Genomic DNA, 57,671 nt, shown 5'->3' on the forward strand with positions numbered 1-57,671 from the left:
TCAAAAAGCCTTAAGTGAACCAGGGTAGGACTGATGTATAAGGTAAGTTTTAACTCTGGTTCCTTATAGATATACTACGTCATAGCTTTAAATAAAATTAAGTTTTTCAATACTTGGATAGCAAAATACTTTAAGGTTTCAAGTAGTAAATCTATATAGATAAAATGTAAAAGTAATTTTAATAAAAACCTATTTTTAAGGTAGTTAATTCATCAGTTGTAAAACTACAATGCTTTAGTTGATACACATATAAGCATAATACAGAGTATGTAATATATGTTATAATTTTCATAAGAGTAAGTTTAACTCGGAGTTTATTATAATTGGGGGGCAAATATGAAAAAAATAATGCTAACATCAACAGGGTTTACAAATAGAAATATTGAGAAAAAGTTTTTCGAGTTAGCGAAGTTACCAAGTGATGAAATTAAAGCTATGTTTATCCCAACAGCCGCAATAACTGAAGATGCTAAGGAATTTGTTCCTTTGTGTAAAGAAGATCTTTTAATTGCTGGTATTTTAGAAAGTAATATAGTTACCTATGATTTAGATAGAATTATAAGTTGTGATGAGATTTGCGACTTTGATGTGATATATGTTTGTGGAGGAACTACAGAATATTTATTAGACAGAATGAATCGCATGAAATTCAGTGTTCCATTAAAGAAGTTTTTAGATAATGGTGGAGTATATGTAGGGGTTAGTGCTGGAAGTGTTGCTTTAGCTCAAAATTTACCTGAAAATTTAGGATATATTAATTGCATACTAAATGTTCACCAAGAAGAAGGTACAGAATGTGCATGTATTGATACAAGGGATTGTCCTACTATCAAATTAACAGATAGTCAAGCCATAATAATTGAAGATAATATCATCACTATAATGGAATAATTAGAGAAATACAAATTTCTTACTATAGTTTTTAGTTATTTTGAAAGGAAATATGTTAAATGGGGAATTATTAAACATTACTCATCTATGATTTTAGAAATAGAAAAATGGTTAAATAATGAATTAGTATAATTGTTAAAAGAATTTTGAAGTTTTCAATATAAAATAAAATTTATCGGATAAGTATAAGAATTACCTACGAATAATTACAAAGGTATAAAAATATTGAAAAGGAGTGATTCTAAGAAATTAAAAGAAAATCATGTATTCTGAACGTTTAATATTCTTAGAACACTCCAAATTATGTATTTGCAATTATTGTAATTTTTCTCCACAGTTACTACAATGGGTAGGATTGCCTGATCTTCCCAAGTATTTATTGCATTTTGGACATCTCCAGTTGAATCTTGTAAATACTACAAGTCCTATAACTATTACTAATGCTATTGTTTGAAGGTTAGCAAAATACGATGCCATTACCGCTATTGCTGCTACAATTGCAACAAGAATTTGCATTTTTTTTCTCTTTTTAAAAACGTTTTCAAAATCTCCCAAAATAAATTCATCTCCTTTATATAAACTATATATTATATCGTAAGTTATTCTGAAATCTTTACTATAAATGTCGTATTTTGTATAAAGTGGGGTAATTGTAAGAGGTTTATGTTAATATCCATTCATTAAGTATAACTATAAAATCTATGTTATGGTTGCAAGAGGGACAACAGTAATAAAGAAAGGCATTTTTATGTAGGAGGCAATTTATAATAAAAAAACAGATACTAATTGAAAATAAGGTAAATATACTAAGAAGATTAATAAGTAATTGAATGAAATGCAAAAAATACGCCAATTATATGTAACCATTGGCGTATAAGGAATTATTTAATTTTGAGGTTTTAAATTTAAAATAATCTCATCTACTGCTTCTATGATTTTATGCACTTCTTCCTCCGTCAAATTTGATCCTACTAAAGTTTTTACCTCCTTTGAAAATCCATTTAATATATCTACATAATCATCCTTGTCTTTTCGCATTGATTTCTCCGCATCATTAAGCTTTGTTAAAAGGCTCTTCTTGAGATCTTTGCTCAAATGAGTTTCTTCTATAGAAGCTTGAAGGTTATTTATAGTATATTTATTTACTCCAAAGGGTTGGGTAAAGCTAATTCCGCCATTTCCTATAAGTTGTGCACGTACATAGGAATCAAATTTATCTTCGAAATCATTTAAATCAATAGTATTACCTGTTGCAATTATTTTCCCATCAGCAATCCATTGAACAGTATTATAATGAGAACCTTTAATAGTAATGGAGTTTTCCTCTTGATCTATTTTGATATTACGAATTACTGGAGTAGGGCCTTCAGCTTTAAAATTAGGTCCTAACTCTCTTTTGGCTATTTTTGCAACTGCATAGAAGGTTCCGTTTTTCATAGCATTGCGAAGGTTATCTGCATTGTTTTTTGGCATTAACATCATATTATAACTGAAGCCAGTTATATCAACACTATGAGTATCATCATTTGAAAACCCCCATACAGGATTTCTCACATCCATTGTTTCTGAAAGAATACTATCCCAAAGGATTCTATCACTTAAGGAATCTACATCTTTTTCATTAATAATTTCCATACCTACAAGTGTTTTATATTTCTTAAATAAATCAACATATTTTCTATATACAGCCGGATCTTTTGAAAGAGCTTCTCCTTTAACTATATCACTACTTCCGCCAGTATAGCTGCCAGGATGATCGATGTGAGAAATTCCTCCTAACGCTTCTGTACGAGTTATAATATCTTCTAAAGTATCTCCAGATTTATTGTTATAGTCTGCAAAAAAAGTATTTAGATGATTTGCGATTGATTGCTCATTGGAATATTTAACAGCTAACATACCTCTGCCGTTTCTACCTATACCGGCATTAATTTCTTTTAAACGCTCTGAGGTTAAATAAGTTTTATTTTCTGGTCTGTCAGTTCTATCCCAAGTGGTCGTTGTGAAATTATGGTCAGTAATTGCTAGAATGTCAAAACCTTTTGCATAATGATCTTCAATCATTTCCTTTGGGGTGTTGCTTCCATCACTTTCAGTAGTATGAGCATGGAAACCTGCCTTATATTGACCATAGCTATTCCAGTCTACATATTTATATGGATCTAAGATAAAATAATCAGTATTTACCTTAGGAGACATAGCAAAACTTGTTTTCAGTGTAGATATAGCAGTAATTATCATAGCTGAAGCTAGAGTAATTAGGATTTCTTTGTTTTTCTTAAACAAAATAGCCACTTCCTTTTTTAAACAGTATAAATTTAAGTAACCTACCCAATAAAAGTGATGCATGGAAAAGTTAACTACAAATGAAGTGAGAAAACTTCATTTAGAATGGCTATGGAGAATCAGGCCATAAGTAAGCTAGACTTCTTATAAGTCCTTGATACAACTAGCTTGAAAGGGTATAAATTGAATTATATATTATGTTATACCCAACTAAATTATAAAAAATACGGTATAGCTAGGTGGCTATACCGTATTTTTATTACGAAAAGTCTTTTTACGTTCTTTTATTTTTATTTAGATTACATATTAAATAGTAAGTTGGTTCATTTTGAAGAGCTGCTTCGGAAGATTTATTATAAAAACTCCACAGTTCTCATACGATTTATAGCAGCGGCTAATTCTATTTTTCTAGGAAGTTCAAGCCATCGCTGAGTTAAGAAGACATTTGGATAAATTGAGTCTAATCCATTGGCTTCAATTTCCTTGTATGCTTCTAAAATGGCTTCTTCAATATCAACATTTTCTAAGGTGGTTGACTTAAGTTCTATAAATCTTAGTAAATAAGCCAATGCATTTAGCTGTGCATGTGAGATTATTCCAGGTAGCATACGCAAATCAAGTTTTTCATCACCTAAAGCAATGGACTCCTTTTCTATGACATTAAACTTTTCAGTGCCTTGGTCATTAGGATAGGGTGTAAAGCCCTTACTCTTTAACTTACGCTGATGATACCAGTTCACAGGTTCTAAGACTTCTTCAACAGCAAGCTCCCTAAAGTCTAAACACATTAGTTTTGTTTCTTTTGTTATATTGTAAGCAGTAAAATCTTCCATGAGGATTACGTTATCTGCTATTTCAAGATATTCACTGCTTCCACCAATAACAAGTATGGTTGAAGTTCCAGTCGAATAGAACATTTGACGTATCCTATCAGTAAATGGAGTTATGGGCTCCTTTTTTATAAGCTTTTTCATTCTAGAATCCTTTATCATAAAGTTTGTAGCACTTCTATCTTCATCAATCAAAAATAGCTTTGAGCCATAATTAATGGCCTCAATAATGTTAGCAGCTTGTGAGGTACTCCCACTTGCACGATCTGTTGAGAAGGACTTTACATTTACCATAGATAAGGATTTTATGAAAGGCGATAAGTCTAGGTTTTGAATTGACCTACCATCCTCAGCTGATATAGTTATAGCAGTTTCATCAGTTATTACAAATTCACGTCCGTCCCCAGGAATATGATTATACACTCCAACAGATATGGCATCCAACAAGGTACTTTTTCCAGAGTATCCACCCCCAGTAATAATAGTTACTCCTTTTTTCACTGCCATTCCAGCAATAGAGCTGCCATCACTAAGGGGAATTTTCACTTCATCCTCCACTGGACTTTTAAATGGTAAGGAATTTTCTTCTGGAAGCTCCGTCCCTTTGAAACGAGGCAAAATACTTCCATTAGCTACAAAAGAGCTGTAGGAGTTTTCACTTAAGAATCTACGGATTTCCTCTTGGATTGAAGCTACTTTGAGACAGTTATTTAAGGTAACATTATCAAAGTTATCTACAAATTCATCAAGTATTAGGGGTAAGTCCCTAGTCATCATCTTTGCAGCCTTCTTGCCATTGATGGTTAACTTCTTTTCTTTATCTTTATATATAGGTAGTAAAGCTTGAATCATTATACATAAATACTCATCATCTATTGAAAAATCAACAAGTTCATTTTCTTCAACTTCTCTATAAGGAGTGTCAAGCTCCACAAAAGGCTTAGCTTTTTCTGAGGACTCTAAACTTGAAAGGTTTTGAGAACTATCCCTCCAAGGAGAGATTAAAAAGGAGCAATTACGCTTTAGTACCTCCTGACCTGGATTATAAATATAAAGCATTCCAGTAATTTTTGCTTCCTTGGTACGGTTATAATATTCCTCATTCTTTAAGTTAATATAGTAACCAAGTTTTCTAAGGCAATAATCTTCAATAGCTAATTTTTCAGCTTCTGAATAAGAAGCTATACTTTTAAGCTTCAAATGAGATATAGGAATTTTAATTGTTATAGTTGGTTTTTCAAGTAAAAGCTTATGAGTAACATCAAATTTAAACTCTATATCCTTATGATAGTAATAAGGTCCTTTAACAAGTGATTGCAAAGCTAATTTCCTTTTGAAACTGCTAGCCTGTGGAGTACAGCCTAGTTTACGAGACATAATATGAGAATTATCCTCATAAATTTTACGATAATAAGATACATTGCAATCATCAATTTCTAATAATATTTTCTTTAAACGTTCGATAGGTAACACCTCTTTCAAAATATAAATCGTTTCGTACAAAAAATAAATGACAATTAGGCATCTGAAAATAAATAACAAGTCAAAGATGTGAAGGATATTTTGAGTTAGGCAAGGAAACAGGTTCCGCAGATAGTAGCGCTATCTAAGGGTTCTGTTGACGCAGTATAACTTAAAATAGACAAACAAACTGACTTATTTATTTTTTGAAGATGCCTTATATTAAGAAAAAATAAAACACCTCTGATAAAATCAGAAGTGCTTAGTCTGCGAGAAGTTACCTAAATAATAGGGCATCTAAAGGTTAGAAAGTCCTTGTATATAGTAAATCAAAGTCAACACTTACTTATACAATACTTATACTTTGGCTTCATTAAGGCTTTTGGTGATGAAAAATATATTTCAACGGGGAAGCCTTAGGAAAATAAAGTTAAGACTTAACCTATAAATGAACCTACCCTATATTTTTTAGACTTTTAGATATAATTATAAAAAATCACCTTGAAAGTCTATAGGCAGACAAAGAAAATCTGAAATTATCAGTTTTAACTTAATATTAATTGTCATATTGTCTACCTCGCTTTCCTTGTTTATATACATATATTAACAGGGAATAAATAACATGTCAATACTTGGGTTATGAGACTAATAATAGAATTGGGATTTTTAAGGGGGAACCGTACCACAAGTAAATGAGGTTTATAGCTTTAGGCATTGATATAACTTGCCTAAGGCTATTTTTATAGATGAAAATACCGTATTACAAGTAGGTAAAATGATTTTCGTATGTAATATTTATGAGAAAAATTATAATATACATTATAAATAGGGATGTGTAAAGAAGAATAAGAGTGATATTTACAAATGGATAAGTACATTAAATGTATGTAAAAAACAATTATGAACTGTTTTTTACATAGTTAATGGTAATTTGTTATGATAAAATATGTAATAAAATATAAGATTAGTAAATATTCAGCCTTAAAGTTAATTTTTCATTCAGTAGTACGGAGTGTAGGGAATCAAGACAGCAGCCACATTGAAAAGGGGACTTTTTTCCTTATTATTTAATTTTAAAAAAGTCCTCTTCTTAGGAACGCAAGTGATTCAAGACACTGCGTACTGCGTAAGAATTTTTTTGCTGGCTGAATAGTTACATAAATTATTTGGAGGATAGAAATGAGCAAATATGAATTCAGATCAATTACTATTGATGATATACCTGCAATGGTTGATTTGCTAATAAATAGGCAAAGCCTTGAGAGTGAAGTGTTTCCCTTGCTGAAGAATAGTTGCCTTAATACAAAATATATCACAGATTCACTTGAAAAATTGTTTGCTAATAGTAAAGTCATTGGGATAGGAGCATTTGCTAATGATAAACTAGTAGGCTATATAATGGGAGAGATAAAGATTGATAATAGAAGAGGCAGGCATGTATGGGTTCCCTATGAGGGCATTGCAATCAGATTGGATCAATCCTCTGAGCTTATAAGGCATCTCTATGCGAAGGTTGCTATTCTATGGCTTGAACAAGGTTGCTTTATGCACTATACTATAATACCTCTTGGAAATCAGGTATATTATGAGGCATTCCTTAAATTAAGCTTTTTTATCCAACAAGTACATGGGGTAATGAGCATGGAGGAATACAAGCTTTTTGATAATGTATCTGATGTAGAAATTAGAGTTGCTAATAAAATGGATAGTGAAATAATGTGTAATATGTCTAGTATAATCCAATCCTATCAAAATTCAGCACCGACCTTTGAACCCGCCTTACCCGAAGTTGTAGCAGACATAAAGAAGGGGTATAAGAGTACGGTAGAGGAGAATGACGCAATGATCTTTATTGCAGAAAAAGAAATGAAAGGATTAGGATTTCAAGCATATTGGCCGAGTACTCCAGATTTGATGGTACCTGATGATGGGGTAGAGTTAAGTATTGCGGGCACTTACTATTCCCAAATGAGAAGTGGTGTTGGTAAAAAGTTGATGAATGAAGGCTATAGGATTATGAAAGAAAAGGGATATAACAGTATAATAACAGATTGGAGAATAACCAACCTTGCATCCTCAACATTTTGGCCGAAGTGTGGATTTAAACCAATAGCGTACAGAATGGCTAGATGCATTGACAGTAATTTAGCATGGGCAAATTTTAATAATCCTAGTATTAATCAGTTATAGAAAATTCAGTTAACTAATTTTTATCATTTGTCGCTGTTACGCAGAACCGTATCACAAATAACCTAGACTTTTTGTAATCTCAAAGAGGAATTGTGCTAAAATTGTCGAATAAATGTATAATTAGAAATATTTACATATTGGGGAGGGTTTTATGGAAGGTAATACAGAAAAAATAAGGTTAAGTTTTTGGAAGAAAATATTAGGTAGCATTCGAGGAATAGAGCATTATGAGAATGTGTTAAAAGAAACTACTGGGAAGGCAATACTATATTTGCTATTAATATCGTTACTTCTTGGAGCTATTGGATCTATAAGAGGATCTATTGAAGCGAATAATACCATATCAGAATTTATGAAAATATATAATGACAATTGTCCAAACTTTGAACTTATAAATGGAGAGTTAAGTGTTGAGGGCAGTATGCCAATGGTTTTATCAGATGATGAAGATAATTATATTATTATAGATACAACTAACAGCACTAATCCTGATGTTTTAGATTCTCATAATCAAGGTATTTTAATACTAAAAGATAAAATGATTCAAAAAAAGAACCAATTACAAACTCAAGTAACCGAATTTAAATCATTACAAGAATTAACCATAAATAAAGATATAGCATATAGCTATTTACCTTATGCAAAGATTATTATACCATTTATTTTTATTGTAAATATCCTAGGGTATTTCTTAGGTGGACTCTTAAGCTCTCTATTTTTAGCTCTATTTGCCCTAATAATCAACGGAATTTTTAAAACGAGGTTGAAATATGGACAGTTGTACAGCTTAAGCATTTATGCGCTAACTACTCCTCTTATAATAAATACACTCTTGAAAATTTTAAGTATAGAACATTTTAATTTCTATTGGTTAGTATATCATACTATAGCTTATGTTTATATTGGTTTAGCACTGAACAAACTAAAAAGTTCTCAGAATAATCTGGAGGGTGTTAGAGAAATGTGGAATGATAAGTTATAAGTTACTTAAAAGTTTATTTAAAAAGTCCTAAGTAAGGAATCTACGTTATCACTGTCATGATGAGGCGAATCATAAGTAGTATAGATTTATTGCAGTGATGAAAATGTATTGGTATTGTCTATTATGGGGTATCAAGAAGTTTTTGAGAAGGGTATATAATATTATATCCAACCAAATTATGAAAAAATCAGGTATAGCTACCCAGCTATACCTGATTTTTATTTAGACTGTATATTAAAATTTCTAGAAATTCCTATAACATTAACCATAGTATACTGTAAAAATCACAACTTGTAAATATATCCAATAATACAGAAAGAAATGCAAAGTAATTCCTAGAGTTTTCTCAACTAGAGTTAAATCATTGAGCTTTGCTAAGTTTGATGTCCTATTTGCGTGACTATATAATTTTAAACACAGTAACCTGTGCAGGGAAACCATAATAAGAATTATGAGGGGTGAAAGCTATGGATAATAATATAAACCAACAGACATCATTATATAAGCACATTACTGCTGAGGGAACATCCTATGATTGAGGACTAAAGCTTTATTACTAAGATATGTACAGAATTACCCAGAAGAGAACTGTCTATATATTTAATTATAAGATGTATATATAATTAAATTAAGAAATCGATGGATCCATTAATTTTAAAAATTTAAAAATAATCTGGAGGTAAAAAAATGAAAAGAGATAAAAGGGTATTAGAAATAGTAAAAAATAAAATAATTAGTGAATATAAGGAGGATATCTTATTACTTGTAGTATATGGAAACAAGAAGGAAGATGAAGATGGGAATTCAGGAGTAGGGTTTTACTTCATTCCTAAAGATGAAAGAGGGAAAAAACTTTCAACTCAATTTATTGTAGAAGGAGTAAGTTATGATCTATTCCCTATAAGCTGGGAAAGATTAGTTGCAAATGCTGCAATGGATAGTCCGCAAGGATATTTACTTTTAGATACAGAAGTAGCTTATTGTTCAGATGAAGATGCTCTTAGTAAATTTGAAAGTTTGAAAGATAGTCTTAAAGTTGTATTAAGTGGCCAGTATGATGAAGCATTATTAAATAAAGCTTATGAGTACTTTAATGAGAGTTATATATATCTTTATAATATGTATAAGTATAGAGATAGTATAAGCAGTGTAAGGCTAGAAGCTGGAAAACTTCTTAAAAAAATCGCAAATGCCTTAGGGTTTGCAAACAGCCAGTATTATAAAAATGGAAATGGTTCAGTTTTAAGGGATTCTTTAAATCTAGGAAGATTACCTAAGGATTATGAAGCATTAGTAAATCATATAATTTTTGCTACTTCTAGTGAAGAAATCCATGTAAAATCCTTAAGTCTTATTGAAAATACTAGAGAGTTACTACTCAGTATGAAGAAAGAAAAAAAACAGGTTGAGTTGTTTGAAACACTTTTCACTGGCTATTATGAGGAATTGAAAAAAAGTATTAATAAATGCAAAAACGCTGTTAGTAAAAAGGACTACTACAAATTATTTGAACTCTTCTCATATATTCAAGAAGAAGTTAGTGAGTTTATCGCTAAAATTGAAGAGGGTATATGGTATGATGATAGAAATGCTTATGTAGAATACTCAAAACACTTTAGCAATATATTTAAAGTAGATTTATTGGAACTAGTTTCTCAGAAAGATGATGAACAAATTCTTATGGCAATTGATAAGTTTGAAAAGGAATTAATTTCATTAATTATGAAAAATAACATTAGATTGTTGGATTTCAAATCGGTGGATGAATTTGAAAGCTATTTTAGAGAGAAGTAGGAGATTTAGGTGAAATACAAAAATGCAAAGGAAATCTTGCCCCAAGCCTTGATGGATGAGGTTCAAAAGTATATAGAAGGTGAGTATCTATATATACCTAAAGCTGAAGGAACAAGAAAAAAATGGGGAGATAATTCTGGATATAGACGTAATCTTTCTATGAGAAATGATAGTATAAGAAAAGAATATATAAATGGAGCTACAATAAGTGAACTAGCTAATAAATACTATCTTTCTGAAAATACTATTAAAAAAATAGTTTATGTAAAAGATAAAGCAAGTGACTGATGAAAGATAGTAAGTAAGGGCTGTAACTGATTTTAAGGTCGTTAATATTCTTAACATGTGTACTATAAATAAAAATATATAAAAATTATGTAAATGCTATAGTTTCAAATGAAATTATAGCATTTAATTTTGAAATAAAAAGTATGAGAAGAACCAAAAGAAACCTTTCACTAAGTGTAAGTGTTTTATCGAATGGATCCTTTGTATAATAGGAATATAAGATACATGAATAAGTTAATTTATTTAAGCAATGAGCAGTTCATTTTCAGGAGTTACTTTGTAAGTTGGCCTAAACTGTAATAAAAGCTATTTTCTTAGTAGATTGAACAGGCACATATATAAGAGTGTGATGATCATAAATAATCAAGGGGTCAACTTGTATAAGTGGGAAACTAACACTTATATAAGAGGCCAGACTTAAAATTTTGAAAACGGTGTTAATCTTAGAAAGGTTTATTATTTAATTATAAAGGCAAAGGTGAGAGGAGATAAAAATGAGTGAGAAAATATTAGAGGTTAAGGATTTAAAAAAATATTATGGGAAAACTGCCTCCGTTACAAAGGCTTTAGATGGAATAAGTTTTCAGGTTATAAATGGAGAGTTTATTGGAATTATGGGAAGTAGTGGTTCAGGAAAAACAACTTTACTTAATTGCATTGCAACTACTACCCACGGTACAGAGGGAAATATTTTATTAAAAGGTGAAAATATTGAAGGCTTTAAGGGAAATAAATTAGCAGATTATAGAGGCAGTAGAATAGGTTATTTATTTCAAAACTTTGAGCTGCTTGAAAATTTAACTGCAAGAGAAAATATTTTACTTCCTGTGGCAATTCATAATAAATTAGAAAGTAAGAGCAAAGCTGTATTAGAAAATTTAGCAGATTATATGGAAATTAGTGATGTGCTAGATAAATTCCCAAATGAAATGTCAGGGGGACAAAAGCAACGTGTGGCAGCTGCAAGAGCTCTTGTTTTAAACCCAGAGATTGTTCTTGCAGATGAACCTACAGGGGCTTTAGATTCTAAAAATGCAAAGGCTTTAATGCAAAAGTTAGCTGATTTGAATGAGGAGCAAGGCACTACCATTTTAATGGTTACTCATGATGCTAATGCTGCCAGTTTCTGTACAAGAATTTTATTTATACAGGATGGAAAGCTTTTTCATGAGTTAAGACGAAAGCTACCAGAAGAAACTAGACAGGCGTTTTATGAAAGAATACTTCTAGTTATGGCACAACTAGGAGGTGGCAGTGCTAATGTTCTATGATTTAGTAATGAAGAATAGTAAGCGAACTCGCAAAGAAAATGGATTATTTTTCGCTTCTCTAATTGTGTCAATTATATCTTTTTATATTATTTTAGCTCTTGAAAAGCAGGATGCTATCATATTTTTAAAAACTATGGAAAGTCAGGCCGTAGAGAAATTATTTTTACTAATTCCAGTTTTATATGGCTTTTCTTTATTTATTTTATTCTTTCTTGTATACTTTGCAGGAAAATATCAACTGGACAGAAGAGGCCATGAGTTAGGTATGTATTTAATGCTAGGAATGAAGCGTAGCAAGCTATTTTTAATGCTCTTTGCTGAGGAATTATGGAACAGCATCATATCACTAGCAATAGGTATTCCGGCAGCAATTTTTTTATCTGAGATAATTAGTTTAGTTACAGCTAAGGTAATAGGAATTGGAGTTATTGGACATGAATTTTCCTTTTCCCTTTCAGCAATTATAGGAACTATTATTGGATATTTTATAATTAGACTTATAGCACTTGGTATTTTAAGTGGGAAGTTTTTTAAAAAAGACATTACAGAGCTACTTTCAGATTCACAGGTAGAAAAACATAGAAAGATAAACAAAGCAGTTATAAGTATTCAATTAGTTTTAGGTGTTATACTACTTGCAGTTGCTTATGCTAGGGCTATTATAGGAACTGCTTGGGAGCATACAACCTTTATGGGTATTACAGTGATTTTAGGACTTTGTGGTACTTTTCTTATATTTCATGGTATTGGAATCTTATTTGAAATGATTCTTACAAAGAAGCAGAATAAAAATGGATTAGTAATGTTTACCTTTAGGCAACTTCAAGAGTTTGTTTTTTCAAAGCCAAATACTTTAGCAATTTCTTCTCTTTTAATCTTAATGGCACTTTGTTGCTTTGGATATGGTTTATCTGTAGGCTTTATATCTAATTCAAAGGAACCTCATGTTATTGATTATACCTTTAATGTAGAGGAACAGGTGTTAAAGTCTGAGCTAGAAAGACTTAATTTACAGGAGTATATTGATGAATTATCCCCTATAAAGGCAGGAATTTATTTTGAAAATGAGAGCACAAAAAGTTTTTCTATAGATGGGTTAATAAAGGCTGTAAAAAAACAAGAGGATGGAGAAAATAAGGAGATTTTACTAAAAAATCTCCAGTATGCTACTAGGCCATATTTAATTTCTATAGATGGCTATAACAAGCTTTTGCAGCTAGCAGGAAAGGAACAACTGGTACTAAAGGACAATGAAGTGGCTCTTTATAATGATCCAGAGTTTTCCAACTCAAATTCTATGGATATACTTGAAAAAGCTTTAAAAGATAAGCCTTTTTTAAAGATAGGAAATGAAAGCTATGAATTAGTAGACAAGTATTATAAGGATAGCATAGTAACAGATAGCCTAATAACTATTAGTTATGGATTAATCGTTCCAGAAAAGGTGTTTAATAAATTTACTGATAAAAATAATGTTACTACTTATTGGAATGCTACTTTAACAAAGAAGTTTGTTAAGGATGAGGGGTTAATGCAGGCTATTAGTAAGGTTAATGAAAAACTAAACACTACTGATTTACATTATGAAAGCTATCTTCAAAATATGGGGAGAGAGCTATTTTATAGAGTAGCAGCAAGTTATACAACAATTTATCTTGCTATTATTTTTCTTATAATAGCAAATACAGTTATGGGAGTACAGTTTTTGATGCAGCAACAAAAAGCAAGAAAGCATTATCAATCACTAATATATATTGGTGCAACCTATAAAATGCTTTGTAAATCAGCAAGAAGCCAAATTACTTGGTATTTTTCACTTTCACTAGTTGTGGCTACCATCAGTAGTATATTTGGAGTAAGGTCATTATTTACAGGTGTTATGACCACAGCTATGAAAAGTCAAGTTAATAAGTTAATGCTTATTTCAATTCCTGTTATAATATTACTTTCTATGGTAGAATTTTCTTATATGGTTGCTGTAAAGAAAATCAGTGATAAAAGTATTTTAAAGCTTACAGATATAAAAAGAGAGGATAGTTAGAAGGCTTATGGTGAAGAGGATTGTTATTGTTGAAGATGAGCAATTAATGAGAGAAGAGCTTGTTTATATATTAGAAAAGGAAGGCTATGAGACTTATTGCATAACTAGCTTTTTAAAGGTAACAGAACAAATCTTCATAGCTTCACCAGACCTGGTCTTATTAGACCTAAACTTACCAGGGATTTCAGGATTTGAAATTTGTAAGGAAATTAGGCAGAAAAGCACAGTTCCAATTCTTGTGCTAACAGGAAGAGAACAGCTAAGAGATGAACTTCATGCACTAGAAATTGGTGCTGATGAATATATAAATAAACCCTGTCATAAAAAGCGACTGCTAGCAAGGATATCAAATTTGCTTCGTCGCGGGGAGGACAGAAGTAACTTTTTAGAAATAGGGGGCATTAGTCTAGATGCACAAACTCATATGATTAATGTTAAGGGAAAAACTATGATTTTACCTGATAATCAAGGGAAAATTATGGAGCTTTTACTTGTACATTATCAAGATATAGTTACAAAGGATATGATTTTCGAAAAGCTTTGGGGTACTAAAGAGTATGTAGATGAAAATGCTCTTCATGTTAATATGACTCGGTTAAAGAAAACTATGAAGCACCTTGATACAGATTATAACATAGTCACTATTAGGGGGAAAGGCTACTTTTTAGAGTTTATTGGAGATAAGTATAATGATTGAAACTTTAATGGAAATATTAAAAAAATATAGTCTATGGATCATTGTTATAATCACATTAAATATTATCTTTGGGTTTCTACTATGGCTTGTTGATGGCAATGAATTTAGGTATCTTTTTCCCACAATGGTCCTTGGTTCTCTACTTTTGTATTTTATTATAGCTCTTATTGTTTATAAAAAGGACTTAAAAAAACAGGAAGTAATTCTAAGTTTTTTAGAGGAGCCAATTATAAGTAAAGAGAAGGAAATTATAGGCTTAGTCAGTAAAAAGGAAATGCAAGTAATTGAAAAAATAGGGAAGATAATGCGAGAAAATCAAGCTACTATAAAAAATCAAAGTAAGAATATTGATGAGTATAAAGAGTATATAGAAGCTTGGGCCCATGAGATAAAAACTCCCTTAGGACTTATGACCTTTGTACTAGATAATCGAAGAGAAGAAATATCACCTGTAATATATAAAAGGCTAGAGTATGCAAGAACAAAGATGCAAGAGGATATAGAAAGGATGCTATATTATGCAAGGCTGAAGGCTTCTCGCAATGATTATTACTTTAAAGAAGTATCTTTAAAAACCCTTTGCTGTGAGGTACTAGAGGAATATGAAATTTTATTACAAGAGCAGGGAATAAAGGTAATAGTGGAACTTGAAGATTTTAATGTTGTTTCAGATAAAAAGGGTGTTCAGTTTATAATAAGACAAGTAATTAGCAATGCTATAAAATATAAGAAACCTAATGAATCTTGTCCTCATATTGTTATTGCCTCGCAGGAGAATAAGAAAAGTATAAGACTTATCATAAGGGATAACGGAATTGGTGTTAAAGCCTATGACTTACCCCTTATTTTTGAAAAGGGATTCACGGGGGAGCTTGGAGAGCAGAGAAAGAATTCCACAGGTATGGGTTTATACCTAGCAGAGCAAGTAGCAGAAAACTTGAAAATCACACTAGAAATCTCTGAAGAGTATACAGATGGCTTTGAAATTTCATTGGTGTTTCCAAGGGTAGTTCGGTAGACGCTCAATGAAAATGCAGGCTACATATAAAGGGCATTTTTTAGGAGAGGTGTATTTATAGTGAAGACTATTATGAAGATGCCTTATAGCAAAAGAATAAAAAGATTTTAGATGAGAGATTAATAGGAACTTAATAGCAGAATTAAGGTGTGCAACTTTAAGTTGCAGGAGTAACTTAAAAAGAACTTTATGCTTGATAGAAAGAAGATTTATTAAAATGTACAATTAAAGTATCAAGCATAGGCAGCTGAAAACAAATAATAAGTCAAAGATGTGAAGGATATTTTGAGTGAGGCAAGGATACTGACTTATTTATTTTTCAAGATGCCTTATGTAGATATAAAAAGAGGACTTACTGTAATAAGGTAAGTCCTTGATACATTCTAAAATTGTTCGTATTGCTCCAATTATAGCAACTCCTGGTTATATATATACAGGGAACTAATTCAAATCACAAAGGCGTTATGAAACAGAAAGACCAGTGGTGGTATGACATGCTAAACTGGTGGTTAGGGGAATAATTATTATGATGTTGGTATTATGATTTATCTAAAATGTTAAAAGAGAGAAGATGTAGATTATATGACAAGAAAGAAGTGATTTTATGATTTATAAAGCAGGTACTAATATAAGGGAACAGTTGAGTTCTATGTTTAAAAATATGAGTGACACTATGATTTTATCCTATCTTCAAGGACACATGGGAATAGCTTGGGTTAATGATCTTATAAATCCTACTGTTGCTCAAATTATAGTAGGTGTTTTTGTGTTTTATGCTGGAGATCCGTATGCAAAGGGCACAGAGGAATTACTTACAAATTTACCTAAGGATAATATAGTGATTGTTGAGAATGAGGAGTGGAAAAGTCGTATAGAAACTGTTTATAAAGGGTACATAGATAAATTTCAGCGTTATGCCTTCAAGAAGAATCCTGAATGTCTAGATTATAAGCATATACAATCTTTTCTAGGCAAGCTACCAGAAGGATATGAACTAAAGAAAATAGATGAGGCCTTAGCCAATGATCCATCTTTGCAGGAGGTTTCAGAGGATTTTACAAGTCAGTTTCATTCCATAGAGGATTATATTAATAAAGGTATAGGATATTGTATTTTGCATAAGGAGAAAATTGTTTGTGGAGCCTCATCCTACAGTGTTTATGATGATGGTATTGAGATTGAAATTGATACGCACCCTGATCATAGAAGAAAAGGCTTAGCAACTGTAGCTGCTGCTGCATTAATATTAGATTGTGTTGAAAAAGGAAAATATCCTAGTTGGGATGCTGCAAATCTTGTTTCAGTTGCCCTTGCACAAAAGTTTGGATATGTGCTGGAGGAACCTTATGATACATATCATATTCACTATGAAAAGTAGGAGGTTTCTATAGAATTTAAAGTACATAGCCATAAGGATTTTATCATAAAACAGGTAGTACTTTAGTAGAGATTAGAGAATATGGAATAGTAAATATCTAATTAGTCAGTAAAATGAAGGCTATTTGAAAAGCAATTTAATGTTTTTGAAATAGCTTTTTTAAAGACTTCAAATGCGAAAATTTATCGTATTCATTATAAATAATATTCATGATTTATAATAATTCATTGTTCAAAATCTCTTAATTAGCTTATAGGAATAATACCAGTTATCAGTGATCACAAAATTTAAGTATAAGCTGTTTTATAGTTAATAGGTTGAACTAATATATAGATAAATGAGACAAGAAAAGTTCCCAAACTCTCTATAAGAGAGCCTGGAAACTTTTAAAAGTTTTGAGCGAAATCCATTGATTTTATAGTTAACTACGTATTAAGTAATCAAAAGCTCCTAAGGCTGCAGTTGCACCTGAGCCCATAGAAATAATTATTTGTTTGTAAGCACTGTCAGTACAGTCACCAGCAGCAAATACTCCAGGTACACTTGTAGCACCATACTTATCTACAATTATTTCTCCAAATCTACTACGCTTGACTTCTTCTCCTAACCAATCTGTGTTTGGCACAAGGCCAATTTGAACAAATACTCCTTGAAGTTCAATATGATGAATTTCGCCATTATCACGGTCGATATAAGAAATACCATTAACTTTATCAGTACCAGTGATTTCTTTTGTTTGAGCATTTTTTATAACAGTTACATTAGGTAAGCTGTAAAGACGTTTTTGAAGTACAGCATCAGCCTTTAATTCGGGCATGAATTCTAGTACTGTTACATGTCTTACAATACCAGCAAGGTCAATGGCAGCTTCTATACCAGAATTACCACCACCAATAACCGCTACATCTTTTCCAGCAAATAATGGACCATCACAGTGAGGACAGTAGGCTACACCTTTAGTCTTAAACTCCTCTTCACCAGGTACACCTACCTTACGCCAACGAGCACCAGTTGAAATTATCACAGTTTTTCCTTTTAGGATAGCACCGCTTTCTAGTTCAACTTCAATATAATCCTTCTTTGTAAGGCGCTTTGCACGTTGTAATTTCATTACATCCACGTTGTATTGGTTAACGTGTTCTTCAAGGCTTGCTACAAGCTTTGGACCTTCTGTATATTTCATACTAATAAAGTTTTCTATTCCTAAAGTATCCATAACCTGACCACCAAAGCGTTCAGCAACTAAACCTGTACGAATACCCTTACGAGCTGAGTAGATAGCAGCACTTGCACCAGCAGGACCACCACCAACAATTAATACATCATAAGGCTCTTTATTAGATAGTTCTGATACATCTTCACCACTGCCTAGTTTTTCTAGAATTTCTTCAATAGTCATACGTCCACTGCTGAAGAATTCTCCGTTTAAGTATACTGATGGCACTGCCAAGATATTTTTGCTTTCAACCTCATTTTTGAAAGTAGCTCCATCAATCATGGTATGAGTAATGTTTGAATTAAGGATACCCATTAAGTTTAGACTTTGCACCACTTCAGGGCAATTGTGACAGCTAAGACTAATGTAAGTTTCAAAGTTATATTTGCCCTTAAGGTTTTTAACTTGATTAATTACTTTATCATCAACCTTTGGAGGTCTTCCACTGGCTTGTAGTAAGGCCAATACTAGGGAGGTGAATTCATGGCCTAAAGGAATACCAGCGAAGGTTATTCCAGTGTCCTCATTAGGATGGTTTATGCTAAAGCTTGGAGTTCTTTCAAGCACTGCTTTTTCTACTGCGATTTTAGCTGACATACTAGCTAGCTCATTAACTAGGGACAACATATCTTTAGATATATCGTCAGAACCTGGGTTTATTTTAATCAGCACATTGTTTTCCATTAATTCAAGGTATTGTGATAATTGAGCTTTTATCTCTGCATCAAGTATCATAGTATTAACTCCTTAAATTTTTCCTACAAGATCTAAATGTGGTTTAAGAGTTGCAGCTCCTTCTTTCCACTTAGCTGGGCAAACTTCACCTGGATTATTTCTAACATATTGTGCTGCTTTAATTTTATTAACTAAAGTACTTGCATCACGGCCAATACCACCTGCGTTAATTTCTACTGCTTGAATAACTCCGTCTGGGTCAATGATAAATGTTCCACGATCAGCAAGACCTGCTTCTTCAATTAGAACATCAAAGTTACGAGATAAAATATGTGATGGGTCTCCAATCATAATATATTGGATTTTCTTTATAGTTTCTGAGCTATCATGCCATGCTTTATGTGTAAAGTGAGTATCAGTTGACACAGAATAAACTTCTACTCCAAGGCTTTTAAAGGTTTCGTAATTATCTTGTAAATCCTCTAATTCTGTTGGGCAAACAAAGGTAAAATCTGCTGGATAAAAGCAAACTACACTCCAGTGTCCTTTAAAATTTTCTTCAGTAACATCTAAAAAGTTACCATTTTGAAAGGCTGATGCTTTAAATTCTTTTACTTGAGTTCCGATTAATGACATAATTAATTCCTCCTAAATTTTAATTTATAGAGAATCAAAATTAAAGCTAACTAATACATGAAAGCTACCTTGATTCCCTTATGGCTTATGAAGATGAATAAAACAAATTTTCATCCTGGAAGCCTACATGAATTGAAATAGTAATTTGTAATGAAAAAAATTGTTTATTTTCCCAGATTATTATGTGTTACTTACTATTCATCAATTCATATAACGATTACTAATTAATAATAATTATTACATGATAAAGATTATATGTCAATAGTGGTTTGGAAAGTTTTATAGAAAGAAGTAATGAAGAGTAGAGAGTTAGTTTGTATACTTATTTAGCTATAGGGAAGATTTAATTAATGTTTTCGAAGGGACGTCACGATAAATAATATATCATTAGATAAATTAGTTAGACTATTAGGTAATTTTGTTGAAAAACTTTAATATTTTTACAAATTATGCTATAATATGGTGTATCATAAAATTAAATGTCGAAATGGCAAACTCGTTGAAAGGCGGGGACGCAAAGCCGTGGGTCTAAGGGATAAATAATCCTATGATTGCCAGGTTGCCGAAGTATTTACTTAATTAAAGTACTTACATAATACCAAGGGAGACGTATAGTTATTTTTATAGGAGTCTTCTTCGGTATTTTTTTGAGCGCTTATTTATAGTCGCCACAAAAATACTATCGGAAATTTTAACGCAAATGGGGTGAAGCGTATTTGGATTGGTATAAAAATTGTATTCTTTAAGGCTTATTAAAAGTTGAACTATTTAGTAAAAGTAAAGAGTAAAATTTGGAGGCGATTTATATGTTTAAAAATGTATACATACAAGGGGTGGGAAGTTACCATCCTAAGAAAATAGTAGATAATCAGTATTATGTGAAACACTTTGAAAAATACAATCTAGAAGAACATGCTATTGGATTAATGGAGAAGGTTGGTAGAGAAAAGAGAACTTTAGCAGAGAAAAATGAGACAAGCATAACAATGGCTGTTGAAGCTTGCAAGACTGCACTTGTTAACGGAAATTTAAACCCAGAAGATATAGATGCAATTATATCAGTGTCAGATACTCCAGAGTATTTAACTCCCTGCTGTGCTTTAATATTAAAGAATAAGTTACAAGCTATAAATGTTACAAATGTATTTGATATTAACAATGATTGCATAGGAATGATTACAGGTATAGATATTGCATCAAGATATTTAAAGACTGATAAGAAGTATAAAAGAATTTTAGTAGTTGGAGCTATGAATATAAGTCCATTTGCAAAAGAAAATGACTTGGTTGTATATGGATGTATTTCAGATGGGGCAGCTGCAGTAATTTTAGAGGTAAGGGAAGAAGCTGAGGAAAGAGGAGTTTTAGGGTCTAGAATGTATACAGATGATACCTACAATGAAACTATTAGATTCCCTGCCTGTGGATTATCAAATATAACAGATATAAACATAAATCCAGATCATAAAAAAATGCAGTGGAATCCCTTTGATTTTGGCTTTTTATCCGAAAAGTGGACAGAGTTAATAACGGGATTGTTAAAGGAAAATGGATATTCCTCAAAGGATGTTGCTCATTATTTTATGTCTCAATTTTCTAAAGCTGATTTAGAATTAACTATTGATATGCTAGGATCGACTCCTGAGCAAGCTACATTTGTTGGAAACAAATATGGCTATACTGGATGTACAAGTCCGATTATGGCTCTGGACGATAAATTGAAAGAGGAGAAATTTAGTAAAGATGATATTACTATTTTTTGCTCAGTAGCTGGTGGGTATACTATGGCTGCTTTATTATACAAATGGTAGTAAGGAATGGATAAGAGGATTTTAGAGGGGTTAAGATTTCTAACATAATAATTTAATAAGGAGTGTAATTATGGAGAATCCCGGAAGTATTATTGTAAATTATCAAAAAAGAACGCTAAAATTTGTATTAATTATATACTCAATAAGTGCTTTATTAGCAGGAGGCTTATTTTCAGTGATGAAGTATTTTGGCTTATATAGCGAAATGAAATGGAGCCATCTTGGTGCACTTATTAGTTTAATTATAATTGAATTAGTAATTTTTAAAACTATGTATAAAAAAACCACAAAAGATGAGGCGCATTGGGAAAAGAATTTAAGTATACTTAAAAAAGTTATATTAGTAATCTCCTATGTCAATTATTTATATATTGCGCTATTAGTTCCTTCAAAGGAGCTATGGATAAGTGTTTTTTATTTCATAATTCTTGGGGCTATATTTTTAGATGTTAAGATGAATATAATGTCTATAATCACAAGCATATTATGTCAGGTAGCAGTATTTTTCTTTAATCCTTTTGTGCTTCCAGATAAACAAGTATTTCTGAGGGAGTTAATTATTAGAATTGTAGATATCAGCCTTGTTTCTTTTGGGATTTTTATTTTCACCTTATTTGCTGCTAGATTACTCAAGGAAGTTGAGGAAAATGAAAAGAGCCTTAATGAAAAAAATAATAGTATATCCATATTATTTGGAAAAATATCAGAATTTGCAGATGTGATGCGTAATTCCAGTGAAACTTTGTCAACTATTATTGAGGAAGAAAATAGTTCTATGCAGGAAATTGCTAGTACAAGCCAATCGATTAGTGCGGATGCTAACGAAATGCTAAATAAGTCCTATAAAAGTAAAGAAATATTAGAAACTTTACTTGACATAAATAAGACCATATCTTCAAAGATAAAAGATACTGAAACTGTATCTGAAGAGTTAATGGAGGTTTCTAATTATAATGAGAAATCTTTAAACGATGTTTTAGGAATTATGGACGGAGCAATGAGAAGTATAAAAACAACTTCTGAAGCAACTAAGATTCTGAAGGAAAAATCAAGGCAGATGGATGAAATTTTAAGTATGATAAGTAGTATTTCTGATCAAACAAACCTTTTAGCGTTAAATGCTAGCATTGAAGCGGCAAGAGCAGGAGAGGCAGGAAGAGGTTTTTCAGTAGTAGCAGAAGAAGTTAGAAAACTTGCTGAGAATAGCAAGAAGTCTTTAAATGATGTAGACATTATTGTTAAGGAATTTAAAGAGAAAACTCTACAGGTGGAAACACTGATGGAAGATAATAATGAAAAAATAGAATTTGGAAATAAGATATTAAGTGAAACTGTATCCAATGTAATAAATATGATAAATAAGCAAAAGTTATCAGGTGAAAATATCAGAGAAGTTAATGAGTTAATGAATAACTTACTAGAGGAAACAGGAAGCGTTGTTGTGTTTAATTCTAATATAGTTGAAACTACAGAAAATACACTAAGTGGATTTGAAGTTGTAGCAGACTCAGTTAGTAAGAGTGCTGAGGCAAGTGAAGAAATTGCTAGCAGTGCTGAAAAATTAAAGCTTACTGCCATTGAAATGAATGAATTGGTAAGGTAAACAATAACACAAGTTTTATAAAAAGCTTATGTGAAAAAACATATTAAATAATGAGCTAGCTCATTTTGTTTAAAAACTTTGGAAGCAGATTTTGATTACCACCAAAGCAATTTCCTTAGTCTGAGCAACTGCAAGGTTGATTTACAGCCACTTATAGAAGATGGCAGACTTGAAACTTACAAAATGTTGTTAAAGATGTATTAGGAATTGTTTTATATAAGTTTTAACATGGCTAAAGCCCTTCTTGGCATAGATTAGAATGCCTAAGAAGGGCTTTAAGATTTTAATAAATATATGGTTTATTTTAGGAAGCAATGATTGTTAAACTGGTTACTTATTTAGTATTTTAACAAGTTTGTAATCCAATATTAATTAGCTTATCAATCGGTTTTATTTATTAAAGTATTAATTGTTAATGATGTTAGTTCTTATAAAACTACTTCATTAAGCAGCTTTCTTAATTTTAATTTCTTTTCCTTCTTTTTTCCATTTTGAAAATTCAGCTGCTGCTGTAAAGAGTGCATCAGTAGATGAATTTAATGCAGTTTCAGCAGAGTCTTGGATAACACCTACTATAAAGCCTACACCAACTACTTGCATTGCTACATCTCCAGGGATTCCGAATAAGCTACATGCTAGAGGAATAAGTAGTAGTGAGCCTCCAGCAACTCCAGATGCACCACATGCACTTACAGCAGATAGTACACTAAGAATTATAGCTGTTCCAAGGTCTACTTGAATACCAAGAGTATGAACTGCTGCAAGGGTTAATATAGAAATTGTAATAGCTGCACCAGCCATATTAATAGTAGCTCCTAGTGGAATTGATACTGAGTAAGTATCTTTATCTAAACCTAAATCTTCACATAAGCCCATGTTTACAGGAATGTTTGCAGCTGAGCTACGTGTAAAGAAAGCTGTAATACCACTTTCTCTTAAGCATTTAAACACAAGCGGATATGGATTTTGACGAATGCATACATACACCATGATAGGATTTACCACAAGAGCTACAAATACCATAGATCCAAGTAGAAGTATAAGTAACTTTCCATAGCTAAGTAGGGATGCAATTCCGCTTGTAACAATAGTATCAATTACAAGTCCCATGATTCCAAGTGGTGCAAAGTTTATAACCCATATAACAATTTGAGATAAGGCATCTGAAATATTATTAACCAATGTTTTTGTTGAATCGGCAGCATTCTTTAAAGCAAATCCTAAAAGTACAGCCCATGAAAGTATACCAATATAGTTAGCATTAAATAGCGCTTTTATTGGATTATCAACTAGATTTAAAAGTAAGGCTTTAAGAACATCTACTACACCGCCAGGAGGAGTAACGTTTTCAACTCCAGCAGCAAGAGTTAAACTTACTGGGAACATAAAGCTTGCTACAACTGCTGTTGCTCCAGCTAAAAAAGTTCCTAAAAGATAAAGTACAATAACGGTTTTCATATTTGTTTGGTGACCAGACTTATGTTGTGAGATAGCACCAGTTACTATGAATAATACTAGAGCAGGGGCAACGGCTTTTAAAGCACCAACAAATAAAGAACCAAAAATAGTAATAGGTTTCGCTACACTTGGAGCAGTTACAGCTAAGATAATACCAATAACCAAACCTACAATAATTCTTTTTACTAGACTCAGTCGATTCCATGCGTTCATTAAGTTTTTCATAAAGTTCCTCCTAATTATTATAATTTTGAAATAATTGCACTTTTACACATATTATGAAACATTAATTACAATTGGGGAGTTTGTCCCAAATAGAGAATATAAATGCATTTATGAAGTATTTGTGAACTTATTCTATCATGAATTTAATAAAAAGTGAAGTAAAATTTAAAATTATCTGAAAGTAATTTATGGTAAATATGAAAAGGATATCATATTCATTAATAAAAAGGCGAAATATGACGATTTATCTCGCGGAAGTCTTTTTTTAAATTAGTGATAAAAATATAACCAAATAAAATATTATTTTGAAACTAAAATGTTAAATTATATTGAACATTTATTAGTGGCTTTAAAAACAAGTGTGGTGGTTTCAAAATAAAACTTTAAAAGTTATGAAATTCATTTTGAGTTTTTGTATATGAACACCTTTCGCTAATTATTTTAGGCTTACAAACTAAATTTTATGCACTAAAAAAAGTATGCCAGTGCATACTTTTTTAGTGCATAATCTTTTATTTTAAGTTTTAAATTTAAATTCCTTTAAACAGGTTTTACAGGTAACAGTAATTTTCCCTTTGCCTCTTGGCAATCTCAGCTTTTGTTTACAATAAGGGCATTTAGTTATTTTAAATTCACGTCTTTGATTTATTTTATATCTAAGATTACTAATAAGGGGAGTAACTGCACTAAAATTTAATGGAGCTATATAATAAGGGATTTTTATACCTATTTTATTGAAAATTTTATTAGCATAAGTATAAAATGTATCATATTCCTTCTGTCGCTTATAAGTATTCTTGGAGAATACTCTATATGCTGAGTATATGAAAAGGAATAAACCTAAAGGGGTAGTTCTCTGCCAAAGACTAAAAAGAAAGCTTAAAAGAAATAAAAATATAGAAAGAAAATCAAAACCATAATATTTTCGATTATAATTCATTTAATCACTCCTAATATTGAAGTTTAATTGAAACAATTATAGCTTAAAACTTTATTATATACAATGGACAGAGCTTGAGCAATAAGAATAACATTCAATACTAATTTAGTTGAAGTTCAAGGTCCAACCATAGAAAAATAAATTTATCATTGAAAAGAATATTTTATAAATAAATCATAAAACTTTAAGGCTTAATAAGTGACTAATGTGTTGAAATAATTAAAATTAGACATAAGGAAATAAAATCTTCATAACTAATGTATAAGTAAGATAAATTTTATAACTAAAGCATAAATATAATAATTAAGATATAAATTTACCTATAATATAATAAAATTATTGACCACTAAATCAGGTAAGAGGTATCATAATAAGTAACAACATATATTAAAACTAAGTTGTAATTATGTAATGTTTTAAGGGGTAAGAGAGCTTGAATAGGGGGACTAATATGGAAGAAGCTATTTTAGAAGAAGGTAAGAAATTTCTTGTTTCTTACTTAAGAGGTAGAACAATAAACTATGAAACTATTCATCCCTGGCGTAATTCTTGGGAATTTGTTGTGTTACATTCACTAAGAGTGGAAGGGTATGTTAAAAAACTTTTAAATATAGAAAGTCATCAATTATCTTATGAGGAAGTTTTACTTACAAGATTAGCTGCCATATTACATGATATAGGTAGAATACATATAAGAGAAAACCATGCTACATTAGGAAGAAATATTGTTGAGCAATGGTTAGGAGAACATAAACACATAGCTAATGAGGTACAGAAGGTAGATAGATTACTATATTTAATTGAAAAACATTCTGATAAAGAAGCAGAAGATGATGATTATTGTTTAAAAATCTTACAAGATGCGGATATTTTAGATGAGATAGGGGCTATGTCTATATTCATGACTTCAAACTGGATTGATAAGAATAATCCCTATTTTTTCAGATTGCTTTCGAATAGAATTGAGGGCTTTGAAGTAAACTTTTGTAATGAAGGATTTAAATTGTTAAAAACAGAATCAGCTAAGAAAATTATGGATGAGAAGAAAAAATTCATAACTGATTTTAGTAACGGATTAAAAGAAGAATTATATGGTACAGAGATTTTCGGACAAGGTACTATAGAGGAATATTTTGGGCATCATTAGAGTATTTTGTTTATAGATATGTTAATTTTGTGAATAATGAACTATAATGTAAATATAATGTAAAACAAATTAAGTCCTTTAAACAAATTAAATATACCATAGAGGGATGATGTGAATGGAGTTTCTAACACCTGGCCAAAGATTAAAAAAAATTAGAAAAGAATTAAACATGACTCAAAATGATTTTACAGATGATACAATGACTAGAAGCTATTTTGGCATGATAGAAGTTGGAAAAAGAAACTTAAATAAGAACACAGCAAAGTTAATTATGGAAAAATTAAGATCAAAAGCAAAAGAACTTAATGTTGAAATAAACATAAATGAAAACGATTTACTAATGTCAAGAGAAGAAGAAGCAGGAATTTACTGTAAGGGCAAAATGGAAAACAACCCAACAGAAGAAGATGTTAATTCTGTTATTGAAATTGGTTCTAAATATGGACTAAAAGAAGAAGAAGCCAATGCTTATAAGGTGCTAGGAGATATAAAATATGAAAGCTATCAGTTTTTAGATGCCTTTATAGCCTATAACAATTCTTTAGAGATTTATAAAGAAATAAAAAACATAGACAAACAATGCTACTTAAATAATAGATTGGGTATGTGTAAACACTGTGAGTTAGACTATGTTGAGGCTCTTTTATATTTTGGAAGGGCCCAACAGTATGCAGCAGAAATCAAAGATATTGATACTGAAGTTAAGTGTATATTCAATATGGCTCTTACGTATAAGAAGTTTGGAAAAGTAGAAAAGGCCCTAGAATATATAGAATTATATATTTTTAAGATAGTAAATCTATATGACTACAAGGAAAAAAACATCCAAGCCAACATTTTAAAAGCCAATTGTTTAAATGAACAAGGACATACTGAAGAGGCAATACAGGTTTTGGTGGAAAGGCTTGATGACTCTACTAATATTAACAAAAAAATTGAAGGCACTATTTATAATAATTTAGGTCGTATGTACCTAGAGAAGAAAGATTTTGATAATAGTCTTAAATACTTTAATATTTCTGAAGCTATAAGAGTAGACCATGATGAAGCAAAATTATCTCACACTATTATTGAAAAGGCTAATTTGTATATAGAAAAACAGTTATACACAGAATCAATGTTGCTATTAAAAGTTGGATGCGATTTAGCTAAAAAATATAATGATAATTACTATCTTATTGAAGGATATTACTTATTAATAGATGTTTATGAAAAGTTAAATAGATGTGAAGAAGCAGAAGAGATATATTATAAAATTATAGATTTGGTAAAGGGAAAATACAATTTTTCAGAATTGCTTAAAGCTTATTTAAAGTTAACAGAACTATATATCAAGGAAAATAAAATGGAAAAAGCAAATTATTTTATTAAATTGTCACAAAATATTACTGGAAGTTAGTGGTGATAATGTATTATAATGATAATATAATTATAATATAATTATATTATCATTATATGGGAGGAGGATAATTTATGAAAAAGATAAAAAGATTATCGGCTATTTTATTAGGGGTTACTGTTATTTGCATGGGGTTGACAGTTACACAACAACTAAAACGTTCAGATGACCCAGATCTACAAGGTAGAAGTGTAATTGTTCATATGGCATAATTAAGTAACAATTATTTTCCAACTAAAGAAGAAGAACGCATATACTGTTGTATATGTGTTTAATATTTTATAAGGTTATAAACATGAAGTTAATTATCTCATAACATTAGAATAGTTAGAGAGCCGATAAAAGGATTTCTTTAATAATAATTCTAATAATTTATGGAACAGCCCATATAGAAATATGTGGGCTGTTTTTTTGTTTTCTTGTTTTATAGGGAACCAGAGTTAAAATTTCATCATGGAACCTGTATCATATGGTTCTATTAAAAGTTTATTTAATCTATAAAACAGTCTTTAACTAACTATTAAGTTTATTCAATGACTAGGAAACTATAAATGGCTTCAAAAATATAAAAAAATCAATAAAAATAGTAGCAACAATATTTTTTAAAAAAAATGTTGCCAAGGGGGTGGTTTATATGTATAATAAATACAAGGAGTTAATAATTTGGAAACAAATCCAGATTATTATTTAGAAAAAGTTAATAATTGTATAATGAGTTTAAAGTAAATTTATTATGCAACTAATCAAGTTACATAAATTTTAACATAAATAATAAATAAGAAAGAAAGGAGGGATTGTAGGAGTTAAGATTAGGCAAATCAAGGATTGGGGAGTTTTATGACATGCCTTTTATTTAACTTTTACAAGATTTGGTGTTTAACTTTCAACTTAAAATGGATTGCTTTAAAGAGTACAAATCCAATTATAATTAAAAAGGGGGAAACTTTTATGAAAAAAGTATTAAGTTTAGTAATGGTAACAGCACTTTCAATGAGTTCAGTTGCTTCTGCTGCATCATTAAACAATGAATCAAATGCACAAGGGTTAAGTCCTAAGAAAATGGAAACAATCGAAAAATTTAGAGAAAAATCAGAAAAGAAAGGGGACAAGTTTGAAGTAAAATGGGATAGCAAAAAGAATATTCCAAACTTTATTACAGGAACTCTTTCTGAAAAAGGTGTAGATGATTCAAAAGATGCTGCAGCATTTATGAGCAAGAATAAAGATATGTTTGAGGTAAGTGTTGGAGAGTTTGTAAATGAATCAGTTGAGGTTGACAGCCTAAACAAGAAACATTACAAAAATAAATTGGTTGTAGATGGCATTCCAGTGTACGGAACAGAAGTTATAGTTCACACAAATGAAGATGGAACTGTATACGCTGTTAATGGTAATGTAGAGAGCAATGTAAGCGATAAGGCTTGGAAGAAAGAATTTAAACTTTCAAGTGAAAATGCTATTAAAAATGTATTAAAAGAATTAAATATTAAGGAAAATGAGATTAAATACTCTGCAGATCCTAAGACTGAGCAATATATATATAATGATAATGGTAATTGGATACCTGTTTATTATGTGACAACTCAATTTATGGCACCTTACTATGGAAATGTAAAAAGTATAGTAAATGCAAACACTGGAGCTGTAGTAAAGACAAGAAATGAAATTAAGAAGGTTGCAAGTACTGGTACTGGAACAGGTCTTTTAGCAACAAGAAATTTAAACCTTGACTTAGTAAGTGGAAGATACTATATGAGAGACTTAACTAAGGGAGCAAGAATTGAAACTTATGATGCTAATAGAACAGCAAGATTCCCGGGAACAATAGTTAGTGATGTGGATAATGTTTTTAACGCATCAACTCAGTTAGATGCAGTTGATGTACATGCTAACATGGCTGTAACCTATGATTTCTTCAGAAACAATTTAAATAGAAATAGCTATGATAACCAAGGAGCAGCTATTATAGCAACAGTAAACGGTAGAGATCCACAATATCCAAATGAACCAATGGATAATGCATTCTGGAATGGAACACAAATGGTATTTGGGGATTGTAGTGGTACAACCTTTGCTCATATTGGATCTTCTCTTGATGTTGTAGGACATGAATTTACTCATGCCGTTACAGAAAGAACTGCTGGATTAGAATATGAAAACCAATCAGGTGCGTTAAATGAATCTTTCTCAGATGTTTTTGGATATTTAATTGAAGGACAAACTAGTGACTGGTTAATGGGTGAGGATTGCTATACACCAAATACACCAGGAGATGCTCTAAGAAGTTTATCTAACCCTACTTTATATAATCAACCAGCTCATATGAATCAGTACAGAACACTTCCTAATACATCAAGTGGAGACTGGGGTGGAGTTCATATAAATAGTGGAATTCCTAATAAAGCATTCTATCTTGCAGCAACATCAATTAATGATAATAATAAAATGGCACAAATATATTATAGAGCATTAACTTCATATTTAACTCAGTATTCTCAATTTACTGATGCTAAAAACGCTTTAGTACAAGCTGCTAGGGATTTATATCCAACAGATACTACTATAGCAACTAAAGTTGCTGATGCTTTCGCTAGCGTAGGTATCGGTTCAACTACACCATCAGGCGACACTTACGAGCCAAATAATACAATGAGTGCAGCAACAGCTTTAACAAGTGGAACAGCTTATAGCTCATATATTTATTCGTCAACAGATGTAGATTACTATTATTTAAATAGTACAGCTGGAAGAACTATAACTATAAATTTAACAAATCTTCCAAAGGATTATGAGTTATATTTAGTAAATTCAGCAGGAACAGTAGTTGCTAAATCAGAAAACGGAAGCACAACTAGTGAAAGTATATCTTATAGAGTTCCTACAACAGGAAAATACTATGTAAAGATTGTAGGATATAATGGAGCTTATAGCACCACTACACCTTATAGCTTAAAGGCTACATTCTAGTATAAGTAGCTAACTATAGGGAACTAAAGTTGAGACAAGCTTATACAGGAGCTTGCTTTAGTTCCCTGAAGGCCTTCAAGGTGAATAAGAATAATATTCCAGCTTGAAAGCCTAACCCATGCCCCTAACTTAAGTAAAGCTTTCACAAAATCCCTTATAATATCTTACCCATGGCCACATGAGAACAGTAGTAATACAACTCATGTGGTTATTTTTATTGCAAACAAAGTAATCCCTATTATATACATTTTATTAGAGTTAATGGTACAATTGTAATATTAATACATTATATACTAATTATTCTTGCAAAAATTAATAATCATAATGAAAAGTATGAGTAATTAATAAAGATATTAATAAGAATATTTAATAATTAAGAGGTTGTAATGAATAGATTATGTGTATGCTTAAAGCTTTAAGGGGGAATGAAAATGGCAATTGGGGAGATAACACAAGACGGGGAAGGTAAATACATAAAGAGATTTTTAATTGGACAATTTGAGGTTTTTGACATAGATAAGCAAAACAGAGACTTTAGAGATTACTTTTTTGGCGTTGAGGCTACTCAAATGGAGTCCATGGAGGAACTTAAAGTCCTTAGGTACAACCTTAGGGAGAGAAATATCCAAATGGGAATTCATTTTCCCTTATTAAAAGGTCAGTGGAGAGCAAGGGATCCACAATATCTTTCTAAAGATGCTGTAACTTATGAAGAATCAATAAAGTATATGGAGGAGGAATTTAAAAGATCACAGGATTTTAATCCAGATTATATTTTACTTCATTACCCCAAGCCAGTTATTTTAGACGATGAAGTAGATTGGTCATCTTGGAGATTTTATGATAAAACAGAGTATTACTATGAATCTGAAATATCCTATGAGTTTTTTGAAGAAAGAAGCAGAAATTTTTTTAAAATTTTATGTGATCAAGGAAGAAAATACAACTTTACTCCAGTTTTAGAGTTAGACGGATTAAATAAGTTTATATATGGAACTAAACTTTTAGAAGAGCTATTAGAGGAATATCCTAGCATAAAACTATGTCTGGATTTTGGAAGGATACATATACAAGATTGCATAGACAAGAACTTTAAAGGATTAGAAATAATTAAAAGGTTTGGAAAGTATACTCACTTAGTTCACCTGTGGAATGCTAAGGTAGATTCAAATGGCCACTATCCAGCATTACCTTCGCTTAAAGTTGAAGAAGGCTGGGGAGATATGGGGATATATTTTAATGCTTTAAATAGTGTGAACAATAGTTATAAAGTCTTGTTTGAACATAAGTCAAATTTAATGAGTGATGAAGAATTGGAAGAATGCTATAGATGGGTCAAAGAGCTAGTAAATGGAGGGGAAATTTAAAAATTTCATGACAAATGTGAGTGATAAAAGAAATATTAATATAAGGGATATAAAAGTTCAGGATATTAATAGAAATATGGTACAACAATGTAAGGAGATTGGACCCTTATTTAATAGGAATAGGAGTATAAAATCATGGGAAATAGATTAGGAATGTCGGGAAGTATAATTTATTCAAACCCTGAGCTATATTCGGAGTTGTTTATGGAAGGAATTAAGCATATAGAGATTGGGGAATTTTCTGAGAATGAGGATTTCAATAAGTTCTTGGAAGTTTGCAGGGAAAAGGGTTGCACCTTTGGGATTCACTCCCCCTTGTTACGAAGTGGCAGTAAGTATGATTTGCTTGAAAAGTTTAAATATGATCCTGAAGAAGCTTGGGACATGCTTGAAGCTGAAGCAGAAAAATTATCAGCTTTAGGGGCAGAATACCTATTAGTTCACTTTCCTTATTTTAAGGGGGAAGTGACAGTTAATACAGAGGAGCTAATTGAAGAGGGTTTAAAAAGGTTAAGCTATATTCAAAAAAAGTATGGGATCAAGTTAATCTGTGAACCTAAATTAGGAATAAATCGCTGTAGTGCAGGAATAAACTATCTTCAACAGTTTCCTACAAACATATGGAGAAAATACAATATACAATTATGCATAGATATTGGTGATTACATAATAGCTACAAGTGAAGAGATAGTAAATTGTTTAGAAAAGTGGAAGGATTTCATAGGAGAAGTTCATCTACATAATATACATTACGAAGATAAGGAGTATATTTGGACACCAGTTCATCCATCACAGGAGGACGATGAAAGATTTCATAAGGTTGAAGAGATAATTAAGTTTTTAGCTAGATGTAAAGATGTAACCTTTGTTTTTGAGCATACTCCAGAAACTAAACCAAGCAGAGAATATGTTGAGGAAGGTTTAAAATGGGTAAGTAAAATTATTGATTATGATAAATGTGATTTAGGGGGAAGTTGCAATGGGATTTAATGATTTTTATAGATTTAGTGTACATGCTGCAATTACAAATAGTGAAGGGAAAGTTCTGCTGCTAAAGCAAACTTATAATGATAAGCGATGGGGGCTTCCAGGAGGTGGAGTTGAGCCAGGGGAGACAATACATGAGGCTATTAAACGTGAGTGCAGGGAAGAATTAGGGATAGATATAATAGTAAAAGCTTTTACAGGCTTATATTATCATAAAAGTTTTAATTCTCAGGTTGGTATTTTTAAGTGCGAATTGCCAAAGGAAGCAATTATAAAGCTAAGTAGTGAGCATTCAGAATATAAATGGGAAGACTTACAAGAACTTAGTGAAGTTCAAAGGTTGAGAGTTGAAGATTCCATAAATTTTGCTGGCAATGTTGTTAGTAGAGCTTTTTAAAATATATGTAAAGGTAAGGAAAGCCAAGATTTAGATTAGCATTAACCTAGCTTGTTTTGGTTTATTTAAGACTTTGTGGATAAATATAGAGATTTCTCAATATAGTGGGAATCAGTAAAAAGTTATATAAAAGGTTATTCTTGAAAGGATTAAAGGGAGAGAGTTTATGAGTATTAGATTAGGACAAATTAAAAAAGAAGTTACCATGTTTTTGATAATTACTTTTGTAATAACCTTCCTTATGGGAGTAGTTATGTTTTTTATACTAAAGAGTAACAACAACATTAAAGCTGACACTTTTGGATTACTACAGATGTTGTACCCAGCTTTAGCAGCTATAATAGTGCAGCTTCGTTATGATAAGGAAAATGTACCTAGGGGGTTAATGAGATTTTTCAAAATTTATATTGTCACCTTTGTCTTGGCTATGGGAATTTTTGCAGTTGGAGTATTTGTCTTTCCCACGAAGGTAGATGTTGTATTAAATGGATTAATAGTTATAGCTAGTTTAATCACCTTTATTATGATTTGCAGTGGAAATCCTGTTGCGTATGAGAAAATAAATATGGTGCTTACAAAGAATTTTAAGAAGGTGGCTCTGTTAGGTTTATTATTTTTAGGTCTTAAAATAATAACTATTATGTTTAGTGTACTTATTTATGGTGGATTAGATGAAACCTTCAAAGAACTTGTTCCTAAAATTATATTATCCATAGTTAATATACCTTTTGGGATTGCTTTATCTTACATAATATTCTTCGGTGAAGAATTGGGGTGGAGAGAATATTTACAAGTTAGACTTCAAATTCTTTTCGGCAAGAAAAAAGGGGTTATTATATTAGGTTTTATATGGGGAATATGGCATTTACCTCTTTGTTTTATGTTATATAGTCCAGAAACTCCTATATTTTGTGTAATAAGTCATGTGTTTTACTGTATGTTTGCTGGTATATTCCTAGGATATGTATATATGAAAACTGAAAATCTTTGGTCAGTAATAATTATACACTTAATTAACAATACTTTAGCAGTTAGTTTTAATAATGGGGGATATACCCAGGTTATTTCACCAATGGACTTAGTTGCGGGAATAGTAATAAGTGCTATTGTATTTTTACCTTTTATCTTTACTAAAGAATACAAAGGAGAAATTCATGAGAGTAAAATAGGGAATTCAACGAATTTTTATAAAGAATATAATAATTTATAAGAAAACTGCAGCGATTAAAATAGAGAGGGAAATAATATGGAGATTATACAAATGGCTGCCAATATATGTGCATTTGTCATAGTATTTCAGATAACCACAATTATTCATGAGTTAGGACACGCTATACCTGCAAGAATTTTTAGCAAGGATAAGGTTGCAATTTATCTTGGGGTGGGTAATAGTAATAGAAACTTTAAAATTGGAGGGCTTCAAGTAGTACTTAGAGGTTTTCATCCACTTACAGGCTTTGTTTCATGGAATGGAGAAAAACTCACAAGGTCTGGAAAAATAATATCCTCTTTAGGTGGACCATTGATATCTTTAATGGTAGGAATAGGTTCGATACTAATAGCAGGAAAGATGTCAAATACTATTTTAAATAATCTATTTACCTTTATAGCTTATTACAACTTGTTCCAATTTATTGTTACTGCAATTCCATTTAAATATCCAAGTTGGTGGGGTGCATATGGTGGAACTACAAGTGATGGGTATAAAGTTTTAACACTTTTGAAAGAAAAGGCTGAACCAACTAATTAAGATTGAAGGTGATAAAATGGTTACTAATATATATTTAGTTCGTCATGCTCATTCAACCTATACTCCTGATGAGTTAAATAGACCACTATCTAGTAACGGATTTAAAGCTACTGAGAAAGTTACAGCTTTATTATTAGGTGAAAGTATTAGTCATATTATAGCTAGTCCTTACAAAAGAGCAATACAGACTGTAGAGGGACTAGCCAAAACTTTAAACTTAGGTATTCAAATAGAGGAAGCTTTCAGGGAAAGAATGTTATCAGAAAAACCCGTAGAGGATTTTGAAAACTCTGTAATGCGAGTTTGGCAGGATCTTACTTTCGCTTTTGAGGGTGGAGAGTCTGGTTTAGAAGCTCAATTAAGAGGAGTTAAGGCTATTTTAAGGATTTTAAGGGAATATAGTGGGAAAAACATTGCAGTTGGAACCCATGGAAATATAATGGTTTTGATAATGAACTATTTTAATAAAAGCTATGGTTACGATTTTTGGACTACTCTTGAAATGCCTGACATCTATAAACTTAGCTTTGATGGAGAAAAGTTAATGGAAGTCCAAAGAATTTGGAAAGAAGATTAATAGTAAAAAGGAGAAATAAAATGTTAGTTTGGATAAATGGAGCTTTTGGCTCAGGAAAAACTCAAACTGCTTTTGAGCTTCATAGAAGGATTCCTAATTCTTATGTGTATGATCCAGAGAATGTGGGTTTCTTTATTAGAAAAAATATTCCCAAAGGACTAGAAAAAGGTGATTTTCAAGACTTTCAAATGTGGAGAGAGTTTAATTTTTCTATGCTGAAATATATTAATGATAACTACAAAGGAATACTAATTGTGCCCATGACTGTAGTGAATCCACAGTATTTTAAAGATATTGTAGAGAAATTAAGAGCAGAGCATATTGAAGTAAAGCATTTTGTTTTATGGGCCTCAAAGGAAACCTTATTTAAAAGGTTAAGAAGTAGGGCGGAGGGGAAGGAGTCTTGGGCTGCAAAGCAGATAGACAGGTGCATGGAAGGCCTTTCAAAGGACATATTTAAGGAACACATTCATACAGACAATTTATCTATTGATGAAGTAGTGGAGATAATAGCCTGTTCATCAAATATAAAATTACTTTCAGACAATAGAGGGGAATTTGCAAAAGCATGCCAACGTGTTATAGTAAAATTGAAACATATAAGAGGTTAGATGTGGGACTGATATAGCAAACGAATATGATTAAATACCCCTGTAGAATGTATAAAATTGATACATCCTACAGGGGCATTTTAACTTTCTATATTAAACTGTTTTAGATTTTCAAGGCAAAATCTATTGCTGTCATTTTTAGAACCATTAATGGGATCGAGGTGAATTTGAATATAAGCTAAGTATGACGTTGAATCCTTGTAAAAAAGCATTATTAAAAATACAATATGGTATATTGTTACAGTAACTTTATGGTAAAATAGAATATAAAAGTATATTACCATGAGATTAAAGAGTAGGTGAGTAAAATGAGATTATTCCATGTAAGTGAAGAGAATAATATTAAAATATTCCAGCCAAGGCTACCCTATAGAGATGATTTAGATAAGAGCAAGGGGCTTGTATGGGCAGTTAATGAAGAGTGTCTACCAAATTTTTTAACTCCTAGAGAGTGTCCAAGAGTTGCCTATCATTGGGGCTCTTTATCAACTAGTGAGGATAAGGATAAGTATTTCACATCAAAGTCTTGTAATCATGTTGTAGCCATAGAATATAAATGGTTTGAAGTTATGAAAAATACAACCTTATACTTATATGAATTTAGCCCTTCGAAGTTTTACCTTCAGGATGAAACTGCTGGATATTATGTAAGTGAAGCAGCAGAAGTTCCAATTAATCAAATTATTATTGACGATATTTTTGCAGCGCTATTTAAGAGAAATGTAGAACTGCGGGTGGTAGATAATTTATGGCATTTAAGCAGTGAAATTCAAAAGACTTCCTTAAACTGGTCAATGTGTAGAATGAAAAATGCTACTCCATTATAGTATTGTGAATGGAGTAGTATTATAGAAAGTTACATATAATTTAGCTAGTTATAGAGTTTCAGGATGACGTTTTATTTTAAGCATATCTAAAATTTAAAAAGAGAACCAAGGTAGATTTAAGATATGATATAAGACTACATTTTGGTTCCTAAATCATATAGTTTACTTAACAAATTTCTTTGCATCATCATAGTTAACCTTAAAATAGCCTTCAGGTAACTCACCTCTTAAACTAGTGTAAAGTTCATCGTTAAAGTATATAGCAACTTTATCAACGCCTAAGTTATAGCCATAGGTGGAGAGTAGCATAGCAAGAAGTCCACTTTCGGTAGCATTCCCTAAAGTCATGTGGTTAACATATGAATCTGAAAATACCACTGTAAGAAGTTTTTTATCTCTATCCACCTTTGCAGATTTAATTTGTACTTTACTTGTTAGAGTTAAAAAGTCCATACTGTAATTTTGGTTTTGCAGTTCTTTGGTTAAAGCTTTAATTATGGCATTATCCTCTACAGGAATAGTTGTATCTACATAATACATTGCAAGTTCACTGGTGTTAAAGAAATATAATCTGCAATTAGTATCTTTTATTGAAGGTTTATTTTCATTAGGGGTTACGCTACCTGGTTTTGGGTCATTTGGCTTTTCAGTAGTTGGTTTTTCTTGCTGATTATTGCCAGGGGTATTAGAGTTCGAATTATTGTTAGTTGAGTTATTAGTACCCTGATTATTAGAGTTTTGGTTGTTAGAGTTTTCGTTATTAAGATTTATATTGTTGTTATTTTCATTTTTTACCTGTGTATTACTTTTACAACCACTTACAAGAAAAGTGAAAAATAATAGTACAGTTATAAGAATAAAATATTTTTTCAATTATAACCTCTCCTAAGTTTTAATATTTATATATTTATTATATTACAAGAGGGGTTTAGGTTGACCTAATTTTATAAAGTAATTAAGGAGGGTATCATGGAATACAAGTTTATTGGGGAAATTTTTGAAGAGGGGAAAAGGCTATTTATTAAAGTTCCCTTCAATGTATGGGAAGTATGTGAGAAAAAAGGAAATATACCTGCTAAAGTAGTAGTTAATGGCTTTGATTATGAGTGTAAGCTGATTCCAAAGGGAAATGGAACTTACTATATACCAGTAACAAAGACAGATTATAAGAATATTTCTGCAAGTGAAGAATTGAGAATATCTTTTCAAATGATTTCTGAACTTAGTAGAATTAATAAAAATAGTCCATATAGCTTAGAAAATCCAATAAGAAGAATAGATACCATTAAAGTCCTTGAAGACACAAAAGAAGGACTATGTTGTCAAGGATGTATTGCTATGCTTTCAGGAGAACCCTTTGAGAAGGTAGCTGATTTAATGGGAAATAAAAAAGGACAAGGTTCTATGAGTAAGGTTATAGAAACTTTAAATTACTATGGAATTGCTCATTCAAATAAAATGGTTTATACTCTAAAAGAGGGAGACAAACTTCCAGATTGCTGCATTGTAAATTCTAAAGGTCATTTAATGGTTTTCTTTAAAGGAAAGTTTTATGATTCAGACAGGGGTATACTACAAGACTTTGAATTAAGTAAGATTACTGGATTTTTAGAAATATTTTTATAGGTACAAGTAAAATATCTAATAGATAAAATGAGAGGGGCTTAAGTATGATTTTTAACTATGAATTAGGACTTAAAAAAGAACATATGGAAAACAGGAAGGTAAATTACAGACAAGCAGTTAGAGGGATTATTTTCAAAGATAGCAAAATTTTAATGGTACATACAAATAAAGGTGATTATAAGTTTCCAGGGGGTGGAGTAAATAAGGAAGAAGCCTTTGAAGAAGCATTAATGAGAGAAGTTTGTGAAGAGACAGGATATACAGTAAATAATGTACTGGGAAAAATGGGAGTAATGGTTGAGAGAAAAATTGATGACTTTGATGGAACTTCAATGTTTGAAATGACCTCTCATTATTATTTATGTGAAGTGTCTAATACAAAGACAGCTCAAAACTTAGATGATTACGAGGCAGATTTAGATTTTCAGCCTATATGGCTGTATATTGATGAAGCAATAAAAATAAATGAAGAAATACTTAAAAAGGATTCTAATGATAGAAACCCTTGGGTGGATAGAGATACTTTAGTCCTAAAAGAGCTGAGAAAAATAAGGGGTTAGAAAGAAGAGGGTAGGTTATGAGAAAAATAAATCAATTAACCAGTAAAACAAAACAGAGTATATTAGATTATCTATACAAAGATGAAATGTATAATTCAATATTAATAGAATTAATTGAAAATAACTCTGAAAACTTTGGAGAGCTATTTATAAGTGAAGATAGTAAAGAAATAACAGGTATACTTCATATAAAAAATGATGGAAATTCTGATTTCACAAGCTTTCATTATAGTACTGAACAAAGCTTAAAAGCCATTGCAGAGGAATTTAAAGGTCTTAATTACAATAAAATACTACTTGCAGGAACATTAGAGAAGGTTACTGCTTTACTTTGTCTTCTAGGAGATAAAAGAAAGCCAGAACAAAATATCTTTTACAAGTTAAATCCTGAAAAATACAAAGAGATTTCTAAAAATTACAGAACTAAAATTAGACTGGCAACCTTAAAAAAAGAGGATATAGAAAAGGTTAAAAAGTTTACAGCGGCTTTTTTAGAGGCGAAAACAGAAGAGGAAGTTAGAAGTATTACTAATGATGATAAAATACTGCCAAAAATGAAATCAGGTGTTTACCTTTTAGAATATGAAGGTAAAGCCATAGGAATGGCAAGGTTTATAGGAAAAACCAAGAATTATGCAGAAGTTACAAGTGTTTATATAGATGAAAGCTACAGAAATAGGGGATATGGCAAGGAACTAATTGGACATATGATTCACATTGCGCTTAAGGAAAATAAAACACCTGTATTAGAGGCATGGCAGACAAATATGGCAGCTAGAAACACCTATGAAGCTATGGGTTTTGAAGAAAAAGGAAAATATGCCTTTGAGTTTCTTACTTAGGTGAAAGCTCTAGCAATAATTTATATACGATATAATGAAAGACATTTTAGTATTGCTCTCAAAAGAGAATAAGTAAGATATATTTTTAATACATCAGGGGGATACCAATGAAAAATAATTTAATAAGATTACACAATTACCTTAAAGGATTAACACCAGTTAAATTTATTATTACTATACTCATTATGAAAGTTTTATTTAATTTACTCATGACGCCAATAGGTATTTTATATACTACAAATATTGGAGCAGTAGGTGGACCAATTGAAAATAGTGTACCAGATTTGGAGATGTTTATAATTGGAGTAATTATAGTCCCCATAATTGAAAGTTTTATTTTTCAATTAGGAATTATAAGAATTCTTCAAGATTTCCTAAAAGTAAAAAACAAAAAAGTGATAATACTCATATCTGCAATTATTTTTGCAGCCCAACACTGGTATAGTCCATTTTATATATTGTTAATGATTTTCCCAGGAATAATTTATGCATATACATTTATTATTTATGATGATAAGGAGTATCATCCATATTTAATGATAGTTGCAATACATGCTTTAAATAATTTAGCTACGCTTTCATTGAGCTTAATTTAAGTTTTAACTCAGGCACAAATTAAATAAATTGAATAGAGGTAAAAAATGATTAACTTTAAAACAAAAAATGGGACTTTTAATTTTAGAACTGCAGGAATTTTATTTCATGATAATAAAGTACTTATTCATCGTAGAATAAATGACGATTTTTATGCATTACCTGGAGGAAGAGTAGAAATCCTTGAAGATACTGAAACTACTATTATAAGAGAAATGGAAGAAGAGTTAGGAGTTTATGTTGAAATCGAGAGATTACTATGGGTATGTCAAAGCTTTTTTGGCAGCGATGATAGCAAATACCATGAAATTTGTTTTTATTATCTAATTAATTGTAAAGATAAGGAATCAATTACTAAAGAAGATGTATTTTTAGTATCAGAACATGATAAAACCTTTGAATTCAAGTGGGTTCCAATAGGTGAAATACAAAAGGAACCTTTCTATCCTACTTTTATAAAAAACAGATTAGGGAATTTACCTACTACTATTGAAAGCATTATAGACTTTGAAGAATAAAAGAGTGATTATGAAATAAATTTAAGATTATTGGAACTTAAGAGGGATCATGATTATTATTTTATAAAGCAAGTGAATTTTATAAAGATGATATAAAAAGGCTGCCTCGTAGTGCATAGCTCTGCATTATGAGGCAGCTGTTCAATTATAGGAACCAAAGTCTCCACTTAACTTATATAGTATATTTACCTTGATTTTATTAAAGATTTATAATTGATTAGAAGGTTGGAATGCTTTTAAATTACCATCCCTAGTCATAACAGCAATAACTATAGAAATAGCTAAATTAAATGGACTATTTAATATTAACTTGATTGATTACTTCAAGAACTTTCTCTACTATTATTTCAGGGCAATATTGATGGATATTATGACCTGCACCATTGACTAAAGTAAATTCTCCCTTAGAGCTATAGGATGCTTTAGATTTATTTAGTTCTTGTAATAAGTTTTCAAAAGTTATAGCCTCATTTTCTATAATTCCAGCGTTAATTAAGTTATTTATTTCAGGGGTTCCATCTCTTCCTAAAACCTTCAACGGAATATCTAAGCCCATAGAACCTAAAGTTTCTACTTCTTTTCCACTATCAATCATATTTTCAAGTTCTGAGGACGTTGCTTTGTACAAATCAGGTTTAATTATAAAGTTTTTTATTTTATCCTGTATGCACACTGGAAAGTTAAGTTGCCAAGGTGCTAATTTAGGATTAACTTCTTTAATAATTTGATCCTCACTCATACTTCCCATATGTCTCATTCTTTTTAAAGCCCTAGCTGTAGGGTAGGTAGACTGAATAGAAGGCAGAGATCTTTTTAGTTCTTCTACTTTGTACATTTCAATTGGACTTGAATCAACTAAAACTAAGCCAGAGACATAATTAGGAAATAGTTTAGTAAAATGTAAAGCACATATACCACCAAAAGAATGACCCACTAATATTATAGGTTCAGTTATATTTTCTTTTTCTAACAGGAGCTTTAAATTTTTAGAAATTCTTAAGCTTGTACACTTATTAGTTGTTAAAGCACTGTTACCATAACCTTCTCTATGGTACAAAATAACTCTTGCAACTTTTGAGATTTCATTAGCAATATTACTCCACTCATAAAAAGAGCAACCCATTCCAGTTTCCAAGACTACCACAGGACCATAATTTCCTAAAGTGCATAGCTCTATGCTTGTAGTTTCAATATTTATAATTTTTGTATTCATAACATATCTTTAGGTCAAATATTAAGTATATTTAACCTAAATACTCACCTCTTCCCCTTATACCTATACTCAAATTTATATAAAAAATTTAAACTTATGGATATATAATATCATGAAATGTAAATAATTCACACAATTGTGTATAATCTGATAAATAATCAGTGGGTTTATAGTTATCTGTAAGAATATAACTTATAATATAATAAAAGGATATGGTTGGAAGTTAAAGTTTCAAAGTTAAGAGGTAAAAAGACTATAAGGAAAATGTATAAATTGGGGGTAGTATTATGATAAAACTTATACTAATAAGGCATGGGGAGCCGGACTACAGTGATGTAACAGAAAGAAGTTTTAAAGGGCATGGAATAGATCTAGGACACCTTACACCAGCAGGAGTAGAGCAAGCAAAGGCTGTGGCTAAGGATGAAAGGTTAAAAGGGGCAAGTATTATTGTGTCTTCACCTTATACAAGAGCTTTGCAGACAGCTGCAATTATATCCAAAGAAACTTCACTGGATATAAACATTGAACTTGATATCCATGAGTGGTTACCAGATTTAACTTATAATTACGTTGACGATGAAATAGTTAAGCAGGCTGCAAGAGAATGTACCCTTTGTAAGGGAGAATATGATGAGAAAGATTCGAAAGGATGGGAAAAACTTAGCACTGTTGCAGGCAGATCCTTTAAAGCTTTAGAAAAATATTTAGATTATGACAAGATAATCGTAGTAACTCATGGAGTTGTGATGAGGCAATTTAAATTTCAACCCTCAATACCATACTGTGGAATTGTGGAAGTAGAGTTTCATAAGGATTACAAATGGAGTGGATGGGTTGAGAATTAGTGATAAACTAAATGGAAGTTTTCGAGGGGGTGATTAGGTGAAAGAGGTTTATGTTTCTACTTTAAAAGATGAGTCAGAGAAAATTCTCAAGCTGGCTAAGGAGATGGGGTTAGGGTTTGAAGTCCAGAGTTTTATTCAGCCATACTCTATAGGTGATTATAATAGAAAACTTGAAACTATAAGGTGTAAGTTAGAACACATACAGCAGGTATCTTTACACGGACCTTTTGTTGATTTATTTACAGGAAGCAGAGACCCTAAAATAGTTGAAGTAGTGAAAAGTAGATTTTTGGATGCCTACTATACTGCTAGGAGCATTAAAGCTAAACACTTAATATTTCATGCAGGATATGTACCAAAGGCATTTTTTCCTATACAGTGGCTAGAAACTTCAGCAGAATTTTGGAAGGATTATTTAGAAAGTATCGACCATGATGTTGAAATATATATTGAAAATGTGTGTGAAGATCAATGGGGGACTATAGCAGAGCTAATAGAAGTAGTTGATAGTCCTAGGTTTTCTGCTTGTCTTGATATTGGACATGCTAATGTAAATTCATCAGTACCATTAGAACAATGGATTAAAGGGTTAAATAAACATATTAAGTATGTACACTTACATAATAATTATGGTATTTCGGATAATCACTATGGTTTGTGTAATGGGGATATTGATATTTTAAAAACTTTAGAATTGCTTGAAACATATGCACCCAATGCCAAATGGTCATTAGAAACTAAATTAGAAGAAACAGAAGAATCTATATTATTTTTATCTAAAAATGGGTTTATTTAGATAAATGCTATTATTAACTAGTTGGTAAAGGAATAGAGAGTTTAGAACCATGGGAAAAGACAACGTATAAAAATAAAGTATGAGGGGGAATGGTCATGGAAAGAGTGTTATCAAAAAGTAAGATAATCGTAGAATTAGAAGAGAAAATTAACAAAGGAAATAGGGAAGCTCTTCATGAGTTTTGGGATAAAATTAAAGATGAAGGAGCTCCAATTATTGAGAATATAGAAGGTGATTCTGAAAATGCTTTAGTAACTTTTGTTTTCAAAGCGGATGAAGAGGTTGAAAATATAGTACTTATTCCTCCCGTTGGAATGATGAACTTCCTTGAAAATAAAATGGAAAGACTGCTTAAAACAAATTTATGGTATGCCAGCTATAAAGTGAAAAATAATCAGCGTTTTAGATATTCTTTTTCACTTAATGATTCTCTTGATGCTGATTCTAATGAAAGATGGGATAAGTTAATACATGATGAGTTTAATAAAAATAAATTAGTTTTTAGAGGGCAGAACGGAGAAAAAGATGAAATTGTGTCTTATGTGGTAATGCCAAAAGCTGAGGAGCATTTTTGGGTAAAGGAAAGAAGTGATACACTAAAGGGACGCTTGCATGAATATGAATTTCAAAGTGAAAACTTTAAAGAAGGACGTAGAGTTAGAATTTATACTCCTCATGATTATAAAAAAGATGATAAGCCTTATAAGTTTTTAACTTTAACTGATGGAGATGAATATATCAATGTTCTATCAGCAGTACAAGTGTTAGATAATTTAATTAGTGATGAAAAAATGCCTCCAATAGTTGTGATATTTATAGACTCAACTGAAACTAGAGGAGAAGAATTACGTTGTAACGATATTTTTGGAGACATTGTAGTAAAAGAATTAATTCCTTGGGTTAGAGAAAAGTATAATATTTCAAACAAGGTAGATGATGCTATTATTGGAGGTCTTAGTTTAGGCGGATTAACTGCTACATATTTAGGGTTAAAACATTCAGAAGTATTTGGTAATGTACTTTCACAATCGGGATCTTATTGGTACAAGCCAGAAAGTTATGAAGGTTCAGACCTTGATTGTTGGCTAAGTACTGAATTTAAGTCAGTAGATAAATTGCCTCTTAAGTTTTATTTGAATGTAGGTGTTCTTGAACATAAAGAAGGTATGATTGGTACAAATATAAAATTAAAAGATGTATTAGTTTCAAAAGGGTATACAGTTAATTTTGAATATTTTAATAGTGGCCATGATTATTTATCCTGGGGAGAAACCTTAGCTAATGGACTAATTTCATTAATTGGATAGATAAAATAAAAGGTGATATTTGGATTAAAGTATTATGTTCTCATACTATATATAAATTTAGTGTGTTTTTAGGAAAACTGTCTTAAGCATATGAAGGTAAGGGATTTCGTTAGAAATCAACCAATAGGTGAGAATAAAAACATCTTCTAAAATTCGATATTTATTAAAGAAATCATGGAGGATAATATATGAAAGTATTAGTTATGGGAGGAACTGAATTTGTAAGCAGTTCTTTAGCAAAACATCTTATAGCTAAAGGGTATACTGTGGACATTTTCACAAGAGGGATTAAGGAAATTAAATATGAAGGCATAAGAAAACATCTAAAGGGTGATAGAAAATTAATTGAAGACTTAGAAAGAAATCTTTTAGGAGAAAGTTATGACTATGTCTTTGATATTTCAGCCTATGTTAAAGATGATGTAAAAAATCTAATTGAAGTTCTAAATAGAGATAATTTAAAAAGATATGTGTTTTGTAGCTCAGGAGCAGTATACATACCTTCAGAGGAAATGATTACTGAAGACTTTACTAGAGGAGAAAATTATAATTGGGACGCCTATGGATACAATAAAAAGGAAGTAGAAGATTACCTCTTTGAAGTGTGGGAAAAAGAAAAGTTTCCTATAACTATATTTAGACCAACTTATATATATGGAGAAGAAAACAACTTATATAGAGAAGCTTATTTCTTCGATAGGATAAGTGACGGGTTAGATGTTCCTATACCAAGTGGGGATAAGAAAACTCAATTTATTCATATCAGTGACTTAGTTCAAGTCTTTGAAAGCGCTGTAAAAACAGAGAAATCTATAGGACAAGCATACAATGTAACTCACCCTGAAATTGTAACTTGGAATGACTTAGTAAAAACTGCTATGGGAATAGTTAACAAGAAGGTTAATATTGTAGAAGTTGATGAGGAAAAAGAAAATATAAATACAAGAGAGTACTTTCCCTTTAGAAATGTTACCTATTTACTAAACACAAAAAAAGCAAAAGACCATGGATTGTACATGCCAAAGCTTACCCTAGCTGAAGGGATGGAGCTAGCTTATAATTACTATTACAAAAACAAGCCTAAATTAAAAGATACTAGAATGAACAAGATCGAATTAGTATTAAAAAGGAGATAAATTAAAAGCTATCTTTGCTTATGATTGAAGATAATCAGTCTTCATTTTATTAGCAAGGGTAGTTTTTATTTTGGAACTGCGTTTCGCTTACAAATATTCAGTTATCATTTACAAACATGGCATCTCGTATTACTATTAAGCTTTCAAAAAGGTGATTTACTGTTATAAATATATTTTTTAATGTTAAACGATAAAAAATACTTGAAATACATTAATTAACATGTTATGATAAATATATGGTAAATAAAGGAGGTTGATTTTATGAGTCAAAACAGTATCAAAATTAAAAAAATTAGTAAGGCAATGCTAATGTTTGTCAGAGTTATGACTTTAGTGCTTGTAACTTTAGCAGTATATTTTACTGTTAAAAGCTTCTCTATCAATTATGATAATGGATTATTTAGAGAGTTTACTGCACTTTTTGTGTCCTCCATGGATGCACTACTTATTATTGCTATTTTAGCAGTGGTATCCAACTTGTTAAAATCTATAGAGAAGGATTACTCACCTTTTAATATTAGTAATGTTAAAAAGTTAAAGGTTTTATCAGGTCTTCTTCTTGCATTTGAACCAGTACATTTAATTTCAACAAAAGTTGTTCAGTCAATACGCCCGCTAATTTTAGAAGGTGGAACAAGGGTTACTTCATTCATATCTTTTGGTGGTGTATTCTTTGCAGTAGGACTGGTTGTATTTTGTATTGCTTTAATATTTGAATATGGTATAGAACTTCAAAAGCAATCAGATGAAACTCTTTAAGGAGGATATGATATGGCTATTATTTTAAGACTTGACCGAATGATGGCACACCGTAAAATGTCATTAAATGAATTAGCTGAAAAAGTTGGAATTTCTAACGTTAATCTTTCGAACATTAAAACAGGAAAAGTAAGTGCAATACGATTTTCCACTCTTAATGCTATTTGTAGAATACTAGATTGCCAACCAGGAGATATTTTAGAGTATAACCCTGATACTGAGGATTAAATTGTTAAATCCGTATCTATAGTTACCGAATTTTTTAAAAGGATATTCTATAATTAAATTAACTTAATGATAAAAGAAATTTTTTAGAAGTAATTTATTTTCAGATTTACTTATTAGGCAGGTTAGGCTAAGAATATTTTACTAATTTAAATGGAAAATATAAATAAAGAGTATTTAGATAAAAGGAGATGTAACTATGAACGGAATTAATTTAATGGTTGAAGAACATAAATATATTAAAAGAATGCTGGTAGTTTTAAGAAAAGCAAGCTATGGAATTTTAAAAGGGGCAGAGGTTGATTATGAGGATTTCGAAAAGATGATTGACTTTGTTAGAAGTTATGCAGATAATCATCACCATGGAAAAGAGGAAAAAATTCTTTTCAACCGAATGGTAACTGAAATTGGAGGTCCTGCTGAAAAGTTAGTTAACTTAGGAATGTTGGTAGAGCATGATTTAGGAAGACTTCATATGAAAGAATTAGAAGAAGCTTTAGGAAGAGTAAAAGCTGGAGATGATGAAAGTAAGGTGGATGTAATTGCAAATGCAGTTTCATACACTCATTTATTAACTAGGCACATAGACAAAGAAGACAGCACAGTTTACACTTTTGCTAATAGAAAATTGAGTGGAGAAACATTAAGCACTATTGATATTGAATGTGAAGCCTTTGAAAAAGAAATGGAAGAAAAGAATATTCAACAAAAATATATAAATATATTAGAAGAATTAGAAAAAAAATACGTATTATAATTTAAATAAGGACTGATTCTTGAAGTAACAAATTTAAGAGCAGGTTAGTAAAAATAAGTTCATTCACTATTAAGTGGGTGAACTTATTTTTATGGCTAGTTGTAAAAAAATAACTTATAATATAATTAGAGGGAAAATATTAAATAAGGAATAATATAATATTCACTTATTATAGATAAATCACATATATAGGTATTAATAAAGGGAAAGGGGTCTAATATGGGGAGATTAAAATTAAAAACAATAGGAATAATACTTTTGCTGACAGTGTTTCTAGTAGGATGTTCTGGGGGAGGTTACAGAACCGTCATGTCCTCAGAAAATAGTACAAATAATAGAACTGAAATGACTTATTCAAGTTTTAAAGGAAGTAAGTTCACTTCATTAAAACTTAAACAGGGAGACATACTAGATTTGGATGTTGAGGTAGTTACAAGGGAGGGCAATCTAACAATATCTTTTATTGACGAAAGTAATAAGGAATTGTTTAAGATTGAAAATCCTAAAGAACCAGTGAAAAAAAATATAAAAGTTGATCAGGATGGAACCTATAAAATAAAAGTTGAAGGGAACCATAAAGGGAGCTATAGAATTAATTGGAATGTAAAAGCAGATGATTAATAAGGTATTTAAAAATGCCTAAGGGAAATCTCGATAAGATTTTATATTATCGAGATTTTAATTGTTAAGATGTTAACTAAGTGGGTTTTACATAAAGAGTAAGGTGTTAATGGGAAATAGCAAACCAAAGCAGAGCTTTAATTTTCATAGTAAGTATGTAAGGTGAAAGTAAAATTTTAAAATTTTAAAATAACTTGTTATTAAGAGGTTAATAAGCACTTTTAAAATTGTTATTTTTATGATTTTAATATATAATTAACTCATTAAATTATATAAGTTGACACATTATTATTTATACGTTACAGAACTGTTTAGATCAACTTATAATAAAAGTAAATAGGCGTATATTTTATCTGGATTTTTTTATTGGCTCTTAATATTAGAACTTAAACTAAGATGATTTACAAAATATCCTATATTGACAGCTTTAAGACTTTTAGGGATGTACTAAATAAGTATTGACTAAGTGGGGATATATTAGAGAAATAATAAAGTTACAGTAATTCACAGGGAAAATTATTTTTTTGGAATAATTTTAAGAGATAATTTGGAGGAATTAATATGGACAAGTGGGATTTTTCGAATTTAGGAGATGAAATTTGGTCTACAGTTCAGGATGCATTAAATACTAGAGATTTTACTAGACTAAAAGATGAAATTCGTTTTACTGCAGAGAACACTTTAAATGAAGTAAGAAATAATTTTAGGCCAAATTATAATGGTCCTAGAGATAGGGGTAACTATACTGAACAATGGTTTGATAAGCAACAAGTGATGAAAAATCAAAGTGTTAATAACACACAAATTGCTAAAAAACCTGCAGGAAATGTTTCTGGTATCTTATACATGGTATTTGGATTTACTGGAACAGGGTTATTTGGTGCAACTTCTTTAGTATATGGAATTATTAATCTTGCTTTGGGCACTTTTTCATCCATTGGTGCTATTGGGTTTGGAGCTTTATTTTTACTATCACTAGGAAGTTTATCCATGGCTTTAACAGGAGTTAAGTTAAGAAAGAGAGTGAAACGTTTTAAGAAATATGTAAGACAGCTTAGAGGGCGTAATTACTGTTCTATAAAAGAACTAGCTTCTCATATTGGGGAAACAGATAAGTTTGTGGTAAAGGATTTAAGAAAGATGATTGACTTAGGAATGTTTCCAGAAGGTCATATTGATAACAATGAAACCTATCTTTTATTAAATTATGAAATCTACGAGCATTATCAAAGAACTCAAGATGAGCAAAGAAAGCAAAGTGAACAAGAAGCTAGCAAACAAAGGGAAGAAGCAGAAAAAAGAAATGATCCTTCTCAAAAAGAACTTAGAGAGGCAATTGAAGAAGGTAGAAGATATATTAAAAAAATTAGGGAAGCTAATGATGCTATACCAGGAGAGGAAATATCAAGGAAGCTTTATAGACTAGAGATAATTACAGAAAAGATATTTAATTATGTAGAGCAGCACCCAGAGCAGCTTCCAGCACTGCATAAGCTTATGAGTTATTATCTGCCTATTACACTTAAGCTAGTAACTAGTTATGAGCAGCTTGACGCTCAACCAGTTCAAGGTGAAAATATAATGACAGCTAAAAGTGAAATAGAGGATACATTAGACACAATAAGTGGAGCTTTTGAAAAGTTATTAGATGATTTGTTTAGAGATATAGCTTTTGATATATCTTCAGATATTTCTGTGCTAGAAACCTTGCTTTCTCAAGAAGGCTTAACAGAAAAGGATTTTAAGAAGTAAAGGTATCTAACTATGTGGATACTTCATATATAAGGAGGGTATTATGGTGGATAATGAAATGAAAGATGGGATAGGTGAGGTTCCAACCTTAACCTTTGAACCATTTGAAGAAGAAACTAAAATCGTGGAAGTACAGGAGAAAAAAGAAGAAGCTCCAGTACTTGATGATAGCTTCTTAACTGAAGAAGAAAAGAAAATGGTAGATGATTTTGCGGCTAAGATTGATATAACTAATTCAAATATGATTCTACAATTTGGAGTTGGATCTCAAAAGAAAATAGCTGATTTTTCGGAGACCGCTTTAAATAATGTAAAGACTAAGGATTTAGGAGAAATAGGAGGCATGCTTTCAGGTGTAGTATTAGAGCTAAAGAACTTTGATGCTAACGAAGAGAAAGAAGGATTCTTCGGATTCTTTAAGAAAAGTGCAAATAAGTTAACTGCTATGAAAGCAAAGTATGATAAAGTTGATTTAAATATAAATAAGATTTGTACTGCCTTAGAAAATCATCAAATGCAACTTTTAAAAGATGTAGCAATTCTAGATAAGATGTATGAGCTTAATAAGGTTTATTTTAAAGAACTTTCAATGTACATTTTAGCAGGAAAGAAGAAACTTGCAAAACTAGAGGAAGAGGAATTACCTGCACTAACAGAAAGGGCTAGAGTAAGTGGACTTCCAGAGGATGCTCAGACAGCTAATGATTTTGCAGCTTTGTGCAATAGATTTGAAAAGAAAATTCATGACTTAGAACTAACAAGAATGATTTCTATTCAAATGGCTCCACAAATTCGCCTTGTGCAAAACAATGACACTTTAATGTGTGAGAAAATCCAATCTACTATTGTGAATACTATTCCTCTTTGGAAAAGTCAAATGGTTTTAGCTCTAGGAGTTGCGCACTCAAACCAAGCAGCTAAAGCACAACGAGAAGTATCAGATATGACTAATGAGCTTTTACGTAAAAACGCTGAAACTTTAAAAATGTCAACCATAGAAACTGCAAAAGAATCAGAAAGAGGAATTGTAGATATTGAGACAATTCGTGCAACAAACCAATCCCTAATTTCAACTCTTGACGAAGTAATGCGTATACAAACTGAAGGAAAGCAAAAACGTAAAGAAGCTGAAATGGAATTAAATCAAATTGAACAGGAATTAAAAAATAAGCTTCTTAGCTTAAGAGATAATAAATAATTTTATTATAAAAATGCCACTATAATTAGATTTATGGTGGCATTTTTATTTGAAACAACATTTCCAATATTTACAAAGTAATCGTAAAGTGCTATAATTATTTTTTAAAATCAATATGGTTATAATTAAAAAAAAGAAAGGAGAGATATCATGAAGAAACTAATATATTTGTTTGGAGAAAACAAACCCTACGAAGATTACGTAAGACTACATAGTTTGAAACATTATGAACTAAGAATATTAGATAGAAGCTACCAAGTAAAAGTATTAGAGAAAAACATAGTTTTAGCAAAGAGATATGTATATAAGTTAATAGGAATTTGGGAATACCCTAAAACAGTAAAAAAGTTAATTTTATTGTTTTAGGGTATTTTTTATGCTCTTGAAAGAAGTTGAGAGAGGCCAATAAGCATGAGTATTATTTATATTATTAATTGGGGGTAAGAGTAAATGAAAGAGAGTATTGTAAATAATGAAAACCATAAAAGAGGATTAGGAAAATCGAAAGATAATAAGAGAGAATATGAAAAAAGTGTAAGTGAAAAACTATGGAACAGAAACTTTACGCTATTACTGCAAGGGCAAGTGGTATCAGTGTTTGGAGATAATATTTATGATATCGCACTTCGCTTTTGGATTCTTGCTGAAACTGGTTCAGTTGCTTTAATGGGGGTATTAATGGCAATTACAATTATACCCAAGATATTAATTTCACCCTTTGCTGGCACATTTATTGATAGGCATGATAGAAGAAAAATATTAATTGTTTGTGATGGTATTAGTGGTGTTACTATTCTTTTCATTGGGATAGCAGCAGTAATGAATTTTCTACAAATATGGATGATTCTTATAGCAGGAATTATTGTTGATGTATGCAGGTGCTTTTTTTATCCTACTATAAATTCATCTATACCTGATGTTGTTTCAAACTCTAAATTGATAAAAGCAAATTCTATGTTTGAGCTAGTAAGTTCGGTTAATGAAATGGTTGGATACGCATTAGGTGGTTTTTTAGTAAACCTTATTGCAGCACCTTTATTATTCATATTTAATGGAATAACTTTTTTATTATCAGGGATTGCAGAATATTTTACTAATATACCAAAAATTCAACAGGTTTCACAAAAGTTGAATTTTATGGAAGATATGAAAGAAGGAATAAGATATGTTAACAATTTAAAGGGTCTTAAATACCTTTATATAACCATAGCATTTTTCAATTTTTTCGCATCTATGTCAATGACTTTAACATTACCGTGGTTTAAAGCAAATAAGGAACTTGGAATTGAACTATATGGGGTTGCAATGGCTATAAATACCCTCGGTATGTTTATTGGTTTCACTATATTGTCCTTAGTTGAAATAAAAAAAGAAAAAAGATTTTTTGCTTTCATTACAAGTGGAATAATAGTCTCGATCACTATGATTCTTTATTCTTTTACATTAAATCCTTACTTAATTTTTATATTATTCTTTATTGATGGATTAAGTTTAGCTATAATGGGGTCATTAATTCAATCAACTATGCAAAGTTGTGTATCTCCAAATATGAGATCCAAGGTCTTCGGATTTAAAAATGCTTTAGCATCTGCATTAATGCCATTAGGTATGGCTCTTGCTGGTGTGCTAGGAGAAATAGTAAATATGAACTTTATTATATTTGCTGATTATGTACTATTCCTTATATTCTTTATATATCTTAGTTTTTTATCAAGTGTGAAGGATATAATTAATGGATAAATGATCTTAAAGGTAAATTAATTATCAAGTTGTATGTGCAAGAATTTAATAGATATAAGATAAGTCTATTTTATAGTTAAATGTAAAAAAATAGATTATAATATATATTATAGAAAATAAGGGTATCTTTATAAAGTTTATTTTTATAAGATATAAATAGGGTGGGGAGTAGATGATTTTAAGAAATATAAATAAAAGTGAAATTGAGTCAGTTATTAAGGCTACTACACCAGAGAAAAGCTCCTTTAAGGATATATTAGAATCCTGGATTAATGAAGGAATAACAAAGTTAGAATGGTGCTTTGTTGTTGAGGATCATGGTAACATCTTAGGAAGGCTAATATATGGTGTCTTTGACAATAGTTTGAAAATGTTAGATATATGGATGAAGAATTTTAATGATGAAACGAAGGGAAAATTACTAAGTGACAGTTTAAAAATAATGAAGGTAAAAGAATTTAATAATGTAGAATGCCATCTTTATTCTGATAAAAATAACTTTCAACAATATGTAAAGGCTTTAACAGCAGTTGAGTTTAAAGTTACTCAAGAAAAGAAAAGCTTTGTTTGGGAAGAAGAAGTAATTAATAGCTTATTAGGAGATTTATATTTCAGTACATTAGAACAAGTTGGTTCCCAGGAGTTTATTAATGCAATTGAAAAGGTTACAGCGGGAACTTTAGATGAAGATGATTTAGCATGGGTAAAAGAGTTTGGAAGTAAAGAAGCTGCAATAAAATATTTCAACCTACTGAAGGATATTGACTATAACGAAGGCTGGTGGAAATTAGCTTATAATGAGCAACAAGAACTATTAGGATTAGTAGTACCGCAAAGATTGACAGAAGATATTGGTGGTATTAACTACATTGGTGTAGTTCCAGAAAAGAGGGGACAAGGCTATATAAACCACTTGGTTATAGAAGGAGTAAAAACTTTGAAGGATAACAATATAAAAAAGGTAATAGCCGATATTGATATTAAGAACTACCCCTTAGATAGAGTTCTTCCAAAGCAAGGTTTTAAATTAGATTGTACCATGCTAGTACTAAAATTGGATTTATAAGAGTGATTTTATAAAAGTAATTAGGGGGATAAATTATGGGAGAAAAAGCAAAGATACTTATTTTAGGTACATACCATTTTGGGTTATGTGGAGAACATTTAATGAAAATTGAAGTTGAAGACGTAACTAAAAATAAAAAGCAACTTGAGATTATAAAGCTTGTTGAGGCATTAGCAAGATTTAAACCTAATAAAATTGCAATAGAGTTAAGTAAAGAAAAAGAAGTAGAGATAAACGAAGAATATTTAAAGTATTGCAGTGGAGAGTTTACGAAAAATGATGTAGTAGAGGAAAGTAGTGAAATTGTTCAAGTAGCATTTAGACTAGGAAAATTGTTAGGTCATAAGCAAATATATCCATTAGATTATTCTGTAGGATTGCCAATTGAAGAAATGCTTATGTATGCGGAAAGTAATAACAAACAATTTTTCAATAACTTTATGAGTAAGGTTCAAGGAGCAGGAGAGCAGATGAATTCTATCATAAATAATAATGAGGTAATAGATGTTTTTAGATATCTTAATTCTCATGAAAAATTCAACAATGACCATAGTGATTTATACCTTAGTCCTGTACAAGTAGGTGCTGGAGATAATTACTGTGGTAGTAAAACTCTTGTAGAATGGTATAGAAGAAATATATATATCTTTAGTAATCTTCAAGCTATAGCGAAGGAAGATGACAGGGTTTTAGTAATTTATGGAGCTGATCATTGCAAGATTCTTCGAGACCTAGTTAATGACTATAATGAGTATCAATTAGTTGATGCTTTAGATTATTTATAGTTTATGAGCAAGGGGAAGTATTGCTGTAAAAAAGAAGTGGAAATGAGTATATATGGGGACTTCTAGCATAAAACATATTTCACTTTAAAAAAGCATAGCTTATATAGAAATCAATTTGAAAAGAAAAGGAAAAATTATGAATAACTTTATTTCAAATATATTCTATAGCTATTTTATTGCTTTTGGGGTTATGTTAGGTGCTTGCACTTTTGCAGGTGTTGCAGCAATGATAAACAATCACCCACCATTAAAAACTATGATGGATTTTGCAAGTTCTGTTAAGATATGGGCAATAGCTACTGCTTTAGGGGGGACCTTCACTTCCTTTCAAGTTTTAGATGAAGGAGTTTTTAAAGGTGAAGTACGATTAATGATTAAACAAATTGTATATGTTTTAGCGGCATTATTAGGAGCTAATCTTGGGTATTACACTTTGAAGCTTGTGGAGAGGTGTGGTGAGTTATGGACAAAATAAGAAAAGATAGGTATTTTTTCTTTCTCACCACAGGATTTCTTTTGGGTGGACTTATAGGAATATTATCATTTAGCACTTTCATTAGTTATAGAATAGATCAATATCATCACAAGATTAAAACTTTAGAATCAGAAATTGAAGACAAAAATGCTCGACTAGAAAAGCTTGAAGAAGTCATTAACAAAAGAAAACTAGTTGTAAAAGGGGTAGAAGTCACCTTAGAAAATGAAGAGGATGAAATAGCTAAGATTACATTGCAAAAGCATATTAAAGAAAAACTAGACAAGTTTATTGGTAAAGAAGTAAACAAGTTAGATGGAGATATGCTTTGGGAAGTTGTAGATAAGAGAATTATGAAAATAAAAGATAAGGAATACAAGCTAAAGGTAAGTAAACTTATGATTTCTGAAACTATTCATATCTGGGTACAAGTTCAGTAGTAATAAAAAGTTGCCTTTTATTGCATAGTTTGATTGCTGTCATACACATCCAATGATGACCTTACCAATAGGAGCAAACATTGAACTTGATAATACAAATAGGAAAGTGTCCATTACAGAAGATTGGCTTTAATTATAATCTAGTGTAGCAAGTTATGGAGAAATATTATAATTGGGTCTAAAGATACAGTTATAACTATATTAGCAGCACATCTTAGAAAGTAAGCAGGTGATGACAATATGTCGAAAGTTAAGTTAACAATTATAGAAAGCAATTGTAGAGCTGGACATCATAAAAAGGATGATTCATATATAGTAGAGGATATTTGTGCACCAATATGCCATGAATTATGGAATAGCATTTACCCAAGTATTTATGTTTTATTAAATGGTGGAACTTTAGATTATGGCAATAGTAAAGCAACTAAATTTCAAGGAAAGTGTCCAGATGGTGGTAGAGTAGTAATACTGGGTGAACTCTTATAGAAAGTTTAGATAATAAAAGTAAATAGTGTACCATTTTGATTTGCTATAGGGTTTAAGGGTAGTAGAGAATTAGAAAATGAATTAAAGATATTAGAAATACCAACTTAATAAATGATAAGTGGATTTAAGAAATTGAAAAGTTATTGGCTTATAACAATATAACAATATAACAATATGGAGGAATAACTATGGGATACGTTGAAGAAT

Annotated in this window: 55 protein-coding genes and 1 riboswitch (1 of these 56 running past the window's edge); of the genes, 47 read left to right on the forward strand and 8 right to left on the reverse strand. The window is 30.8% G+C overall.

Features of this window, described 5'->3' with window-relative positions; translation table 11 throughout:
* Positions 1–336: 336 nt before the first annotated feature.
* A complete protein-coding gene (locus C661_RS0103815) occupies positions 337–891 on the forward strand; it encodes a Type 1 glutamine amidotransferase-like domain-containing protein (RefSeq protein WP_017413974.1) in 555 nt (184 codons plus the stop codon).
* Positions 892–1,206: 315 nt separating this feature from the next.
* Here the strand turns inward: C661_RS0103815 and C661_RS21250 are convergent, their stop codons facing one another.
* From C661_RS21250 to C661_RS21255, 3 genes are all read right to left on the reverse strand, one after another.
* Positions 1,207–1,407 (reverse strand): hypothetical protein, encoded by a 201-nt coding sequence (locus C661_RS21250; RefSeq protein WP_157785675.1) that lies wholly within the window; start codon positions 1,405–1,407, stop codon positions 1,207–1,209.
* A 369-nt stretch (positions 1,408–1,776) separates the two neighbouring features.
* The gene (locus tag C661_RS0103825; protein ID WP_017413976.1) at positions 1,777–3,177 is read right to left on the reverse strand and encodes a CehA/McbA family metallohydrolase domain-containing protein; all 1,401 of its coding nucleotides are present in this window, start codon (positions 3,175–3,177) and stop codon (positions 1,777–1,779) included.
* Positions 3,178–3,530: 353 nt separating this feature from the next.
* Positions 3,531–5,480 carry a P-loop domain-containing protein gene (locus C661_RS21255; RefSeq protein ID WP_242825978.1) on the reverse strand — a complete coding sequence of 650 codons (1,950 nt, stop codon included), beginning with the start codon at positions 5,478–5,480 and terminating at the stop codon, positions 3,531–3,533.
* A 1,167-nt stretch (positions 5,481–6,647) separates the two neighbouring features.
* On the opposite strand from C661_RS21255, the gene C661_RS0103835 reads away from it, so the two are divergent.
* The 9 genes from C661_RS0103835 (at position 6,648) to C661_RS0103875 (ending at position 17,127) form a co-directional block, all read left to right on the forward strand.
* Complete coding sequence (locus C661_RS0103835) at positions 6,648–7,658, forward strand: GNAT family N-acetyltransferase (RefSeq protein WP_017413978.1); 1,011 nt, start codon at positions 6,648–6,650, stop codon at positions 7,656–7,658.
* Positions 7,659–7,809: 151 nt separating this feature from the next.
* Positions 7,810–8,640, forward strand: coding sequence for a DUF1189 domain-containing protein (locus C661_RS0103840; protein ID WP_017413979.1), 831 nt, complete (start codon positions 7,810–7,812; stop codon positions 8,638–8,640).
* A gap of 687 nt (positions 8,641–9,327) precedes the next feature.
* Entirely contained in the window at positions 9,328–10,434 is a 1,107-nt protein-coding gene (locus C661_RS0103845) for a kanamycin nucleotidyltransferase C-terminal domain-containing protein (protein ID WP_017413980.1), read from the forward strand.
* 9 nt (positions 10,435–10,443) lie between these two features.
* Positions 10,444–10,722 carry a CD3324 family protein gene (locus C661_RS0103850; RefSeq protein WP_017413981.1) on the forward strand — a complete coding sequence of 93 codons (279 nt, stop codon included), beginning with the start codon at positions 10,444–10,446 and terminating at the stop codon, positions 10,720–10,722.
* Positions 10,723–11,216: 494 nt separating this feature from the next.
* Positions 11,217–11,993 carry an ABC transporter ATP-binding protein gene (locus C661_RS0103855; RefSeq protein WP_017413982.1) on the forward strand — a complete coding sequence of 259 codons (777 nt, stop codon included), beginning with the start codon at positions 11,217–11,219 and terminating at the stop codon, positions 11,991–11,993.
* Between the two features lie 7 nt (positions 11,994–12,000).
* Complete coding sequence (locus tag C661_RS0103860) at positions 12,001–14,034, forward strand: ABC transporter permease (RefSeq protein ID WP_242825975.1); 2,034 nt, start codon at positions 12,001–12,003, stop codon at positions 14,032–14,034.
* A gap of 7 nt (positions 14,035–14,041) precedes the next feature.
* Positions 14,042–14,731 carry a response regulator transcription factor gene (locus tag C661_RS0103865; protein WP_341349154.1) on the forward strand — a complete coding sequence of 230 codons (690 nt, stop codon included), beginning with the start codon at positions 14,042–14,044 and terminating at the stop codon, positions 14,729–14,731.
* Positions 14,724–15,749 (forward strand): sensor histidine kinase, encoded by a 1,026-nt coding sequence (locus C661_RS0103870; protein WP_017413985.1) that lies wholly within the window; start codon positions 14,724–14,726, stop codon positions 15,747–15,749. The genes C661_RS0103865 and C661_RS0103870 overlap by 8 nt, the downstream gene beginning before the upstream one ends.
* A gap of 604 nt (positions 15,750–16,353) precedes the next feature.
* A complete protein-coding gene (locus C661_RS0103875; protein WP_017413986.1) occupies positions 16,354–17,127 on the forward strand; it encodes a GNAT family N-acetyltransferase in 774 nt (257 codons plus the stop codon).
* Between the two features lie 421 nt (positions 17,128–17,548).
* Here C661_RS0103875 and ahpF read toward each other — a convergent pair whose 3' ends face one another.
* Positions 17,549–19,078: an alkyl hydroperoxide reductase subunit F gene (gene ahpF / locus C661_RS0103880; RefSeq protein WP_017413987.1), complete on the reverse strand. Its 1,530-nt coding sequence runs from the start codon at positions 19,076–19,078 to the stop codon at positions 17,549–17,551.
* A 12-nt stretch (positions 19,079–19,090) separates the two neighbouring features.
* Positions 19,091–19,654 (reverse strand): alkyl hydroperoxide reductase subunit C, encoded by a 564-nt coding sequence (ahpC, locus tag C661_RS0103885; protein WP_017413988.1) that lies wholly within the window; start codon positions 19,652–19,654, stop codon positions 19,091–19,093.
* A gap of 479 nt (positions 19,655–20,133) precedes the next feature.
* Positions 20,134–20,221, forward strand: a riboswitch (cyclic di-GMP riboswitch).
* Between the two features lie 239 nt (positions 20,222–20,460).
* On the opposite strand from ahpC, the gene C661_RS0103890 reads away from it, so the two are divergent.
* Together C661_RS0103890 and C661_RS0103895 are read left to right on the forward strand one after the other, a co-directional pair.
* Positions 20,461–21,465: a ketoacyl-ACP synthase III gene (locus tag C661_RS0103890; protein WP_017413989.1), complete on the forward strand. Its 1,005-nt coding sequence runs from the start codon at positions 20,461–20,463 to the stop codon at positions 21,463–21,465.
* Positions 21,466–21,535: 70 nt separating this feature from the next.
* A complete protein-coding gene (locus C661_RS0103895) occupies positions 21,536–23,068 on the forward strand; it encodes a methyl-accepting chemotaxis protein (protein WP_017413990.1) in 1,533 nt (510 codons plus the stop codon).
* 444 nt (positions 23,069–23,512) lie between these two features.
* Here C661_RS0103895 and sstT read toward each other — a convergent pair whose 3' ends face one another.
* Entirely contained in the window at positions 23,513–24,751 is a 1,239-nt protein-coding gene (gene sstT, locus C661_RS0103900) for a serine/threonine transporter SstT (protein WP_017413991.1), read from the reverse strand.
* A 1,391-nt stretch (positions 24,752–26,142) separates the two neighbouring features.
* Between sstT and C661_RS0103910 the strand changes: the two genes are divergently transcribed.
* From C661_RS0103910 to C661_RS0103975, 12 genes are all read left to right on the forward strand, one after another.
* Positions 26,143–26,838, forward strand: a complete 696-nt coding sequence (locus C661_RS0103910; protein ID WP_017413993.1) for an HD domain-containing protein — start codon at positions 26,143–26,145, stop codon at positions 26,836–26,838.
* A 115-nt stretch (positions 26,839–26,953) separates the two neighbouring features.
* Positions 26,954–28,237 (forward strand): helix-turn-helix domain-containing protein, encoded by a 1,284-nt coding sequence (locus tag C661_RS0103915; protein WP_017413994.1) that lies wholly within the window; start codon positions 26,954–26,956, stop codon positions 28,235–28,237.
* Positions 28,238–28,311: 74 nt separating this feature from the next.
* The gene (locus tag C661_RS23570) at positions 28,312–28,449 is read left to right on the forward strand and encodes a hypothetical protein (protein ID WP_017413995.1); all 138 of its coding nucleotides are present in this window, start codon (positions 28,312–28,314) and stop codon (positions 28,447–28,449) included.
* A 736-nt stretch (positions 28,450–29,185) separates the two neighbouring features.
* Complete coding sequence (locus tag C661_RS21260; RefSeq protein ID WP_017413996.1) at positions 29,186–31,204, forward strand: M4 family metallopeptidase; 2,019 nt, start codon at positions 29,186–29,188, stop codon at positions 31,202–31,204.
* A 431-nt stretch (positions 31,205–31,635) separates the two neighbouring features.
* Positions 31,636–32,571 (forward strand): apurinic/apyrimidinic endonuclease family protein, encoded by a 936-nt coding sequence (locus tag C661_RS0103935; RefSeq protein WP_017413998.1) that lies wholly within the window; start codon positions 31,636–31,638, stop codon positions 32,569–32,571.
* Between the two features lie 135 nt (positions 32,572–32,706).
* A complete protein-coding gene (locus C661_RS0103945) occupies positions 32,707–33,561 on the forward strand; it encodes a sugar phosphate isomerase/epimerase family protein (protein ID WP_017414000.1) in 855 nt (284 codons plus the stop codon).
* Positions 33,551–33,955 carry an NUDIX hydrolase gene (locus tag C661_RS0103950; RefSeq protein WP_017414001.1) on the forward strand — a complete coding sequence of 135 codons (405 nt, stop codon included), beginning with the start codon at positions 33,551–33,553 and terminating at the stop codon, positions 33,953–33,955. Before C661_RS0103945 ends, C661_RS0103950 begins: the two co-directional genes overlap by 11 nt.
* A gap of 166 nt (positions 33,956–34,121) precedes the next feature.
* Complete coding sequence (locus C661_RS0103955) at positions 34,122–35,165, forward strand: CPBP family intramembrane glutamic endopeptidase (RefSeq protein ID WP_017414002.1); 1,044 nt, start codon at positions 34,122–34,124, stop codon at positions 35,163–35,165.
* A 36-nt stretch (positions 35,166–35,201) separates the two neighbouring features.
* Positions 35,202–35,705, forward strand: coding sequence for a M50 family metallopeptidase (locus C661_RS0103960; protein WP_017414003.1), 504 nt, complete (start codon positions 35,202–35,204; stop codon positions 35,703–35,705).
* Positions 35,706–35,721: 16 nt separating this feature from the next.
* Complete coding sequence (locus C661_RS0103965) at positions 35,722–36,282, forward strand: histidine phosphatase family protein (RefSeq protein ID WP_017414004.1); 561 nt, start codon at positions 35,722–35,724, stop codon at positions 36,280–36,282.
* A 20-nt stretch (positions 36,283–36,302) separates the two neighbouring features.
* Positions 36,303–36,893, forward strand: coding sequence for an AAA family ATPase (locus C661_RS0103970; protein WP_017414005.1), 591 nt, complete (start codon positions 36,303–36,305; stop codon positions 36,891–36,893).
* Between the two features lie 308 nt (positions 36,894–37,201).
* Positions 37,202–37,720: a DUF6886 family protein gene (locus C661_RS0103975; protein WP_017414006.1), complete on the forward strand. Its 519-nt coding sequence runs from the start codon at positions 37,202–37,204 to the stop codon at positions 37,718–37,720.
* 162 nt (positions 37,721–37,882) lie between these two features.
* On the opposite strand, the gene C661_RS0103980 is transcribed toward C661_RS0103975, so the two are convergent.
* A complete protein-coding gene (locus tag C661_RS0103980) occupies positions 37,883–38,593 on the reverse strand; it encodes a GerMN domain-containing protein (protein ID WP_017414007.1) in 711 nt (236 codons plus the stop codon).
* A 96-nt stretch (positions 38,594–38,689) separates the two neighbouring features.
* Here C661_RS0103980 and C661_RS0103985 point away from each other — a divergent pair, with 96 nt between their 5' ends.
* The 5 genes from C661_RS0103985 to C661_RS0104005 all read left to right on the forward strand — a co-directional run bounded on the left by C661_RS0103985 (position 38,690) and on the right by C661_RS0104005 (position 41,860).
* Positions 38,690–39,346 carry a DUF1905 domain-containing protein gene (locus C661_RS0103985; protein WP_017414008.1) on the forward strand — a complete coding sequence of 219 codons (657 nt, stop codon included), beginning with the start codon at positions 38,690–38,692 and terminating at the stop codon, positions 39,344–39,346.
* Between the two features lie 44 nt (positions 39,347–39,390).
* Positions 39,391–39,906 (forward strand): NUDIX hydrolase, encoded by a 516-nt coding sequence (locus C661_RS0103990; RefSeq protein ID WP_017414009.1) that lies wholly within the window; start codon positions 39,391–39,393, stop codon positions 39,904–39,906.
* Between the two features lie 17 nt (positions 39,907–39,923).
* Entirely contained in the window at positions 39,924–40,748 is an 825-nt protein-coding gene (locus C661_RS0103995) for a GNAT family N-acetyltransferase (RefSeq protein ID WP_017414010.1), read from the forward strand.
* Positions 40,749–40,855: 107 nt separating this feature from the next.
* On the forward strand, positions 40,856–41,344 hold the full coding sequence (locus C661_RS0104000; protein WP_017414011.1) for a CPBP family intramembrane glutamic endopeptidase: 489 nt from the start codon (positions 40,856–40,858) through the stop codon (positions 41,342–41,344).
* Positions 41,345–41,389: 45 nt separating this feature from the next.
* The gene (locus C661_RS0104005; protein WP_017414012.1) at positions 41,390–41,860 is read left to right on the forward strand and encodes an NUDIX hydrolase; all 471 of its coding nucleotides are present in this window, start codon (positions 41,390–41,392) and stop codon (positions 41,858–41,860) included.
* A 295-nt stretch (positions 41,861–42,155) separates the two neighbouring features.
* On the opposite strand, the gene C661_RS0104010 is transcribed toward C661_RS0104005, so the two are convergent.
* Positions 42,156–43,073: an alpha/beta fold hydrolase gene (locus C661_RS0104010; RefSeq protein ID WP_017414013.1), complete on the reverse strand. Its 918-nt coding sequence runs from the start codon at positions 43,071–43,073 to the stop codon at positions 42,156–42,158.
* Between the two features lie 287 nt (positions 43,074–43,360).
* Here C661_RS0104010 and C661_RS21265 point away from each other — a divergent pair, with 287 nt between their 5' ends.
* The 18 genes from C661_RS21265 to C661_RS0104100 all read left to right on the forward strand — a co-directional run.
* Positions 43,361–43,921: a histidine phosphatase family protein gene (locus C661_RS21265; protein ID WP_017414014.1), complete on the forward strand. Its 561-nt coding sequence runs from the start codon at positions 43,361–43,363 to the stop codon at positions 43,919–43,921.
* Positions 43,922–43,958: 37 nt separating this feature from the next.
* Positions 43,959–44,717, forward strand: a complete 759-nt coding sequence (locus C661_RS0104020; protein WP_017414015.1) for a sugar phosphate isomerase/epimerase family protein — start codon at positions 43,959–43,961, stop codon at positions 44,715–44,717.
* 95 nt (positions 44,718–44,812) lie between these two features.
* Positions 44,813–46,024: an alpha/beta hydrolase-fold protein gene (locus C661_RS0104025; RefSeq protein WP_017414016.1), complete on the forward strand. Its 1,212-nt coding sequence runs from the start codon at positions 44,813–44,815 to the stop codon at positions 46,022–46,024.
* 188 nt (positions 46,025–46,212) lie between these two features.
* Positions 46,213–47,160 (forward strand): SDR family oxidoreductase, encoded by a 948-nt coding sequence (locus C661_RS0104030; RefSeq protein WP_017414017.1) that lies wholly within the window; start codon positions 46,213–46,215, stop codon positions 47,158–47,160.
* A 261-nt stretch (positions 47,161–47,421) separates the two neighbouring features.
* Positions 47,422–47,919, forward strand: a complete 498-nt coding sequence (locus C661_RS0104035) for a DUF2975 domain-containing protein (protein WP_017414018.1) — start codon at positions 47,422–47,424, stop codon at positions 47,917–47,919.
* Between the two features lie 12 nt (positions 47,920–47,931).
* Positions 47,932–48,147, forward strand: coding sequence for a helix-turn-helix domain-containing protein (locus C661_RS0104040; protein WP_017414019.1), 216 nt, complete (start codon positions 47,932–47,934; stop codon positions 48,145–48,147).
* A 196-nt stretch (positions 48,148–48,343) separates the two neighbouring features.
* On the forward strand, positions 48,344–48,901 hold the full coding sequence (locus C661_RS0104045; RefSeq protein ID WP_017414020.1) for a hemerythrin domain-containing protein: 558 nt from the start codon (positions 48,344–48,346) through the stop codon (positions 48,899–48,901).
* A 219-nt stretch (positions 48,902–49,120) separates the two neighbouring features.
* Positions 49,121–49,522: a hypothetical protein gene (locus tag C661_RS0104050; RefSeq protein ID WP_017414021.1), complete on the forward strand. Its 402-nt coding sequence runs from the start codon at positions 49,121–49,123 to the stop codon at positions 49,520–49,522.
* Between the two features lie 561 nt (positions 49,523–50,083).
* Complete coding sequence (locus C661_RS0104055) at positions 50,084–51,274, forward strand: 5-bromo-4-chloroindolyl phosphate hydrolysis family protein (protein ID WP_017414022.1); 1,191 nt, start codon at positions 50,084–50,086, stop codon at positions 51,272–51,274.
* Between the two features lie 43 nt (positions 51,275–51,317).
* Positions 51,318–52,472 (forward strand): toxic anion resistance protein, encoded by a 1,155-nt coding sequence (locus C661_RS0104060; protein ID WP_017414023.1) that lies wholly within the window; start codon positions 51,318–51,320, stop codon positions 52,470–52,472.
* A 150-nt stretch (positions 52,473–52,622) separates the two neighbouring features.
* Complete coding sequence (locus C661_RS0104065) at positions 52,623–52,838, forward strand: hypothetical protein (protein ID WP_017414024.1); 216 nt, start codon at positions 52,623–52,625, stop codon at positions 52,836–52,838.
* 84 nt (positions 52,839–52,922) lie between these two features.
* A complete protein-coding gene (locus tag C661_RS23070) occupies positions 52,923–54,212 on the forward strand; it encodes an MFS transporter (protein ID WP_017414025.1) in 1,290 nt (429 codons plus the stop codon).
* Between the two features lie 172 nt (positions 54,213–54,384).
* On the forward strand, positions 54,385–55,278 hold the full coding sequence (locus C661_RS0104075) for a GNAT family N-acetyltransferase (protein WP_017414026.1): 894 nt from the start codon (positions 54,385–54,387) through the stop codon (positions 55,276–55,278).
* 35 nt (positions 55,279–55,313) lie between these two features.
* The gene (locus C661_RS0104080) at positions 55,314–56,063 is read left to right on the forward strand and encodes a DUF5694 domain-containing protein (protein WP_017414027.1); all 750 of its coding nucleotides are present in this window, start codon (positions 55,314–55,316) and stop codon (positions 56,061–56,063) included.
* A 136-nt stretch (positions 56,064–56,199) separates the two neighbouring features.
* Positions 56,200–56,538, forward strand: a complete 339-nt coding sequence (locus C661_RS0104085) for a YtrH family sporulation protein (protein ID WP_017414028.1) — start codon at positions 56,200–56,202, stop codon at positions 56,536–56,538.
* On the forward strand, positions 56,526–56,978 hold the full coding sequence (locus C661_RS0104090; RefSeq protein ID WP_017414029.1) for a sporulation membrane protein YtrI: 453 nt from the start codon (positions 56,526–56,528) through the stop codon (positions 56,976–56,978). Before C661_RS0104085 ends, C661_RS0104090 begins: the two co-directional genes overlap by 13 nt.
* A gap of 240 nt (positions 56,979–57,218) precedes the next feature.
* On the forward strand, positions 57,219–57,464 hold the full coding sequence (locus C661_RS0104095; RefSeq protein WP_017414030.1) for a TIGR04076 family protein: 246 nt from the start codon (positions 57,219–57,221) through the stop codon (positions 57,462–57,464).
* A gap of 188 nt (positions 57,465–57,652) precedes the next feature.
* Positions 57,653–57,671: the 5' portion of an NUDIX hydrolase gene (locus C661_RS0104100; RefSeq protein ID WP_017414031.1), read on the forward strand. 443 nt of this gene lie beyond the right edge of the window; 19 of the gene's 462 nt are visible here — the first part of the coding sequence; its start codon is at positions 57,653–57,655; its stop codon lies beyond the right edge, outside the window.

It is taken from the genome of Clostridium tunisiense TJ, assembly GCF_000300195.1.
Lineage (GTDB): Bacteria > Bacillota > Clostridia > Clostridiales > Clostridiaceae > Clostridium_J > Clostridium_J tunisiense.

Excerpts from the sequence above, each read along its gene's own strand:
- C661_RS0103815 (WP_017413974.1), top strand. The coding sequence starts at position 337 with ATGAAAAAAATAATGCTAACATCAACAGGGTTTACAAATAGAAATATT.
- C661_RS21250 (WP_157785675.1), bottom strand. The coding sequence starts at position 1,407 with ATGCAAATTCTTGTTGCAATTGTAGCAGCAATAGCGGTAATGGCATCG.
- C661_RS0103835 (WP_017413978.1), top strand. The coding sequence starts at position 6,648 with ATGAGCAAATATGAATTCAGATCAATTACTATTGATGATATACCTGCA.
- C661_RS0103840 (WP_017413979.1), top strand. The coding sequence starts at position 7,810 with ATGGAAGGTAATACAGAAAAAATAAGGTTAAGTTTTTGGAAGAAAATA.
- C661_RS0103845 (WP_017413980.1), top strand. The coding sequence starts at position 9,328 with ATGAAAAGAGATAAAAGGGTATTAGAAATAGTAAAAAATAAAATAATT.
- C661_RS0103855 (WP_017413982.1), top strand. The coding sequence starts at position 11,217 with ATGAGTGAGAAAATATTAGAGGTTAAGGATTTAAAAAAATATTATGGG.
- C661_RS0103860 (WP_242825975.1), top strand. The coding sequence starts at position 12,001 with ATGAAGAATAGTAAGCGAACTCGCAAAGAAAATGGATTATTTTTCGCT.
- C661_RS0103865 (WP_341349154.1), top strand. The coding sequence starts at position 14,042 with ATGGTGAAGAGGATTGTTATTGTTGAAGATGAGCAATTAATGAGAGAA.
- C661_RS0103870 (WP_017413985.1), top strand. The coding sequence starts at position 14,724 with ATGATTGAAACTTTAATGGAAATATTAAAAAAATATAGTCTATGGATC.
- C661_RS0103875 (WP_017413986.1), top strand. The coding sequence starts at position 16,354 with ATGATTTATAAAGCAGGTACTAATATAAGGGAACAGTTGAGTTCTATG.
- ahpF (WP_017413987.1), bottom strand. The coding sequence starts at position 19,078 with ATGATACTTGATGCAGAGATAAAAGCTCAATTATCACAATACCTTGAA.
- ahpC (WP_017413988.1), bottom strand. The coding sequence starts at position 19,654 with ATGTCATTAATCGGAACTCAAGTAAAAGAATTTAAAGCATCAGCCTTT.
- C661_RS0103890 (WP_017413989.1), top strand. The coding sequence starts at position 20,461 with ATGTTTAAAAATGTATACATACAAGGGGTGGGAAGTTACCATCCTAAG.
- C661_RS0103895 (WP_017413990.1), top strand. The coding sequence starts at position 21,536 with ATGGAGAATCCCGGAAGTATTATTGTAAATTATCAAAAAAGAACGCTA.
- sstT (WP_017413991.1), bottom strand. The coding sequence starts at position 24,751 with ATGAAAAACTTAATGAACGCATGGAATCGACTGAGTCTAGTAAAAAGA.
- C661_RS0103910 (WP_017413993.1), top strand. The coding sequence starts at position 26,143 with ATGGAAGAAGCTATTTTAGAAGAAGGTAAGAAATTTCTTGTTTCTTAC.
- C661_RS0103915 (WP_017413994.1), top strand. The coding sequence starts at position 26,954 with ATGGAGTTTCTAACACCTGGCCAAAGATTAAAAAAAATTAGAAAAGAA.
- C661_RS23570 (WP_017413995.1), top strand. The coding sequence starts at position 28,312 with ATGAAAAAGATAAAAAGATTATCGGCTATTTTATTAGGGGTTACTGTT.
- C661_RS21260 (WP_017413996.1), top strand. The coding sequence starts at position 29,186 with ATGAAAAAAGTATTAAGTTTAGTAATGGTAACAGCACTTTCAATGAGT.
- C661_RS0103935 (WP_017413998.1), top strand. The coding sequence starts at position 31,636 with ATGGCAATTGGGGAGATAACACAAGACGGGGAAGGTAAATACATAAAG.
- C661_RS0103945 (WP_017414000.1), top strand. The coding sequence starts at position 32,707 with ATGGGAAATAGATTAGGAATGTCGGGAAGTATAATTTATTCAAACCCT.
- C661_RS0103950 (WP_017414001.1), top strand. The coding sequence starts at position 33,551 with ATGGGATTTAATGATTTTTATAGATTTAGTGTACATGCTGCAATTACA.
- C661_RS0103955 (WP_017414002.1), top strand. The coding sequence starts at position 34,122 with ATGAGTATTAGATTAGGACAAATTAAAAAAGAAGTTACCATGTTTTTG.
- C661_RS0103960 (WP_017414003.1), top strand. The coding sequence starts at position 35,202 with ATGGAGATTATACAAATGGCTGCCAATATATGTGCATTTGTCATAGTA.
- C661_RS0103965 (WP_017414004.1), top strand. The coding sequence starts at position 35,722 with ATGGTTACTAATATATATTTAGTTCGTCATGCTCATTCAACCTATACT.
- C661_RS0103970 (WP_017414005.1), top strand. The coding sequence starts at position 36,303 with ATGTTAGTTTGGATAAATGGAGCTTTTGGCTCAGGAAAAACTCAAACT.
- C661_RS0103975 (WP_017414006.1), top strand. The coding sequence starts at position 37,202 with ATGAGATTATTCCATGTAAGTGAAGAGAATAATATTAAAATATTCCAG.
- C661_RS0103985 (WP_017414008.1), top strand. The coding sequence starts at position 38,690 with ATGGAATACAAGTTTATTGGGGAAATTTTTGAAGAGGGGAAAAGGCTA.
- C661_RS0103990 (WP_017414009.1), top strand. The coding sequence starts at position 39,391 with ATGATTTTTAACTATGAATTAGGACTTAAAAAAGAACATATGGAAAAC.
- C661_RS0103995 (WP_017414010.1), top strand. The coding sequence starts at position 39,924 with ATGAGAAAAATAAATCAATTAACCAGTAAAACAAAACAGAGTATATTA.
- C661_RS0104000 (WP_017414011.1), top strand. The coding sequence starts at position 40,856 with ATGAAAAATAATTTAATAAGATTACACAATTACCTTAAAGGATTAACA.
- C661_RS0104005 (WP_017414012.1), top strand. The coding sequence starts at position 41,390 with ATGATTAACTTTAAAACAAAAAATGGGACTTTTAATTTTAGAACTGCA.
- C661_RS0104010 (WP_017414013.1), bottom strand. The coding sequence starts at position 43,073 with ATGAATACAAAAATTATAAATATTGAAACTACAAGCATAGAGCTATGC.
- C661_RS21265 (WP_017414014.1), top strand. The coding sequence starts at position 43,361 with ATGATAAAACTTATACTAATAAGGCATGGGGAGCCGGACTACAGTGAT.
- C661_RS0104025 (WP_017414016.1), top strand. The coding sequence starts at position 44,813 with ATGGAAAGAGTGTTATCAAAAAGTAAGATAATCGTAGAATTAGAAGAG.
- C661_RS0104030 (WP_017414017.1), top strand. The coding sequence starts at position 46,213 with ATGAAAGTATTAGTTATGGGAGGAACTGAATTTGTAAGCAGTTCTTTA.
- C661_RS0104035 (WP_017414018.1), top strand. The coding sequence starts at position 47,422 with ATGAGTCAAAACAGTATCAAAATTAAAAAAATTAGTAAGGCAATGCTA.
- C661_RS0104040 (WP_017414019.1), top strand. The coding sequence starts at position 47,932 with ATGGCTATTATTTTAAGACTTGACCGAATGATGGCACACCGTAAAATG.
- C661_RS0104045 (WP_017414020.1), top strand. The coding sequence starts at position 48,344 with ATGAACGGAATTAATTTAATGGTTGAAGAACATAAATATATTAAAAGA.
- C661_RS0104050 (WP_017414021.1), top strand. The coding sequence starts at position 49,121 with ATGGGGAGATTAAAATTAAAAACAATAGGAATAATACTTTTGCTGACA.
- C661_RS0104055 (WP_017414022.1), top strand. The coding sequence starts at position 50,084 with ATGGACAAGTGGGATTTTTCGAATTTAGGAGATGAAATTTGGTCTACA.
- C661_RS0104060 (WP_017414023.1), top strand. The coding sequence starts at position 51,318 with ATGGTGGATAATGAAATGAAAGATGGGATAGGTGAGGTTCCAACCTTA.
- C661_RS0104065 (WP_017414024.1), top strand. The coding sequence starts at position 52,623 with ATGAAGAAACTAATATATTTGTTTGGAGAAAACAAACCCTACGAAGAT.
- C661_RS23070 (WP_017414025.1), top strand. The coding sequence starts at position 52,923 with ATGAAAGAGAGTATTGTAAATAATGAAAACCATAAAAGAGGATTAGGA.
- C661_RS0104075 (WP_017414026.1), top strand. The coding sequence starts at position 54,385 with ATGATTTTAAGAAATATAAATAAAAGTGAAATTGAGTCAGTTATTAAG.
- C661_RS0104080 (WP_017414027.1), top strand. The coding sequence starts at position 55,314 with ATGGGAGAAAAAGCAAAGATACTTATTTTAGGTACATACCATTTTGGG.
- C661_RS0104085 (WP_017414028.1), top strand. The coding sequence starts at position 56,200 with ATGAATAACTTTATTTCAAATATATTCTATAGCTATTTTATTGCTTTT.
- C661_RS0104090 (WP_017414029.1), top strand. The coding sequence starts at position 56,526 with ATGGACAAAATAAGAAAAGATAGGTATTTTTTCTTTCTCACCACAGGA.
- C661_RS0104095 (WP_017414030.1), top strand. The coding sequence starts at position 57,219 with ATGTCGAAAGTTAAGTTAACAATTATAGAAAGCAATTGTAGAGCTGGA.